Source organism: Bradyrhizobium sp. 604_D8_N2_3 (genome assembly GCF_051810765.1).
Taxonomy (GTDB): domain Bacteria; phylum Pseudomonadota; class Alphaproteobacteria; order Rhizobiales; family Xanthobacteraceae; genus Bradyrhizobium; species Bradyrhizobium barranii.
This window is the reverse complement of record NZ_JBPWPM010000001.1, coordinates 3,557,394-3,615,064: the sequence shown is the minus strand read 5'-3', so window position 1 is coordinate 3,615,064 and position 57,671 is coordinate 3,557,394. Positions and strand designations below refer to the sequence as shown.

The 57,671-nt window shown below is 62.3% G+C and carries 48 protein-coding genes (2 of these 48 cut by a window edge); 21 read left to right on the top strand and 27 right to left on the bottom strand.

Annotated features, from left to right (window positions below):
* Nucleotides 1-333 carry the 3' portion of an oxalate decarboxylase family bicupin gene (locus AB7245_RS17010; protein WP_085401753.1) on the top strand. The gene continues 915 nt to the left of window position 1, outside the view, so only the last 333 of its 1,248 coding nucleotides appear in the window; its start codon lies beyond the left edge, outside the window; the stop codon is at nt 331-333.
* Between the two features lie 94 nt (nt 334-427).
* Here AB7245_RS17010 and cydB read toward each other — a convergent pair whose 3' ends face one another.
* The 13 genes from cydB to AB7245_RS16945 all read right to left on the bottom strand — a co-directional run bounded on the left by cydB (nt 428) and on the right by AB7245_RS16945 (nt 12,028).
* Nucleotides 428-1,414 carry a cytochrome d ubiquinol oxidase subunit II gene (gene cydB / locus AB7245_RS17005; protein WP_085401754.1) on the bottom strand — a complete coding sequence of 329 codons (987 nt, stop codon included), beginning with the start codon at nt 1,412-1,414 and terminating at the stop codon, nt 428-430.
* A gap of 2 nt (nt 1,415-1,416) precedes the next feature.
* Complete coding sequence (locus AB7245_RS17000) at nt 1,417-2,826, bottom strand: cytochrome ubiquinol oxidase subunit I (RefSeq protein ID WP_085401755.1); 1,410 nt, start codon at nt 2,824-2,826, stop codon at nt 1,417-1,419.
* Nucleotides 2,827-2,844: 18 nt separating this feature from the next.
* A complete protein-coding gene (gene mqo / locus AB7245_RS16995) occupies nt 2,845-4,383 on the bottom strand; it encodes a malate dehydrogenase (quinone) (RefSeq protein WP_085401756.1) in 1,539 nt (512 codons plus the stop codon).
* Nucleotides 4,384-4,425: 42 nt separating this feature from the next.
* Complete coding sequence (locus AB7245_RS16990; protein ID WP_085401757.1) at nt 4,426-4,830, bottom strand: hypothetical protein; 405 nt, start codon at nt 4,828-4,830, stop codon at nt 4,426-4,428.
* Nucleotides 4,827-5,252 carry a hypothetical protein gene (locus AB7245_RS16985; protein ID WP_085401758.1) on the bottom strand — a complete coding sequence of 142 codons (426 nt, stop codon included), beginning with the start codon at nt 5,250-5,252 and terminating at the stop codon, nt 4,827-4,829. The genes AB7245_RS16990 and AB7245_RS16985 overlap by 4 nt, the downstream gene beginning before the upstream one ends.
* A 13-nt stretch (nt 5,253-5,265) precedes the next feature.
* The gene (gene fumC, locus AB7245_RS16980; RefSeq protein ID WP_085401759.1) at nt 5,266-6,702 is read right to left on the bottom strand and encodes a class II fumarate hydratase; all 1,437 of its coding nucleotides are present in this window, start codon (nt 6,700-6,702) and stop codon (nt 5,266-5,268) included.
* Between the two features lie 164 nt (nt 6,703-6,866).
* Entirely contained in the window at nt 6,867-7,532 is a 666-nt protein-coding gene (locus tag AB7245_RS16975; protein ID WP_085401760.1) for a YoaK family protein, read from the bottom strand.
* Between the two features lie 18 nt (nt 7,533-7,550).
* Nucleotides 7,551-8,387, bottom strand: a complete 837-nt coding sequence (gene fdhD, locus AB7245_RS16970; RefSeq protein WP_085401761.1) for a formate dehydrogenase accessory sulfurtransferase FdhD — start codon at nt 8,385-8,387, stop codon at nt 7,551-7,553.
* Between the two features lie 3 nt (nt 8,388-8,390).
* Complete coding sequence (locus AB7245_RS16965; RefSeq protein WP_085401762.1) at nt 8,391-8,990, bottom strand: HdeD family acid-resistance protein; 600 nt, start codon at nt 8,988-8,990, stop codon at nt 8,391-8,393.
* 137 nt (nt 8,991-9,127) lie between these two features.
* Complete coding sequence (locus tag AB7245_RS16960; RefSeq protein WP_085401763.1) at nt 9,128-9,751, bottom strand: histidine kinase dimerization/phosphoacceptor domain -containing protein; 624 nt, start codon at nt 9,749-9,751, stop codon at nt 9,128-9,130.
* A 38-nt stretch (nt 9,752-9,789) separates the two neighbouring features.
* Nucleotides 9,790-10,290, bottom strand: a complete 501-nt coding sequence (locus AB7245_RS16955; RefSeq protein ID WP_063986515.1) for a Dps family protein — start codon at nt 10,288-10,290, stop codon at nt 9,790-9,792.
* A 125-nt stretch (nt 10,291-10,415) separates the two neighbouring features.
* On the bottom strand, nt 10,416-10,979 hold the full coding sequence (locus AB7245_RS16950) for a cytochrome b (protein WP_085401764.1): 564 nt from the start codon (nt 10,977-10,979) through the stop codon (nt 10,416-10,418).
* Nucleotides 10,976-12,028 carry a catalase family peroxidase gene (locus AB7245_RS16945; protein WP_085401765.1) on the bottom strand — a complete coding sequence of 351 codons (1,053 nt, stop codon included), beginning with the start codon at nt 12,026-12,028 and terminating at the stop codon, nt 10,976-10,978. The genes AB7245_RS16950 and AB7245_RS16945 overlap by 4 nt, the downstream gene beginning before the upstream one ends.
* A 357-nt stretch (nt 12,029-12,385) precedes the next feature.
* Between AB7245_RS16945 and AB7245_RS16940 the strand changes: the two genes are divergently transcribed.
* Together AB7245_RS16940 and AB7245_RS16935 are read left to right on the top strand one after the other, a co-directional pair.
* Nucleotides 12,386-13,279: an SDR family NAD(P)-dependent oxidoreductase gene (locus AB7245_RS16940; RefSeq protein ID WP_085401048.1), complete on the top strand. Its 894-nt coding sequence runs from the start codon at nt 12,386-12,388 to the stop codon at nt 13,277-13,279.
* A gap of 229 nt (nt 13,280-13,508) precedes the next feature.
* Nucleotides 13,509-16,412, top strand: coding sequence for an ATP-binding protein (locus tag AB7245_RS16935; protein WP_085401047.1), 2,904 nt, complete (start codon nt 13,509-13,511; stop codon nt 16,410-16,412).
* Between the two features lie 259 nt (nt 16,413-16,671).
* Here the strand turns inward: AB7245_RS16935 and AB7245_RS16930 are convergent, their stop codons facing one another.
* A complete protein-coding gene (locus tag AB7245_RS16930; protein WP_354115604.1) occupies nt 16,672-19,524 on the bottom strand; it encodes an ATP-binding protein in 2,853 nt (950 codons plus the stop codon).
* A 124-nt stretch (nt 19,525-19,648) separates the two neighbouring features.
* Nucleotides 19,649-19,930 (bottom strand): hypothetical protein, encoded by a 282-nt coding sequence (locus tag AB7245_RS16925; protein WP_028153535.1) that lies wholly within the window; start codon nt 19,928-19,930, stop codon nt 19,649-19,651.
* An 84-nt stretch (nt 19,931-20,014) separates the two neighbouring features.
* On the opposite strand from AB7245_RS16925, the gene AB7245_RS16920 reads away from it, so the two are divergent.
* The 3 genes from AB7245_RS16920 (at nt 20,015) to AB7245_RS16910 (ending at nt 22,488) form a co-directional block, all read left to right on the top strand.
* Nucleotides 20,015-20,473, top strand: coding sequence for a hypothetical protein (locus AB7245_RS16920; protein ID WP_439034445.1), 459 nt, complete (start codon nt 20,015-20,017; stop codon nt 20,471-20,473).
* Nucleotides 20,474-20,877: 404 nt separating this feature from the next.
* The gene (locus AB7245_RS16915) at nt 20,878-22,101 is read left to right on the top strand and encodes an ABC transporter substrate-binding protein (RefSeq protein ID WP_439034444.1); all 1,224 of its coding nucleotides are present in this window, start codon (nt 20,878-20,880) and stop codon (nt 22,099-22,101) included.
* Nucleotides 22,102-22,254: 153 nt separating this feature from the next.
* On the top strand, nt 22,255-22,488 hold the full coding sequence (locus tag AB7245_RS16910) for a hypothetical protein (protein ID WP_063984302.1): 234 nt from the start codon (nt 22,255-22,257) through the stop codon (nt 22,486-22,488).
* Between the two features lie 303 nt (nt 22,489-22,791).
* Here AB7245_RS16910 and AB7245_RS16905 read toward each other — a convergent pair whose 3' ends face one another.
* The gene (locus tag AB7245_RS16905; RefSeq protein WP_085401041.1) at nt 22,792-23,685 is read right to left on the bottom strand and encodes a helix-turn-helix transcriptional regulator; all 894 of its coding nucleotides are present in this window, start codon (nt 23,683-23,685) and stop codon (nt 22,792-22,794) included.
* A 596-nt stretch (nt 23,686-24,281) separates the two neighbouring features.
* Here AB7245_RS16905 and AB7245_RS16900 point away from each other — a divergent pair.
* Both AB7245_RS16900 and AB7245_RS16895 read left to right on the top strand, forming a co-directional pair.
* The gene (locus tag AB7245_RS16900; protein ID WP_085401039.1) at nt 24,282-27,182 is read left to right on the top strand and encodes an ATP-binding protein; all 2,901 of its coding nucleotides are present in this window, start codon (nt 24,282-24,284) and stop codon (nt 27,180-27,182) included.
* Nucleotides 27,183-27,262: 80 nt separating this feature from the next.
* Nucleotides 27,263-28,471: an ABC transporter substrate-binding protein gene (locus AB7245_RS16895; protein ID WP_085401037.1), complete on the top strand. Its 1,209-nt coding sequence runs from the start codon at nt 27,263-27,265 to the stop codon at nt 28,469-28,471.
* An 87-nt stretch (nt 28,472-28,558) separates the two neighbouring features.
* Here the strand turns inward: AB7245_RS16895 and AB7245_RS16890 are convergent, their stop codons facing one another.
* The 6 genes from AB7245_RS16890 to AB7245_RS16865 all read right to left on the bottom strand — a co-directional run bounded on the left by AB7245_RS16890 (nt 28,559) and on the right by AB7245_RS16865 (nt 37,137).
* A complete protein-coding gene (locus tag AB7245_RS16890; protein WP_161495808.1) occupies nt 28,559-29,260 on the bottom strand; it encodes a hypothetical protein in 702 nt (233 codons plus the stop codon).
* Between the two features lie 10 nt (nt 29,261-29,270).
* Nucleotides 29,271-30,542, bottom strand: a complete 1,272-nt coding sequence (locus AB7245_RS16885) for an efflux RND transporter periplasmic adaptor subunit (protein WP_063984307.1) — start codon at nt 30,540-30,542, stop codon at nt 29,271-29,273.
* Nucleotides 30,539-33,721 (bottom strand): efflux RND transporter permease subunit, encoded by a 3,183-nt coding sequence (locus AB7245_RS16880; protein ID WP_085401034.1) that lies wholly within the window; start codon nt 33,719-33,721, stop codon nt 30,539-30,541. The genes AB7245_RS16885 and AB7245_RS16880 overlap by 4 nt, the downstream gene beginning before the upstream one ends.
* Before the next feature lie 139 nt (nt 33,722-33,860).
* On the bottom strand, nt 33,861-34,781 hold the full coding sequence (rpoH, locus tag AB7245_RS16875) for an RNA polymerase sigma factor RpoH (protein ID WP_085401051.1): 921 nt from the start codon (nt 34,779-34,781) through the stop codon (nt 33,861-33,863).
* Nucleotides 34,782-34,975: 194 nt separating this feature from the next.
* Nucleotides 34,976-36,397, bottom strand: a complete 1,422-nt coding sequence (locus AB7245_RS16870; protein WP_085401032.1) for a sensor histidine kinase — start codon at nt 36,395-36,397, stop codon at nt 34,976-34,978.
* Nucleotides 36,398-36,456: 59 nt separating this feature from the next.
* Nucleotides 36,457-37,137 (bottom strand): response regulator transcription factor, encoded by a 681-nt coding sequence (locus AB7245_RS16865; protein WP_085401050.1) that lies wholly within the window; start codon nt 37,135-37,137, stop codon nt 36,457-36,459.
* A 489-nt stretch (nt 37,138-37,626) separates the two neighbouring features.
* Between AB7245_RS16865 and AB7245_RS16860 the strand changes: the two genes are divergently transcribed.
* Both AB7245_RS16860 and AB7245_RS16855 read left to right on the top strand, forming a co-directional pair.
* Nucleotides 37,627-37,875 (top strand): hypothetical protein, encoded by a 249-nt coding sequence (locus AB7245_RS16860; RefSeq protein WP_071915339.1) that lies wholly within the window; start codon nt 37,627-37,629, stop codon nt 37,873-37,875.
* A gap of 289 nt (nt 37,876-38,164) precedes the next feature.
* A complete protein-coding gene (locus AB7245_RS16855) occupies nt 38,165-38,563 on the top strand; it encodes a hypothetical protein (RefSeq protein ID WP_135215372.1) in 399 nt (132 codons plus the stop codon).
* 120 nt (nt 38,564-38,683) lie between these two features.
* On the opposite strand, the gene AB7245_RS16850 is transcribed toward AB7245_RS16855, so the two are convergent.
* The 3 genes from AB7245_RS16850 to AB7245_RS16840 all read right to left on the bottom strand — a co-directional run bounded on the left by AB7245_RS16850 (nt 38,684) and on the right by AB7245_RS16840 (nt 42,508).
* A complete protein-coding gene (locus AB7245_RS16850; RefSeq protein ID WP_063984312.1) occupies nt 38,684-38,884 on the bottom strand; it encodes a hypothetical protein in 201 nt (66 codons plus the stop codon).
* Nucleotides 38,885-39,397: 513 nt separating this feature from the next.
* Entirely contained in the window at nt 39,398-41,221 is a 1,824-nt protein-coding gene (gene glmS / locus AB7245_RS16845) for a glutamine--fructose-6-phosphate transaminase (isomerizing) (protein ID WP_439034443.1), read from the bottom strand.
* Between the two features lie 300 nt (nt 41,222-41,521).
* Complete coding sequence (locus AB7245_RS16840; RefSeq protein WP_244623237.1) at nt 41,522-42,508, bottom strand: aldo/keto reductase; 987 nt, start codon at nt 42,506-42,508, stop codon at nt 41,522-41,524.
* A 376-nt stretch (nt 42,509-42,884) separates the two neighbouring features.
* Between AB7245_RS16840 and AB7245_RS16835 the strand changes: the two genes are divergently transcribed.
* Both AB7245_RS16835 and AB7245_RS16830 read left to right on the top strand, forming a co-directional pair.
* A complete protein-coding gene (locus AB7245_RS16835) occupies nt 42,885-43,892 on the top strand; it encodes an NAD-dependent epimerase (RefSeq protein WP_085401022.1) in 1,008 nt (335 codons plus the stop codon).
* Nucleotides 43,893-44,281: 389 nt separating this feature from the next.
* The gene (locus AB7245_RS16830; protein ID WP_028147263.1) at nt 44,282-44,518 is read left to right on the top strand and encodes a DUF6894 family protein; all 237 of its coding nucleotides are present in this window, start codon (nt 44,282-44,284) and stop codon (nt 44,516-44,518) included.
* A 115-nt stretch (nt 44,519-44,633) separates the two neighbouring features.
* Here the strand turns inward: AB7245_RS16830 and AB7245_RS16825 are convergent, their stop codons facing one another.
* The gene (locus AB7245_RS16825) at nt 44,634-45,326 is read right to left on the bottom strand and encodes a LuxR C-terminal-related transcriptional regulator (protein WP_075019340.1); all 693 of its coding nucleotides are present in this window, start codon (nt 45,324-45,326) and stop codon (nt 44,634-44,636) included.
* Between the two features lie 582 nt (nt 45,327-45,908).
* Between AB7245_RS16825 and AB7245_RS16820 the strand changes: the two genes are divergently transcribed.
* Together AB7245_RS16820 and AB7245_RS16815 are read left to right on the top strand one after the other, a co-directional pair.
* On the top strand, nt 45,909-46,715 hold the full coding sequence (locus AB7245_RS16820; protein ID WP_085401020.1) for a LuxR C-terminal-related transcriptional regulator: 807 nt from the start codon (nt 45,909-45,911) through the stop codon (nt 46,713-46,715).
* A 314-nt stretch (nt 46,716-47,029) separates the two neighbouring features.
* Nucleotides 47,030-48,277: a hypothetical protein gene (locus AB7245_RS16815; protein WP_085401018.1), complete on the top strand. Its 1,248-nt coding sequence runs from the start codon at nt 47,030-47,032 to the stop codon at nt 48,275-48,277.
* Between the two features lie 18 nt (nt 48,278-48,295).
* On the opposite strand, the gene AB7245_RS16810 is transcribed toward AB7245_RS16815, so the two are convergent.
* The gene (locus AB7245_RS16810) at nt 48,296-49,294 is read right to left on the bottom strand and encodes a glycosyltransferase family 2 protein (RefSeq protein ID WP_085401016.1); all 999 of its coding nucleotides are present in this window, start codon (nt 49,292-49,294) and stop codon (nt 48,296-48,298) included.
* Nucleotides 49,295-49,664: 370 nt separating this feature from the next.
* On the opposite strand from AB7245_RS16810, the gene AB7245_RS16805 reads away from it, so the two are divergent.
* From AB7245_RS16805 to AB7245_RS16775, 7 genes are all read left to right on the top strand, one after another.
* Nucleotides 49,665-50,570 (top strand): FkbM family methyltransferase, encoded by a 906-nt coding sequence (locus tag AB7245_RS16805; RefSeq protein WP_231144508.1) that lies wholly within the window; start codon nt 49,665-49,667, stop codon nt 50,568-50,570.
* 259 nt (nt 50,571-50,829) lie between these two features.
* Entirely contained in the window at nt 50,830-52,134 is a 1,305-nt protein-coding gene (locus AB7245_RS16800; RefSeq protein WP_063986520.1) for a lipopolysaccharide biosynthesis protein, read from the top strand.
* Between the two features lie 56 nt (nt 52,135-52,190).
* Nucleotides 52,191-52,349: a hypothetical protein gene (locus AB7245_RS16795; RefSeq protein ID WP_223153622.1), complete on the top strand. Its 159-nt coding sequence runs from the start codon at nt 52,191-52,193 to the stop codon at nt 52,347-52,349.
* Nucleotides 52,342-53,244 carry a thioesterase domain-containing protein gene (locus AB7245_RS16790; protein WP_223153623.1) on the top strand — a complete coding sequence of 301 codons (903 nt, stop codon included), beginning with the start codon at nt 52,342-52,344 and terminating at the stop codon, nt 53,242-53,244. The genes AB7245_RS16795 and AB7245_RS16790 overlap by 8 nt, the downstream gene beginning before the upstream one ends.
* Complete coding sequence (gene nadE, locus AB7245_RS16785) at nt 53,198-54,208, top strand: NAD(+) synthase (RefSeq protein WP_071915348.1); 1,011 nt, start codon at nt 53,198-53,200, stop codon at nt 54,206-54,208. Before AB7245_RS16790 ends, nadE begins: the two co-directional genes overlap by 47 nt.
* Before the next feature lie 5 nt (nt 54,209-54,213).
* Nucleotides 54,214-56,241: an asparagine synthase (glutamine-hydrolyzing) gene (asnB, locus tag AB7245_RS16780; RefSeq protein WP_085401015.1), complete on the top strand. Its 2,028-nt coding sequence runs from the start codon at nt 54,214-54,216 to the stop codon at nt 56,239-56,241.
* Nucleotides 56,238-57,671: the 5' portion of a class I adenylate-forming enzyme family protein gene (locus AB7245_RS16775; RefSeq protein WP_439034442.1), read on the top strand. The gene runs 129 nt beyond the window's last position; only the first 1,434 of its 1,563 coding nucleotides appear in the window; the start codon lies at nt 56,238-56,240; its stop codon lies off the right edge, out of view. The genes asnB and AB7245_RS16775 overlap by 4 nt, the downstream gene beginning before the upstream one ends.

Below are 57,671 nucleotides of genomic sequence, written 5' to 3'. Positions count from 1 at the left end.
CACTGGCATCCGAATGCCGACGAGTGGCAGTACTACATCAAGGGCAAGGCGCGAATGACGGTGTTCGACACCGGCCCCAATGCGTTCACGACGGACTTCGCGGCCGGCGACATCGGCTATGTCCGGCGCAATCTCGGCCACTATGTCGAGAACGTCGGCGACACCGAGCTGCAGTTCGTCGGCGTGTTTCGAGCCCCTCGCTACGAGGAGGTGTCGCTCTCCTACTGGCTGACGCACACGCCACCCAAGCTGGTCGCCCAGCACTTCAACATCGACGAGAAGCTGATCGCCCAATGGCCGGACAACAGCCCCGGCGTCATGCCCAAATCCTGAACCAGCCTCGCAAGAGTTCTGAACGAGAAAGGCGCCGAAACCGGCGCCTTTCTTTTATCCGTGGCAGCTCACGGCAACTTCGAGCGTGCAGCCGTCAGTAGTGATCGGCAGCAGGGGCCGACTTGCCGCGGAAGACGCGATAGCCGATCGCCACATAGAGCAGCATCAGCGGGAATACGAACAGGCCGGCGCCCCAGAACATGAATGCGAGACTTGCATGAGGCGCCGCGGCCTCGTCGATCGTGACGACGAACGGGATCATGTAGGGCCAGAACGACAGGGCGAGCGTGGCGAAAGCCGCGACGAAGATCAGGGCGACCATATGGAACGGCCAATAGTCGTCATGGCGCAGGATGCTCTTGGCCAGCACAGCGGCCGCACCGGCGCCGATCACGGGAAACACGAACAGATAGGGCCGGTCGGTCCAGCGCTGCAGAATCGGAAGATGTTCGACAAGTGCATACGCAAAGACGATGACCAGGAAGACCAGGACGCCGATCGCCAGCGGCGGGATCTGGCGCCGTGCGACATCCCGAACGGGACCGTCGCACTTCCTCACCAGCCAGCAGGCGCCGAGCAGCGAATAGCCGAAGCAGAGCCCGATCCCGCACAGCGCGGAAAAGGCGGTCAGCCAGCCGAGCGTTCCGCCGGTATAATCGCCGTTGGAGAACTGGAGCCCTTCGACGAGAGCGCCGACCATCGCGCCCTGCATGAAGCTGGCGGCAAACGAGCCCACGACGAAGCTGACGTCCCAGACCCAGCGCGAACTGAGCGCCTTGCCGCGAAACTCGAACGCCACGCCGCGCAGGATCAATCCGAGCAGCATTACGAGAACGGGGATATAGAAGGCCGACATCACCATGGCGTAGACCACCGGGAACGAGCCCCACATGATCACGCCCGTGACGATCAGCCAAGTTTCATTGCCGTCCCAGACCGGAGCGACCGTGCTCAGCATGGCATCCCGCTGCGACTCGCCGCCGGCCACGCTGAACAGCATGCCGACGCCAAGATCGAACCCGTCGAGGAGGAGATAGATCAGGATGCTGATGGCAAGAAGGGCAACCCAGTACATCACCATGGCTATTCTCCCGCCCCGAGATAGCTGCGTGCGGAGGGCACCTGATCGGCGAGCGACATCGGCCGATTGGGCACGGGAACGTGGAGCGGCCTGCCGCCGAGTCCCGCCGGGCCGGCACGCAGCAGCTTATAGATGTAATACGTCCCGAATGAGAAGATGAAGGCGTAGACCGCGACGAACAGGATCAAGGAAGTCATCGCAGCCGACGCGGTCAGGAACGGCGTCACGGCGTCTGCAGTCCGCAACACGCCATAGACCGTCCATGGCTGGCGCCCCACTTCCGCGGTGTACCAGCCGGTGAGAATCGCGACCCACGGCAGCGGGAAGCTGAGGAAGATGCCCCACAGCAAGAGGCGGTTCCGATCGAGCCGATGCTTGAGGCCGAGCCAGGTCCCGAGCCAGGCCAATCCCAGCATCACGAAGCCGCAGCCGACCATGATGCGGAAGGCAAAGAACGGGATCAACACCGGCGGCCGGTCCTGCGGCGCGAAGCTGGTGAGGCCGACCTCTTTCGACGTCAGGCTCATGCTGCCGATGATGCTCCCGAGCACCGGAATCGATATCGCATATTTGTTCGATTCGGTGCTCGAATCCGGGATCGCGATCAGCACCTCGGAGGCCGGCTGCTCGTCATGCCAGCGCGCCTCGATCGCGGCGAACTTGGCCGGCTGGTAATCGTGGACATAGTCGCCGACGAGATGCCCGATGAAGAGCTGGACTGGCAGCAGCACCGCCGCAAGCGCAAGGCCCATCCGCAGCATGACATGGGCCTCGGGGCGATAGGTCCGCCGCAGCAGATACCACGCGCCGGTTGCCGCCACGCAGAACGCGCCGGTCAGGTAGGACGCGAGCAGCATATGCGGAAACCGGACCCAGACCACGCGATTGAAGATGATCTGCGTCCAGTCATCAGGCACGAACTGGTCGTTCTGCAGGACGTAGCCGGTCGGCACCTGCATCCAGCTGTTGTTGACCATGATCCAGAACGCCGAAAGCGTCGTCCCGAGCGCGACCATCGCCGTCGAGAACAGGTAGAACCAGGGCGGCACCCGGGGGCGACCGAAGATGAGGATGCCGAAAAAGGCCGCTTCCAGCATGAAGGCGGTGAAGGTCTCGTAGGAGAGCAGCGGGCCCTGGATCGGGCCCGACATCTTCGAGAGCACGCTCCAGTTCGTTCCAAACTGAAACGCCATCACCACGCCCGATACGACGCCCATGCCGAACGCCACGCCGAAGATCTTCAGCCAGAACGCGAACAGGGTCCGGTAGACGGGCTTGCCACTGTACTGGTGCATCGCTTCGAGCACGGTGAGCCAGGCGGCAAGCCCGATCGTGAACGCCGGGAAGATGATGTGGAACGAGATGGTGAAGGCGAATTGCAGCCGCGACAGAAGGAGCGCCGTCGGGTCCATCGAACATTCTCCGTTGGTTCACGCCCGCTTCGCGGCCGCCGGCGCGCGTGCGGCCGGCTGCGGAATGTTGTCGACCTTGAGGACCGCAGCGGTCGCTGCACGAATCTGGCGGCAGAAATCCGCATCGTCGATCAGCGACACGCCATAGGACGGGATGATCTGCTTCAGCTTGGGCAGCCAGGCGCTTGCCGTCAGCTCGCCGGCGAAGCACTTCTCGAGCACGCTGATGGCGATGAACGCGGCGGTGGACGCCCCCGGTGAAGCACCGAGCAGGGCCACCAGCGAATGATCGTCCGCGCCGACGAGCTCGGTCCCGAACTCGAGCAACCCACCACGCTTGACATTGGGCTTGATGATCTGGACCCGCTGGCCCGCGACCTGCAATCTCCAGTCCTTCGGGTCGGCCTTCGGGAAATATTCGTCGAGCGCCGCGAGCCGGTGGCCCTCGGATTGCAGCACCTGCCCGACCAGGTATTCGGTGAGATCGAAATTGTCGCGCGCCACCGAAAGCAGCGGCTTGACGTTGGCGGGACGAATGGACTCGAAGAGATCCAGCAGCGAGCCGTGCTTGAGGAATTTGCTCGAGAAGCCGGCATAGGGACCGAACAACAACGAGTGCTGGCCGCCGATCACCCGTGTATCGAGATGCGGCACCGACATCGGCGGGGAGCCGACCGCGGCCTTGCCGTAGACCTTGGCATGGTGACGCTTGTTGATCTCGGGATCATCGCAGCGCAGCCAGATCCCGCTGACCGGGAAACCACCATAGCCGCGCCCCTCCGGGATACCGGATTTCTCCAGCAATGGCAGCGCACCGCCGCCGGCACCGATGAAGACGAATTTTGCGCGCACCGATCGCGTCTCGCCGCTCGCGGTGTCCCGCACTTCGACGCGCCACCGGCCGCCCTGCTCCCGGTCAAGACCGGTGACGCAGCTGTTGTAGTGGACCGCACAGCCCGGCTGGCTGACCAGATGCTTGACCAGCAGATGCGTCAACGAGCCGTAATCGACGTCGGTGCCGGTGATGATCCGTGTTGCGGCAACCGGCTCGTCGCCACTCCGTCCGTCCATCACCAGCGGCGCCCATTCGGCAATCTTCTTGGAATCCTCGGTATGCTCCATCCCCTCATAGCAATGATGGGCCGACATCGCCTTGAACCGTTTCCGGAGAAATTCGACGTTCTCCGCGCCGTGCACGAAGCTCATATGCGGCACCGGATGGATGAACGCTTGCGGATCCGCGATCGCTCCGCGACCGATCAGGTAGGACCAGAACTGCCGGGACAGATCGAACTCGACATTGACCTGGAGCGCCTTGGAGATGTCGATGCTGCCGTCGGGCCGCTGCGGCGTATAGTTCATCTCGCAGTTCGCCGCGTGGCCGGTACCGGCATTGTTCCAGGAGTCGGAGCTTTCCTGCGCGCAATCCCCGAGAATCTCGCACATCTGGATCGACAGAGAGGGCTCGAGCTCCTTGAGAAAGACGCCGAGGGTCGCGCTCATGATGCCGGCGCCAATGAGGACGACATCAGTTTCGCGGTCGGAAGCTGCTGACATGGCTATTTCCTTCGTCGGGTGTTGCTGCTTTGGATGGCTCGATCAGGCCCGCACCGATTGCCGCACCTTGGCGCGGAACGGCACGTCCGCTCCCGGGCGCAGGATCACGTAGGCACGGCGCCAGGATGAATCGTCGGTCAATCTCCAGCTATGCCCCGAGCCGGCGGTGTCCTCCGCCAGCAGGATGTTGCCGGGGTGGAGCAGGAAGTGGTGGCCGTCACGCGTCAGGAAATCGAGCGTTCCGCTGAGCGTGATCACCAGCTGCCGGATCGGCGCGGTGTGCCAGGCGAAAGCTCCGCCCGATTCCGTTTCCTGAAAGGAGACGCTGGCGGCATCGATCTTTCCGGTCAGGAAGTCGCCGCGCTGTCCCGGCTCCATTTCGAGGAAGCCTTCCTCGAAATGCGAGTTGTTGTCCTCTCCGGTCCATAGGCGCACACAGCGGATCATCGTGTCTCTCCTTGCATTGTGGTTGCGCCGCCTGCGCGGCGTCGTTCGGACCGGAACGGCACCTCGGCGTCCGGCTCGAGAACCGTGTAGAGGCGCCGCCACGGCGCCTCGTCCGTCATGGTCCAATTGTGGCCCGTCCCACCGGTATCTTCCGTGAACAGGACATCGCCCGGGCGCAGCGTGAAGCTTCCATCCGCCGTTTCGAACCGTAGCGTCCCGCTCAGGGACATGACGAGTTGGCGCGCCGCGTCGGGATGCCAGCCGAGTTTCGGATCTGCATCCGTTTCGTGGAACGAAGCGGCATCGATCCGAAGCTTTGCGCTGAGCGCATTGCCCCTCGCCCCGCGCGCGAGCTCGACGACGCCATCCTCGAAGTGCGACTTGCCATCCGCACCCGTCCAGAGTCTGACGCACCGGATCATTGCCGCCGTCCCTTCAGCCGGCCTTCGCGCCGATTGCGAGCGGCACCTTGATCTCCGCCACATAGGGCTTGACCATCTTGGCGGGATCCACGATGCGGTCGAACTCCGGCTCGGTCACGAAACCGAGCTTGAGCGCCGCCGACTTCAGCGTGAGATCGTTGTCCATCGCATAGTGCGCGATGTGCGACGCCTTGTCGTAGCCGATCACGGGCGCCAGCGCAGTCACGAGCATCAGCGATCTCTCGACATACTCCTTGATCTTCCTGTGGTTCGGCTCGGTGCCCTCGACGAGGAAGGTGCGGAAATTGGTGCAACCATCGGTCAGGATGGTAACGGACTGCGCGATGTTGTGGATGATCAGCGGCTTGTAGACGTTCATTTCCAGATAGCCGCCGGCTCCGCCGAACCCGACGGCGACGTCGTTCGCCATCACCTGCACGGCGATCATCGTCAGTGCTTCGGCCTGCGTCGGGTTGACCTTGCCCGGCATGATCGACGAACCCGGCTCGTTCTCGGGGATCAGCAATTCGGCGAAGCCCGCGCGCGGGCCGCAGGACATCAGACGGATGTCGTTCGCGATCTTGTAGAGCGACCCCGCGAGCGTGCGGAGCGTGCCGGATAGCTGCACCAGCGCGTCATGCGCACCTTGGACGGCAAACTTGTTCGGTGCGCTGACGAAGGGCAGCCCCGTCAGCCGCGCGATTTCCGCGGCGACGGCCTCGGCGAAGCCCGGCGCGGCATTGATGCCGGTGCCGACGGCCGTGCCGCCCAGGGCGAGCCGGAAGACGCCCTTGAGCGCGTCGTCGATGCGGGCCAGATCGTCGGCGAGCATGCCGGCGTAGCCGGACCATTCCTGCCCGAGCGTCAGGGGGGTCGCGTCCTGCATGTGGGTCCGGCCGATCTTCACGACGTCGTCCCACTGGCTCGATTTTGCCGCGATTGCGTCGTGCAACGCCTCGACCGCCGGAACGAGCCGCCCGGTCACGTTCATCGCGGCTGCGATGTACATGGCCGAGGGAAAGCTGTCGTTTGACGATTGCGACATATTGACGTGATCGTTCGGATGAACCGGGTGCTTGCTCCCGAGCGGCGTGCCCGCAAGCTGGCAGGATCGGTTCGAAATCACCTCGTTCACGTTCATGTTGAACTGCGTTCCGCTGCCCGTCATCCAGACGTGAAGCGGAAACATGTCCTGATGCTGGCCGGAGAGGATCTCGTCGCAGACATGCGCGATCAGCTTGTGGACCTTGCCGTCGAGACGGCCGCCGGCGCAATTGGCGTCCGCGGCCGCCTTCTTCAGGATCGCGTAGGACTGGATCATTTCGCGCGGCATCAGGTCCTTGCCGATGCTGAAATGCTCGAGCGAACGCTGCGTCTGCGCCCCCCAGAGCTTATCCGCGGCAACGTCCACTTCACCCAGGCTGTCCGTCTCTTTGCGAAGGTTGTTCATCCGTGCCTCTTGGCAGTTGACGTCGAAAGGCCATCTCGGCGCTGCTAGAAAGTGTATGCACCGCATGACGCGCATGCTTCCGTGAATGAACGTCCTTTTGCCGAATGGCATGGTGCGCGCTCCGCACCGTCAACGAGCAAAATCATGGGACGTAGATCGACGGTTCAGCTTCGCAGCTGTGGCCGGCAGAGCCAAAGAACGCTCACCGACGATGCGATCGGCAGGACAAGGCTCCAGGCGTGCAGCCATTTCGTCACGCAGGCCCCGATGGCGGCCCCCGACAGGAACATCAGGCAGACCAGAAGCATGACTGCGGTGCCGCGCGCCGCATCGCGATCGGACGCAACTGATTGATCGAGGGCACGGAGCATGTTGCCGGTGACGGTGACGGTGAGATATTTCCAGCGCTCGACCTGCCTGAAGCTGGCCGACTGCAGCGCGGCGCCGAAGGAGATTCCGAGGATCGTGATCATGTCCGGAATCCGATGAAACAACAGCATCACTGCGACCAGGCAGACGATCTCTCCGGCGAGGCAGAGCAGCGGTGCCTTGAGGCGGATTGCCAGCGATGCGCCGAGCAGAAAGGCGGCAAGGGGAAGAAGATGATGGGTTGCCTGCCGCCATTGCCCGGACATGGCGTCGATGCCGAGGAAGATGACATTGCCGGTTTGCGAGCTTGCAAACACGCCGCCGAGTGAGAGCCATGTAAAGGCGTCGAGAAAGCCGCCCGTCATGCTCAGAAGAGACGCCACGAGAACCGATCGCTCCGCAGCATGGACGACGCTTCCGGTCTCGGCGACCGGTTCCGGAGATACGGCTTGCATCGCCATGTGCGCCGCCCCGCGAGGTCAGCAGCCGGCGTGCGTTGCGGCCTGATCCGGCAGCAGAACGCGACGCGGGTGCGTGAATACGCCGTATCCGTCATCGCGCGCGATCGCGAGCAGCGTGATCCCCGCTTCATCCGCGGTCTTGATCGCGAGTGCGGTGGGTGCGGATACGGCCACGATGACCGGTGCGCCGAGCATCGCCGCTTTCTGCACCATCTCGACCGAAACCCGGCTGGTCAGCAGCACGGCGCCATCGCACGCCGATCTCCCCTCGCGTACGATCGCACCGGCGAGCTTGTCGAGCGCATTGTGCCGGCCGACGTCCTCTCTGACCAGGCCGACGCCGGCCCGCGGATGCCAGAAGGCCGCCGCGTGGACGGCCCGCGTTTGCTGATTCAGGATTTGGTGCGGAGAAAGGGCCTGCATGGCGCCCAGCAAGTCGCGCGCGTGGAAAACGATGCCCCGGCCCTTCACCCGCGCCGGCGCGCGGCGAGCCTGTTCGAGGCTCTCGATGCCGCATAGCCCGCAGCCAACGGGGCCGCTGATGGTTCGGCGCCGTGCAGCCAGGGATGCCGCGCGGTCACCATCGAGCCACATCCGAACCTCGACGCCGAGATCGTTCGGGATCAGCTCGATGCTGCTGATCTCGCTCGCACGTTCGACGATGGCCTCGGTGAGGCTGAAGCCGATACCGAAATCCTCCAGATCTCCCGGCGTGCCCATCATCACCGCCTGGGTCGAACCGTTATAGGTGAGCGCGATCGCGGTCTCCTCGGCAACCAGCCGCGAGGTCGACTTCGTCTGACCGCCGCGCCAGGCAATCTCCCAATGCCGCGTGAATGTCGAGCCTTTCGCCATGACTCATACCGTCGCCGGCTGGGGCGAATGGCGCGACGCGCGGCTCTTGAGCGCGATCCCGAATGCGATGAATCCCCATCCCTGGAAGATCAGGTCGACGACCAGCATCACACCAAGCAGCCACAAACCGATGGCGGGCCAAGCCGCAACCAGCATGACACCGACGCAGAAGGTCAGGACGCCCGCAGCCACGATCCAACGCCAGCCCGCGGCCGGCCGGATATGGAAACCGGCCCAGATCCTTATCACCCCGGCTACGACCAGGAAGGCGCACACTGCGAGAGACAGCGTGAACGAAGCCAGGATCGGATCGTAGAGTATGATGGCCCCGGCGGCCGCATAGACGATCCCGGCCAGTAGCCAAAGCAGGAATCCTCGCAAGCCGCGCACTGAAAACGCTTGCACGATCTGGAAAATGCCAGCGACCGCCATGGTGGCGCCGATGACCAGTACGGACGCGAGGTTCGCCGCCATCAGATTGGCAGATGCAACACCGCCGAGGATCAGTTCGCCGACACCCAGCGCAACGAACCAGCCCCATTTTCCGGTGATGGCGTGGATGGCCCATCCGAGCGAGGCCTTCGAGTTCGACATGTCCGTCATGGCTTGACCCTTGTTCGCACGACGATCCGCAGATCATGAATAGGGCAAGCGTATCGAGATCTGTCCCAACTCATCTTTCGAGGACGCAGCGATATTATTTGATCCGCACGATACGGACCGTTGCGCGAGGATCGCGACTAGCGCGGGATGGTCACGACGGTCCTGAACCCGTCGGAGCCGCCGCGGACGTCGATGGTCCCGTGCAGACGCGCCGCAAGCGTCTCGACGATGGAGCGGTCCTCTTCCCGGTACCGACTTTCGTCGGACGAGCCGTTGTCCATGATGCTGCACGCAACCGACGTCGCCGTGAGCCATACTTCGAGACGAATGGCGCCTGCTCCGCAGTGGGACACGTGGCGCACCGCACCGGTGATCAGTTCGAAGACGATCATCCCCAGCAGCCAGCAGCGCTCGGAACTCATCTGCAGCGGATGCAGCAGCAGCGAGAGCGCAATACCCTTGTCTTCGAGGCTCGAGCGGCTGATCGACCGGCACAATTGCTGAAGATAGGCCGCCAGATCGACGGTGGTGGTGAACTGCGGCATTTGCAGCGCGTGGTGAAGTTGTGCATGACCTTCCAGCCGGTCCTGCACGGAAGCGAGGGTCGCCCTCGCTTCGATGCCGTCGCAACGATCGGCCGCCTGCGCCACCAGATCAATCGCCGAGGCGAGCTCGTCGTCGATCCGGTGCGCGAGCTCACGCAGCAGCAGGCGCTCCGCCTTGACGCCGCCATCCGGCAGGAGTTCCGAGAGGCTGCTCATCCTTTACCCGCCTCCCGGCCCAACGGCGTGCTTTGCACTTACGGGTTCTGGCCGCTTCGGCCGGTCTCGTAGAGGAACCAGATGCGCCGTTCCGTTTCGTCGATCCAGTTTTCCAGGACGCTCGCGGTGGCGACATCGCCGTACTCGTCGCAGAGCTCGTGGACCCGGCGCATTTCCCGCGTTAGCTGCTGGTTGTCGCTGCGCAGCTCGGCGAGCATGTCCTGCGGATCGACATAGTCGGCATCGTTGTCGAGAATGCGCTGCTCGCGCGCGATGTGGCCGATCGAGCGTAGCGTCGTGCCGCCGATCTTGCGTGCGCGTTCGGCGATGTCGTCAGTCATGGCGAAGATTTGGTCGGCCTGCTCGTCGAGCATAAGGTGGTAGTCGCGAAAGTGGCTGCCCGACACGTGCCAGTGGAAGTTCTTGGTCTTCAGGTAGAGAGCGAAAACGTCGGCGAGCAGCGCTCTCAGCGCGGCTGGAACGTCCCGGTTCGCATTCGCTCCGAGATCCGTCGGGCTTTGGAGGTCTGCTTTGGTCATGGTCGGCATCCTTGTGTTGGAGGTTGGAAACATCTAACCGCGCGGTGCGCGAGGAATCTTTCCAGCGCGAAAGATCCTTTTGGGATCGCACGCCTGCGAGGGGCGCCCGCTGGCGCGCCGCGGGTTCATTTCACTTGTGTCACCCTGTCCCGCAGCGGCAGAAGCGACATCGATGCGAATACGCCATCGCGACGGATCAATGCGTGGAACAGCCCCGCCGCCAGATGCAGCAGCACAAGGGCAAAAAAAGCGAAACCCAGATAGACGTGGGCATTCCAGAGCAGCGTGTGCATCAGGTCGCTCTGCGGCAGCAGCGCGGGAATTCGGATCCCGCCATACAGGACGACCGGATAGGCCGCGGCCCAGAGCATGCCGAGACCGAGCAACGGCATGACGATCATGAGGCCATACAGGAGCTGATGCGACAATTTTGCTCCAAACTTCATAGGTCTCGAAAGATCGGCCGGCAATGGCGGCGCACCGTAATGCAGCCGCAACGCCAGCCTGATCAGCACGAGGACCAGCAGGATGACGCCGATCGTCTTGTGGACCAGGATGAGCGGCAGATATTTCGGCGCGACCGTGGAGACCATGCCGACGCCAATGAACAGCATGGCGAGGATGCAGACCGCCATCAGCCAGTGCAGAACCCGCTGGATCAGGGCAAAACGATGAGGAGCGCTGGTCATGGCTTGGCGGTCCCGGTTCGCGGATAGTCCCTGGCTTCGGCCGCGCGCAGATCGTAGGATTTGCGGTAGACCGATGAGCGTGCAGCCGGGAACGGATCGTCCGACACCCGGATTCCCTGTGGCAGGACCGCCGGATCGAAATTGATGTCGCGGCACGGTCCATCGCGCTCCGGCTCGATCCGCTGCACGATCAGCGTTCCGACCTCCACTTTGCGACGGTTCTCCGGCCAGGCCTTGCTCGGATCCGCGGTCGGGTCGCCCGGATCGGCGACGGTCGTGACCATGGTCCATCGCAGTGGACCGGCGGTCCGGACCCGTTCGGTGATCTCCTGCTCGAGATAATCCGGCCCGCGCTTTTCGAGGTCGGCCTGCGAGATCGGAATGGGTTGCGCCGAGGGCAACAGCGACCATCGCACGGTGTGGTCGCCGCCTCCGGCGTCCGTGAAGACGAAGCTGTTGAGACCGTTATAGGGCTCCTCCGCATAACTGCCGGTCCAGGGCGCCGTCTTGGCCCAGGCCGCGAAGGGGCCGAATTCCGGGTTGGCCTGAATGAATGCCTTCATCGCCTCCGGATCCTTCTTTCCGGATGCGATCAGCAGGTCGTGAAATGCTTGCGGCGTGGAAACCGCAAAGACCGGCGGGTTGATCATCGCCATGCGCCACTCTTCGCCGTCTGCCGTCGTGATCTGCAATCCCAGGCCGCGGACGCGCACGGTCGCATCAACCGCGTTCGGATCGGCCGTGCCGAGATTGAAACGGCCCAAGGCCGGATAGTGCCCCTGCGCGAAGACCTTGGCCCGGGAGAGCTCCGCACCGTTTCCATTCGCCTCGAATGTCCCAGTGAAGCAGATTCCCTTGGCATGATTTCGCCGGTGCCCGAGCGGCGGGCCGCTCGGAGGCGTCAGCGCAGCGATCATCCGTTCCGGCGTCAGGCGCCCCGGCGAGAGCCATCCCGCAGTGTATGCGAAGGCAGCCGCGCCGCCGCCGACCACGGCCGCAATCAGGACGAGGGACCCAAGCCCCGAACGTGGTAGCTTGCCTTGATTCATCCGGTCTCCTTTGCGATGCGCAGACCGCCTGGCAATCGGGTGCGCGCGGCGCTCTTTCGAGCGACGCAGCCTCCTTGTAGCCGGCGGCCAAGGCCCGATCTTTTCGAACCCACCGCCAATTTCGCGAAGGCACGCCTGAACTGTCTTCGGCGTTCGCCGGACCGGATCCGGCTTCGGGCATTCTCGAAATTTTTCGTGCAATTTGACAATCGATCGTGATGCCCGAAAAGACCCACCCTGCGCCCCGCCCTATTCCAGATGCGCTTCGCACGATGGCGGCGGTCGACTCCCGAACGATGGACCGTGTCGCGACGGGGCCGCCAGCGCCGCAGAGGCTGGAATGCGATTGGGAATCGAATGAGCAAAGTGATCATCGTCACGGGTGCTGCAAACAGCATCGGACGAACCACCTGCCGGCAACTGATGCAGGCAGGCCACACGGTCTACGTTTCAAGCCGGGAAATGAGTGGCCCTATTGCGCAAGGGATCGAGGAGGCTGGATCAAATCCCGGCCAGCCCGGCCCCGATCTCCGCACGATCGAGTTTGACGTCTCTTCGGAATCCTCAGTGACCTCGGCCGTTGAGACCATCATCGCCGAAAACGGCCGCCTCGACGTGGTCGTGCACAATGCCCGGCAAGTCGTTTACGGACCCGCAGAAGCCTTCACGCCGGAGCAGCTTGCCGAGCTCTACGATACCAACGTCCTGATCGCACAGCGCCTCAATCGCGCGGCGTTGCCACAATTGCGCAAGCAGGGTCAGGGCTTGCTGATATGGATCACGTCAAGCAGCGCGCGGGGCAGCTCGGTTCCGTTCCTCGGCGCCTGTGCTTCAACGGAAGCCGCCCTGGATTCGCTGGCACTCAGTTACGCCGGCGAGCTCGCACGTTGGGGCGTCGAGACGACCATCATCGTTCCCAGTGCTCTCGGACCCGGCCACTATGTCCGATCCGGCCGGCCGCAGGATACTGTTCGGGCGGAAGAATACGCGGATGGTCCAACCGCCGACGTGAGTGAAATCGCGCTTGCGGGACTCGCGCAGCTTTCGCCGAAGGATACGGCCCCACAAGATGTCGCAAGCACAGTTGCGAATGTCGTGAACATGCCGTTCGGACAACGTCCGCTGAAAGTTCATTTCGGCCCGGATGACGATGGGGCGGCAGCTGTCGACGCCGTCGCCGACCGCGCTCGCACGGAACTGTTCCGCCGGATCGGCCTGGAGGATCTTCTCAAGCCCGTGTTGATCCGATGAGATCACCCATTGGCGGAGATTTCCCCAATCGACGGTCGTTCCCAAAAAATCGGGACTCTCCCCGGAGTTCCCTGCCCTCCGGACGAAAGTGATCAGCGACATTCATCGGTGATCCTTTACCGCGATACTGCTGGATGTTACGTTTGGAGCTGCCACCGCGGTCACACGTTTCGGCCCGAGTTCAAGTCATAGAGTACGACGAGTCGGTCGTCGGATTTAATATTTTCAAATGGTCCACCGCTGGCAGAGCAACGCCACAACAGCCACGACCGGACCCTCTCTCCAGGAGAGCTCCGCTCAAGAGATTTTCGTCTTTGGGCCGTTTCGTCTGGACGCCTCGCAGAGACGGATCGAGAAAGATGGCAATCCGGTTCAACTGTCGGCTCGCGCATTTGACCTTCTGCTGACACTGATCCGGCATGCGGGCGACGTCGTCAGCAAGAGCGATTTGATCGCCAGGACATGGCCAGGCTCCAGCGTCGATGACAACAGCTTGCGCGTCCATATCGCAGCACTCCGCAAGGCGCTCGGGGACGGCAATGCCGGCGCCAAATATCTGAGCACGGTCTCGGGACAGGGTTATTGTTTCGTCGGTTCGGCCGCGAGCCCGGAGCAGAATCAACCTGCACCGACCAAGCCTGTTCGCGCGCACAACCTGCCGGCACATCCCTGGCAGATGGTGGGCCGCGAGCAAACCATCCAGGATATATCGGAAAGGCTCAAAGCCCAGCGTTTCATCACGGTCGTCGGCCCGGGCGGCATCGGCAAGACGACGGTCGCTGTTTCCGCGGGCCACGCCCTTCTCGCGGAATTCGCCGGCCAGGTTCACTTCGTCAGTCTCGGTGAGACCCGCGATGCCGCTCTGGTACCGGCCATTGCAGCATCTTCGCTCGGGCTGCGGGCGCGATCGGACGATCCCTCAAACAGTCTTGTTGCAGTCCTGCGCGACCGGCGGATGCTGCTCATTCTGGATTGCTGCGAGCATGTCGTCGACGCCGCAGCCGCGCTGGCCGAACGGCTCTACCAGGAGGCACCGCAGTTGCACATCATGGCCACGAGCCGGGAGCTGCTGCGGGTCGAAGGCGAGCACACATATCGGCTCTCGCCTCTGACAAGCCCGCCGGAAAATGCCGTTCTGACGGCCGAGAGCGCGATTGCCTACCCCTCCGTAAAGCTCTTCGTGGAGCGCGCGGCCGCAGCTGGAGGTGAGTTCGGATTGACGGATGCGAACGCGTCGGACGTCGGCAACCTCTGCTGTCGGCTCAATGGCATCCCGCTCGCGATCGAGCTCACCGCCGGCCATGTGACCGCATACGGAGTCAAGGCCATGGTCCAACTCCTCGACAAGCACTTCAATCTGCTGTGGGAAGGACGACGCACGGCGCTGCCCCGGCACCGGACGCTTCGCGCAACCATCGAGTGGAGCTACGATCTTCTATCCGAGCCCGAACGGGTGGTTCTCAGCCAGCTATCCGTGTTCGTCGGCAGCTTCACCGCCGAAGCCGCCCGAGCGATCGCCGGCAGCGATCCCACTAGCGACGACACGACCATGGCTGCGCTCGACAACCTCGTGGCCAAGTCGATGCTTGCCCTGAACCAGGGCTCGCAATCGATGCGCTACAGGCTCGCGGACGCGACGCGGGCCTACGCGCAGGAGAAGCTCGCCGCCAGCCCCGACGCCGAGATCGTGCCGCTACGCCACGCCTCCTACTTTCGGGATTTGCTTGAAAAGACGGCCGACGAGCCGAATGAAGGCCTGTCGTCGATGGCCGATCAATTCGGCGACATACGCAGCGCGCTGGCGTGGTGCTTCTCGGATCGAGGCGACCGCAGAACCGGCGTCCGCCTCGCTGCGGCAGCGATCCCCCTGTTCTTCAAGCTGTCGCTCTTCACCGAATGCCAGTTCTGGGTCACGCGCGCAATCGAAGCGCTTCATGAGACGGGCGGAAGTGTCAGGCACGACCTCGCACTTCATGCCGCGTTGGCGTCGGCCCGGATGCTGACGGGACAAATCGACGAATTGGGCGTCGGCTATCTCGACAGAGCGGTCAGGTTGGCCGAGACAATTGGCGATGTCGCCGGCCAAATCCGCCTGATTGGCCGACTGCATCTGCTCCAATTGCTGGTCGGCAATTTTGACGATGCGCTGGCCACCGCTAAGCGCGGCGAAGCGATTGCCCTCGCCAGCAACGATTCCGTCGGAGTGGCGCGCATGCGCATGTTGCTCGGAACGTCGTGCCACTATCTGGGCGAGGTTGCCGCGTCTCGCTCGTACGTCGAAGCGGCGCTGTCCCATCCGGGACTGGAAGGCGACTCCCGTGGCGGCCTGACGTCCGATTACCCGAAGCGTCCTCAAATCACCCTCGCCCGCATCTTGTGGCTCGAGGGACATCCCGATCAGGCCACGGCGACGGCGCGCCAAGCCATCTCCGATGTGATCGCCATCAACCATCCGACCATACTGTGCATAGCGCTGCCCTGGGCATTCGGTGTTTTCCTCTGGAACGGAGATGTGGGGGTGTGCGAGGAGCACATTGACAGGCTCCTCGTGGAGACCCGCAAGCATAATCTCGCCACCCTCCAGACGGTCGGCGACGCCATGAAAGGGATTGCGCTACTGGCCCGCGGCGAGAGTGATATCGGGCTGGCCATGCTGAACGCCTCCGTCAAGAAGCTGCAGAGCCAGCGCTACGGCGCGGCGGCCGGACTTTGCGTGCCGCTCGCGGAAGCTCTGGCGGCGACAGGTCGTGGAGATGAAGCACTCGACATCCTCGATCAGGCGATTGCCCGGGGTCGGCGTCGCAACTTCATGGTGGAGATGCCGGACATGTTGCGGGCAAGGGCAGAAGTGCTGATCCGCAAGGACAATCCCGACTTCCTGGAGGCGGAGCGGAGCCTGGCGCAATCACTTGACCTTGCCCGACATCAGGGGGCGCTCGGTTTTGAGTTGCGCACGGCAATCGGTCTTGCAGGGCTATTGCAGCGGCGGGGCCGCCGCAGTGAAGCGCAAGACGTGCTTGCGCCCATCTATGGACGATTCACCGAGGGGTTCAATACGCCCGTCCTGAAAGCGGCCAGCGAATTGCTTGCCGAATTGGCGTCTCCGCCTTCGGGCTCGCTCGCCGCGAGTTAATCTCTCTGACAAACTCGCGTGGGGTGCGCGAACCTGCAGTGGCCAGGTCGCGCGGCTGGCGGCGATGCCGTGCAATCCGGATAGAAGCGCGCGGCATGGAAAGACCGCGTCGAGGGGCCGGCATTCTTGGTCCGGCAATAGGACTTCGAAGCCAACGTTCTGGAGCACGGGGGATGCGGCGCTCGCCGAGGCCGCACCTGCGTCCGATGACATGTATCGGACGCCGCCCCCGGGGCATCCTGGAGCACCGACCGTACTATTATGTCGAAAACTCCGTCATCATCGCTCTCGCGAGCCTGAGATCCGTGGTCTCGAAACCCTCAGTGAATTTGCCGTACACAAGAGCCAGGATTTGGTGCGCATCGGCGGGACGGCCCTGACTCGTCCTCAACCGTGCCAGGCTGATGGCCGCTCTCAGCTCCCAGAACAGCGCACCTTGGCCGCGCGCGACTTCGAAAGCCTTGTCGAAGCACTGCTCGGCGGCGATAGCCGAGCGACGCTCGCCGGGATGCCGGAGCAACTCGCCCTTGATGCGCCAGAGCTCAGCCGCGTACCACCGCTCATCCCTCGCCTCGCAGCGCGCAAGCGCCTCGTCCGCGGTCGCAAGCCCCAGCGATACTTCGCCGACCTCTCCGAGACATGCTGCCAGTTCGCCGAGAGGAAGCAGGAAGCGCGGCAGGAAACGCGCCTCGCCCGCCAGCTCGAGCGCCTTGCGCAGCAACGTCAATCCGGCGGCGACATCGCCACGCCGCGCCATCACCATGCCCCTGAAGGCGCGCGCCCATACGTTCCATAGACGGATCGGATGACGTTCGGTGTGCTCGAGCAGCATGGTGCAATAGCCTTCCGCAGCATCGAGGTCGCCGGCCAGGAAAGCAATCGGACAGGCACCCTGGCCGAGTACGCTGCAGAAGGTCAGGGCATGACCACTCGCACGGCCCTCCTCGACATTGCGCTCGACGACGCTCAGTGCCTGATCCGCCAACCCGAGAAGCCACAGGATGCGCGCCTGGAAATAGCGTGCCGAGGCTCGCAGGTCGAACCTGAAACGGATCACCTGCGGCTTCGCCGCCAGATCGGAAAGGCGAGACAAGGTCCGCCCAATGTGATGATGCGCCAACCGCTGGTCACCGAGGTAGTGCAGCGTCGTGGCAAGCAGCCGATCGCCCATCATCCGGTCGACCGAATTTTGGGAATCGGCCACGATATCCGCGAAGCGGTGCGCGAATTCCAACGCCTTGCGGAACTCGCCGTTGTTGAATTGATCGATGCAGAGCCCCCAAAGCGCACGCAACAGATAGTCGCTGTCGCCGAGCTGCTCGGCCAGCTGCAGGGTCGCCGCCCAGGCCGGACCGGCCTCTCGAGCCCTGCCAACGCCGTACATCAGTGACCAGCCAAGCGCGGCCGATAATTGCATGCGGAGCCGCAAAGCGCCCGCGGCGCTGCCGTCGAGGCTGGCCAACGCCAGTTCGGTCCGCTCGCGGCACTCGGCGAGGAGCGACAATTGTACCCATAACGGGACGGCCCCTGCGGTCAGCGCCACTCCGATCTGCGCATCTCCGTCGGGCGAGAAAGCCCAATCGAGGCTGGATCGTACGTTGTCGATGTGCTGGCCATAAAAGCCGAGCCACTCCGCCTGCGGTTTCACTTCGCTGTCAGCTTCCGCATTCGCAAAGAACCCGCCATAGTATCCGGCCTGGCGGCGCGCGACGCCGGGAAATTCGCCGCTGGCGTGAAGCTTTTCCAGCGCATAGGCGCGCGTGGTGTCCAGCAGGCGATAGTACGGGCGCTCGCCGCGAATATCCGCAAGGACGAGCGACTTTGCCACCAGGTTGGCAAGCTCCGCGGTGACATCGCCCATCCCTTCGCCGGCGACCGCGATCACGGCATCGAGTAGAAACTCTCCGGCAAACACGCCGAGCCGCCGCAGAACCCGCGCCTCGGCGTCCGGCAGTAGATCGTAGCTCCAGTCGAGCGTCGCACGAAGCGTTTGCTGCCTGGGCAACGCAGTACGCCGGCCGGTCGTCAGAAATTTGAACCTGTCGTCGAGAAGTGCCGCGATCTTCGGCGGACTGAGCATCACGGCGCGCGCCGCCGCGAACTCGATCGCGAGCGGAATGCCATCCAGCCGGCGGCAGATGGCTGCGACGGCATCAAGGTTCTCTTCGTCGAGCGCGAAGCTGGAGCCCAGCGCTTTCGCTCTGGTCGTGAACAATTCTACCGCCGTGTAGGCCGATGCGGCGTCAGACCCGAGCCGGACTTCGGGCGGCACACCCAGGGGCGGAACGCGATAGACATGTTCGCCGTCAATGCGCAGCGCTTCGCGACTTGTCGCCAGGACGATCGTTCCGGAACACTGGCTGACGATCGTCTCGGCCAGTTGGGCCACGGTATCAACGACGTGCTCGCAATTGTCGAGAATGAGCAACAACTGCCTGGCTCCAATCGCGCGCGCTATGGAGCCCGGGGTGATCTCCTCCCCTTCGAGCTTGATACGGAGCGTGCTGGCGACGGCCGAGCACACGAGCTTGGGATCGGGCAGCGAGGCCAATTCGACCAGCAACCGGTCGGCCGCAAAACCGGCTGGCGGCGTCCTGGCAGCTTGTAGTGCAAGGGCCGTCTTGCCGATCCCGCCAGGCCCGACGAGGCTCACGACGCGATAAGCCGATAGAAGCTCCCACAAACGCGCGACCGCGGTGGTGCGGCCGATGAGAACGAATGATGCATTGGGAATGTTGGTCGACGGCAGTGGCTGGGGTGCGGCAGATTGTAGCGGGGCAGCCATCTGCCGGGTCCGCCATGAACCCAGCAGGCGATAGCCCCGGCCGACCGTTGTCGCCAGCATGTCACGATCCGAACCAAAGGCCTTCCGGATCGCCGCGATATGGACCCGAAGTGCACTCTCCTCGACGAAGACGCCGCGCCAGACACGCTCCGTCAGGTCATTCTTGGTGACCAGCCCGCCTTCGGCCTGAGCCAATTCCGCAAGAATCTCGAAGGCACGACCGCCCAGAGGAACGGACTCTCCCATCGAGCGCAGTTCGCGTCTGGCAAGATCGATCTCCCATTCAGCGCAAGCGTAGACGGGGCGCTGGTTTGGCTCGGCCATCATCGGCATAGCCCCAGGCGGTTGCTTGATCTTGCGCCCAGCGTATCACCAACGCATTCAAAATACACAATCTGTCCGGCGACCAAGGCCGCCAGACACTCGCCGCAAATATCGCAATGCTCGCACGTCAGCAGCCGCGACAGATGGATCCTTCCAGCATCTTCTCGACCCGTGCGTCCTCCTTGTCGATGGTCGCATCCGAGCCGAGCAGCGGTCCCTTCGTCGGATGACCAACCCCCTCCGATGACGGGAGCGCGGTGCCGAGCGAGTTCGTTCCCGGCGCAGCAGCGCTGGTACCGAGCGCGCCACCGCTCTCCATCGACATGTGGGATCCCATGCCGCCGCGGGCCGATGCGACACCCGAGAGCGCAAGACTGGCGACGACGCAGAGAAACCAGAGCAGTCTCATGGCTCACACTCCTCATGTTGTATGACCTGCACCTAGAACTGGGCGTCGCACACGATTCGACCACGCACGATCGCGCGAGCAACTATGACAATTGTGACAGAGTTCGGCTTCGAAGACGCATCAGACCTTGGTAACCGCGCGCACTGCCTGATATTCCCGTCATCTTCTCGCAAGAGTGATGCTCAACAAGCGGGGTTTTCCGGCCGGCCCGGTATAGAAAGCAATTCCGGAAACGCCATCAGCCGAGCAGCGATCATCGCCAAGCGACTCTCCGCACATCACAAGCAATGGAGAATCGCTATGAGTGCATTCAAAACCCTGATCGCCGCAGTGCTGCTTTCAACGGCAACGATATCATCCGCCTCCGCGGCCTGGTCCTATGCCGATCAGGAGCCCGCCGCATTTGCATCAATGTATCCCAATCGCGACGTGCTGAATGGCGGCGCATTGACGCCGGCAGGGCGAATGGGTCTCGAGCGGTCCGGTGGCGCGGCTCCGGTGTTCGGAGCGGGCCACATCTACAACCGCCACGGGCATCGGTGAGCGGCGGCAACACGCAAAGGCAAATTGCCGCGTCACCATGCCTGTCTGTGACCTCGCTCGGAGTGCGACCGCGCCATGCGGCGCACCCCGCGGGTCCGGAGCCTCGATCGATATCATCGGCTCCGAACGTTTGTTCGCGACGACGGCGTAGAACGCTCCCCCAGATCGGGCGCCGGTGACGGGTCAATTCTACGCACACCATTGTAAAACTTCACAGTTCTTCAGCTTCTGTAATCCGGCTCGCGTCGGGTCCCGCGCTACACTCCGGCTATCGACTGTTGGACGAGCAGGCCCTCCATTGGCGCCATACCGCCGCCCGGCAGGCACGAAGACCAGCAGCGCTATGGAGGCATCGCTTGATCACCGGTGGAAGTGGCCATTTGAGTCCGGACATTGCGAGGCGCTTGCGAAAACTAGCGATCGTCGCCGTCATATTTGCGGCCGGCGCAGCCAGCGCCTCTGCGCAACAGCGATACGATCCCGGTGCGAGCGACACCGAGATCAGGATCGGCAACATCATGCCCTATAGCGGCCCGGCATCGGCTTACGGCATCATCGGCAGGACGATGAGTGCGTATTTTCGCATGGTCAACGACAATGGCGGCATCAACGGCCGGACAGTCGCGTTCATCTCCTACGACGATGGCTACAATCCGTCCCGAGCGGTCGAGCAGGCACGGCGGCTCGTCGAGGACGACGAAGTGCTCGCGATCTTCGCCCCCTTCGGTACCGCGAGCAACGCCGCCATTCAAAGGTACATGAACCATCGCCACGTGCCGCAATTGTTCGCCATATCGGGGGCATCTCGCTGGGCTGATCCCGTCCACTTTCCGTGGACGATCGGCTGGCTACCGAGCTACCGAACCGAGGCACGCATCTACGCGGACTATATCCTGACGCATCACCCTGGCGCCAGGATCGGCATCCTCTACCAGAACGACGACTTCGGACGCGACTATCTGGCTGGCCTGAAGGAGGTGCTACAAGACGTGTACGCGCAAATGGTGGTTGCGAGCCTGCCATATGAAATCAGCGAGCCGACAATCGACTCGCAGATCGTGGCGATCAAGGCGGCCGCCCCCGACATTTTCATCAATGTCGCCACGCCAAAATTCGCGGCTCAGGCGATCAGGAAGCTCGCCGAGCTGGACTGGCATCCCGTCCACATCATGACGAACGTCTCGGTTTCGGTCGGCTCTGTGTTGAAGCTCGCAGGACTGGACAACGCGAAGGGAGTCCTGAGTGCCGGGTACCAGATGGACGTGACCGACCCGCAGTGGGACTCATACCCGGGCATGCAGCATTTTCGCGCGTTCATGGCGAAATACTATCCGGACGCAGATCGATCCGAAAGCGGCCCGCTGGTGGCATTCAATATGTCGAGCGCGCTCGTTGAGGTGCTTAGGCGCTGTGGCGACGATCTCACACGCGAGAGGATCATGCAGGTGGCGACGAATCTCGACATCGAGGGGGCGGCCTATATTCCCGGCGTCCGGGTCAAGACATCGCCGACGGACTTTCGCCCGATTGAGCATCTCCAAATGATGCGCTTCACCGGCGAGAAGTGGGAATGGTTCGGTCCGCTCATGAATGGCCATTCGGACCAGATAACGCTTTCGCCCGACTAGCGAGCAATCGCTTTCGAGATGAAGCGCGGGCGCCGACTTCGTGCAAAGGCGAAAATGATCGTTCAATTGATACTGCTCATCCGACACACGCGTACACATGTCTGGCAGGCGAGCCGAGGCGTTCCCGGCGTCGCTTTGTCAAGGAGACGTGCAATGACTACACTGAAGCTCTTGTCGGCGGGACTGATGGTTTCGGCCATGATCGCCTCCCCCGCGATGGCTCGCGAAGGCAACAACCAGGCGCGCCGGACCAATGACGACGCCTATGCGTCGGTTCAGCGCGTTCCGGTGACGTCCAAGCGCAACTGTGTTCGCGCTCCCGACGTCGGCGCGTATGCGAGCGACCCCTGGCGTCGGCCTCCGTGCGAGCCCAAGTCGGGCTATTGAGCACGCCAGCCGGAGCGAGCCCCCTTGCCGCAAGGCAATCGTCAGCGCGGACTTGAAGAGATTCATCTCGGCGCTTCGGGGGCTTCCATCTCACAGACGTGACTGGAGGAAGAATGGCGGCCCTATGAAGCCCCGTTCTTCCGACCGGCCCTGTCTGAGACGCATTGATCCGTACCAACGCCGCGGCCCGGCATCTGCAGCGGATCCGAGAGCGATGCCAGCTCCATCGCGGAATTCACCAACCTCGCCACTGCAGTCTCAGGCCCCGCGAGGGCAGAGGCCTATTCGGTCGAGGCAGGGGCATCAAAGATCGAATCCAGCCGCAGCGGCATCTCGCCATCGACTCGGCGTGTCACCCGTGAAGCGCCTGAACGTCGTCGTGAAGTGGGCCTGGCTCTGAAAACCCACTGTGAGCGCGACCTCAACAATCGGCATCTCGCAGTCCCGCAGCAGATCCTTGGAGCGCTGTATCCGGTGCCGCAAGATATATTCGTGAGGCCTGCAACCCGTCGCGGCGCGGAACTGGGCGGCGAAATGCATCCGGCTCAGGCCCGCGGCCGCGGCAAGATCCGCCAGCACGATTTTCTTGCGGAAGTGAGTCTCGATATAGTCGAGCACCCGCTTGAGCCGCCACTTCTGCAATCCGTGGACCGGCCTTTCAGAAGTGCATTGGCCGACGCGGGCTCGCTCGTCGAACCTCGGCTCCGCCTCGGACCGCAAGGCAAGGAGCCGGGCAATGACGGCAAATCGCAGGGCGTCGACGCAAAGGGCGCTATCGGTGGCCTTCAATCGCTCCATCGCGACGAGAGCTTCGGACAGGCGCTGAACAACCGGATCGTCGTCACAAATGGGCGCCGTTGTCAGAGAGCTAGGTGCAGTCATGGCCGCGCGTTGCCACGGGATTTCGACGCGAAGCCAGCCGGTGTCGCGCGCCGGATTACACGGGGATATGCTGGAGCTGCGCCGTGGCCGCCCTTCGATCGCAATGACCAGACCGAGCCGCTCGAAGGCAATCGTCGTTGCATCAAGGGGGGACAGATCGTCCCTGCGCGAAACGGTGGTAGGCGCGATGACCTTCGGAAGCGGCGCGATCGAGGCCATTGCGATGGCCGAGCGGAAATCTGTTTCGTCCGCGGTGACGGTCGCCTGGGTGTCGCCATGCTTCGGTTGTGGCGACAGTAATAATGGCTGAGACATGATCTTACTCTGGCAAGGACAATCCAAACGATGATGCCCCATTCCGGCGAAGCGCATCGATCGCAGAGTAAGGTAGCAAGCTATGGCCCGATCGCGAGTGAAGAGGCGCAAAATCAGGAAACTTCAGGCTCTCCTTCGCCGACTTGCCGACACAGTCGAAGCGATGCGTCGTGCCATCCTTTCAATCGAGATGCCGCGCGATATCCTGCAGCTCGCGATGTGAACAGGTGTCGCTTCGACCGCTCGATAACGAAGAGACCAAGCAGGCTGCCGAGCTTCTGAACCGTTGCGACGCGAAGTCCCCTGCCCCGTGTTGCTGTCGGGATGTGCTGCACGCTCCTTCCGGCCCGCTCTCCCATTTTGGCACTCCCATTCGTCCTCACGAATTCGTGTGCAAGCAACGAGCGTTTCGGACGCCTGCATCGAGCCATGGCGAACAGCCGGCTACTGAGAAGGTCGTCTTGACACCCCAACGGCCTCCCCTGTACGACACCTGGGCATACTGACGCTTTCAGAATCTTGCCAGGGGCGGTGATCTTTGGGGGTCACGTCACTCTCCTAGATTGCGGCAGTGAAGCTGATCCACGGACCCCCTTATGTCGCCTTCGCCCGCTGTACGAACCTACTCTTTCGGTAACTGGCTCATCGATTGCCAGCGGAGAGAGCTGAAGTGCGACAACATCACGGTCCCGATCGGAAGCCGCGCATTCGAGATTCTCGAGAAACTGGCGGGTTGCGCCGGTCACCTGGTGACCAAGGATGATTTGATCGGAAGTGTCTGGTCAGGCCTGGCCGTCGAGGACAACACGCTACAGGTCCATATCTCCGCCGTCCGCAAGGCGCTGGGCAAAGATCGCGATCTCCTCAAGACGATCTCGGGCCGTGGATATACCCTCGCCGGGACCTGGCGAAGCGGGCATTTGGATCAGCCCGCAGCGACATCGGTATCCGTCCCGGCCATCGAATCCTTTTCGAACAACCTGCCGAACACGCGCGCTCCTCTTATCGGGCGCGAGGATTGCCTGAGCGAAATTGCCGAACTTATGTTCGCATATCGGGCCGTGACTTTGGTCGGCCCGGGAGGCATCGGGAAAACAAAGCTGGCCATCGAACTTGCGCGCCTGGTCGCATCCTCATTCGATGGTGCGGTGGCGCTGGTCGAGCTCGCGACCTTGCATGATCCGGCACTTGCGACATCGACCACCGCCCGTGCGCTCAAGCTGGCCTTGAGTGACAAGGAGGTTTCGGCCGCCTGCATCGCGCAGGCTATCGGGTCACGGCGTCTGCTTCTCATCTTGGACAATTGCGAGCATGTCATCGACATCGCTGCACAGATCGCGAGTGCCGCACTTCGCTATTGTCCCAATGTCACTATTCTTTCGACCAGTCGGGAAGGCCTCCGCATCGATGGCGAATACGTTGCGACCATCCCGCCGCTGTCGGTTCCGGACTCTGGTTTGCGTGATCCCGGTGTGCTGTTGCAGGCAAGCGCCGTGCAGCTCTTCGTCGCTCGCACACAGTCGCTACGCGCGAACTTCTCTCCAGGCGCGGACGATCTGCTGAAAGTGGCTGCCATCTGTCGCCGGCTCGACGGAATTCCGCTCGCGCTGGAATTCGCCGCGGCTCAGACCGCGAATCTTGGGGTCGACACGGTCTTGCTTCGCCTGGACAGGCGAATGGAGTTGCTGAGCGGCGGCCGCAGGGACCAACTGCCACGGCACCAGACCCTGCGAGCGACGCTGGACTGGAGCTACGATCTGTTATCGCCCGACGAGCAAAGGCTGTTGTGCTGGCTCGCGGTGTTTCCGGCAGGTTTCACACTCGATGCGGCCATTGCAATGATGGACGACGCGTTGTCCCGGTCGGACGTCATCGAAACACTGTTCAATCTGGTCGGAAAATCGCTGGTCTCGCTCGATCCCTCCTTCGAAGGGCGGTGGCGTCTGCTGGAGACCACCCGCGCCTATGCTCTGGAGAAGCTGGCAGAAGCAGGGCTCTGCGAGCAGGCCAGCAGACGGCATGCGGGCTTTCTCAGGCAGCTCATCATGCCACCTGGCGATGCCTCCCCCGCCTCCGACGATCTCACTCGCCTTGCCCAGGAAATTGGAAACGTGCATGCAGCGCTCGACTGGGCCTTCGCACCCGGCGGCGATGCCGCGCTCGGCGTAGAGCTGACGGCCGGCTTTGTGCCGGTGTGGATGCAACTGCTGTCCTTCATGGAATGCTCGACCCGGGTCGAGCACGCTCTCGCCCATCTTGACGGAGAGCTCACCTGCAATCCAAGGCTCAAGGCGCAGCTCTACGTCGCGCTGGGGTTCGCGCTTCTCAATACGACTGGCTCGGCGGATCGCATGAAGGCGGCCCTGAACATCGGGCTTGCACTCGGCGAAGAGCTGTCCGATCTCGAGCTTCAGCTCAAGGCTGTTTGGACGCTGTGGAGCTATAATCTCAACTCGGGCCAATATGACGCGGCCAAGAGCGTCGGAGAGCGATATCTGGCGATCGCCCTTCGCACGGGAAACCCCGCCAACGAGACGGTCGGCCGCCGCCTGATCGGCGCCGCCACCCATTTTTACGGCGCGCAGGAGGAAGCTCGACGCGAACTGACCCTGTCCCTGGACCACTCGGCTCACGGATTGAAGGACGGCACGAACCAGATGTGGTTCCTGCTCAACCAGACCGTCCTGGCAAAGGCCATGTTAGCCCGCGTGCTGCTGCTCCAGGGAAAGATCGCCCAGAGCAGATCCCTGGCCGCGGAATGCCTCGAGGAGGCGCAGCGTGAGAAGGACAAGCTCGCGATCGCTTACGCGCTGCGGAACGCCGTGTGCCCCATTGCGCTGATGACGCATGATGTCGCCACTGCCGATCAGGCGATAGCGTCTCTCCTCGAGCTCGTCACGCGCGAGGGAATAGCTTTCTGGACGAGCTGGACGTCCTGCCTGAAGGGGCAGTTGCTCGTCCTGCAAGGCAGACATCACGATGGAATAGATCTGCTGCGCAGCGGACTGAAAGCGCGGGCCGAGAACGGCTGGCTGATGCGCAATCCCGAATTTCTCGGATCGCTCGCCGAAGGACTGTTCGCGGTCGGCGAGACTGCGCAGGCCCTGGCCGCCGTGGAAGATGCCCTGGCCATCTCCCGGCAAGGCCAGCAATTGTGGTGCCTTGCTGATCTGCTGCGGATCAAGGGCGAGATCCTGCTTGCCGATGGCTCGTCAGATCGGTCCCGCTCGGAAGTCCTGTTCTCCGAGGGCCTGTCCGTTGCCAGAGAGCAGCAATGCCGCTTCTATGAGCTGAAGGTCGCGGCAGCCTGGGCAAGGATCATGGCGGCGTCGGACCGCCAGCAGACCGCTCTCGATCTCGTCGGTCCGGTCAGCGCTCTGTTCGATCGGGAGGTCGATCTTCCCGCGCTCGCCTTTGCGCGCGGTCTCGCTGCAAGTCCCGGCATCTCGATTTCGACAGGCGGCGACGACCGGCCCCCGTCCTGCACCTGCCACTAGGTTGCTGATCTTTTCGACCGGCACGACATGTCCTGCAGCGCTGGACCAGCCCTCACACTCAATCCTCCGGATCGCACCAGATGAGCATCTCTCGACGACAGGTCTTAGGCAGTGTTGGCGCGTCGGTGTTTTCGCCCGGCATCATCCGCGCCCAGGGCACGAGACCGATCAGGATCGGCGAGATCAACTCCTATAGCAGCGCGCCCGCGTTTACCCTGCCCTATCGCCGCGGCTGGCAGTTGGCGGTCGAACAGCTGAATGCGAGTGGAGGTCTCCTCGGGCGAGAGCTGCAGGTCATCAGCCGGGACGATGAAGGCAAGCCGAGCGTCGCGCTGCGTGCCGCCGAAGAACTGGTGCGGCGGAATGACGTCGATCTTCTGGCAGGCGCATATCTGTCGAATGTCGGACTGGCAATCAGCGACTTCGCCCGGCAAAACCGGATCCTCTTCGTGGCGAGCGAACCGCTCACCGACGCCCTCGTTTGGGAGCAAGGGCATCGATATTGTTACCGGCTCCGCCCCTCGACATACATGCTGGCAGCCATGCTGGTGGAGGAGGCAGCTCAATTGAAGGCGACGCGGTGGGCGACGATCGCCCCGAACTACGAATACGGGCAGTCGGCCGTAAGATGGTTCACGCAGCTTCTGAGCCGCCGTCGTCCCGACGTCGAGTTCATCAACAGTCAGTGGCCGCCGCTGGGCGCCATTGATGCCGGCGTGGTCGTTAACGCTCTCGCGCAGCAGAAACCCGAAGCGATCCTCAACGTCACCTTCGGACCCGATCTCGCCAGATTTGTCCGGCAAGGCAATGATCGCGGCCTGTTCGAAGGGCGACACGTCGTGTCGTTCACGACCGGCGAACCCGAATACCTTCTTCCGCTCGGGCAGGACGCCCCGGAAGGATGGATCGTGACCGGCTATCCGGTGACCGAGGTCTTGGATCACGCCAACAACGCCTTCGTCTCGGCCTATTCCGCACGATATGGCGAGGCTCCCACGATGGGATCCGTGGTCGGTCACGCCTTGATCAGCTCCATCGTGGCACCGATCGCAAAGCTCGGGAAATTCGATACCGAGGCGATGGCCGACGGCTTTGGCAACGTCGGCTTCGAAACGCCGTTCGGCCCGGCGATTTGGCGTTCGATCGACCATCAGAGCACCATGGGGACCTTCGTCGGCCGCACCACTGTACGGGGCAACAAGGGCGTGATGGTGGACTGGAAATACCGGGACGGTGGAACGATGCTGCCGCCCGACGCCGAAGTTTTGAAGCTACGCCCGGCAACGTGAAGCGCTGGTACGGCCAAGGCTACGCCAGCCGACGTGTCATCCCCCGATCCGCACGCGGTGCGACGAGAGTCCTGTAGCGGCGTCGCCTCAGCATCCCGGCGGCAAGATCGGCGACACTCCCGGCGTTGGCGCCGCGCCTGAGGCGTTGGCCGGCAACACGGTCGCAGGCGCTGCGAGATTCATCGAGACGCCTTCCGCGCAGGCCGTGCTGTTCGGGCTCGGCATGACGGCGGCATTTGGATCGATGCCGGTACCGCCGGCAGCGCTGGTGTCCGCCAGGATCGTGCCGGGCGCGAGACTGGACGGCACTTGCGGGATCGAGAGCGGCAGGGACGCAGCGCTTGTCGCGAGCCCTCCCGGCGTCGAGCTGCATGCGACCGTCGTCCCCGTTCCCGCCGGTGCCGCTGCGGGAATCGTTCCGATGGAGCTGCCGGTTTGCCCTGTGACCGGCAATAGCGGAGCGCCGATGCCTGACGCTGACGAGCCGATGCTCGATACGATCGGGGTCGCCGGCACCGGCATCGGGGACGTCGATGGCGTGGCGCAGACGACGACCGTACCCGGCGTCGTCGGATCCGAGGCGAGCGGAACAGGCGCCAGCGTCGTGTCGGGAACGCCAGGCTCGGTTGTTGCGGAAAAGGGCCCCGGACTATTGAGCGGCGAGGTCACGATCGCGCCCGGTACGGTTGGAAGGCCCATCGCCGTGGTGCCCATCGTTGAGACCTGCGCCTCACTCGAAGAACAGCCCAACAGCAGGGCGATCGTTGTTGCGAGCACGACCCGGATCATCTCTATGCTCCTAACTGACCTCGACCTTGCGAATGGTGACCTTGCTGCCCTCCGCCAGGTTCACCGCCGGATTGAGCACGACCTGGTCGCCGGGCTGTAGGCCCTCGCGCACTTCAATTGTGGTGCCCAAGTCCCGCGCGATCGAGACGTGCTGCAGATGAACGGTGCCATTCCGCACGACCGCGACATGAAGACCGTTCTGATCGAAGACGAGCGCATCGGACGAGACGGTCATCGACGGCGTCTTGCGTGGGATCGACAGCTCGACCGTGCAGTAGATACCGGGACTTAAGGCACCGTCCGGATTGGGCACGTCGATCTCGGTCAGCAGAGTTCGGCTTCCCGGCTGCAATGCGCTTGCGATGCGCGTGACTTTCCCCGGAAACGTCCGCCCCGGAATCTCGGGGACGCGAATATCCGCGTCGACGCCCGGTCCAACTCCGAAGGCCTCGTCCTGCGGCACGAAAACCTGGGTTCGGATCACATTGGAATGCATCAGCGTGAACATGAAGGTCGACCCGGCCTGCACCAGGCTGCCATTGTCCACGTTGCGCTGTGTGATCACGCCGTCGAACGGCGCCACCACGCGCTGGTAGGCTTTCTCCTGCTGAAGGACTCGAATCTGGGCCTCCTGCGCCGTGATGTTCGACTGGGCGACACCCACGGCCGCCTGCTGTGCACGCAGGGTGAGACGATCGTTGTCCCCCTGCTGTGCCGTCAGCCAGCCTTGCTTGACCAGATTGCTGTCGCGCGCATTGGTGACGTCGGCAAGCTCCCGGCTCGCTTGCGCCTGCTGCAAGGCGGCCTGGTTTTGCGCCAGCGTCGCCTGGGCCTGGGCGATCTGCTGGTCGAGCTCCGGAGCGGTGATTGCCGCGAGAAGATCGCCTTTCTTGACCCGATCGCCGATATCCACATAGCGCTTTTCGATATAGCCACTGGTCCGCGCGAAGATATTGGCTGCCTCGAACGCGGTCGTCGTCGCCGGCAAGGTAACCTTCATCAGGTCGCCGCTGGGCCGGACCACCGCCACCCGCACTTCCGGAATGGCGGTTCTCACCTGCTCCGCCACTGCAGCGACCTCACGCGCCGCCTGATAGTGCCGCCAGCCGCCAATGCCGAGACCGCCCGCGAGCAGCAGAAGCATACCTCCTCCGAGCAGCGCGCCGCCGTAACGGCGTCCGGATGGCGCGGCCTTGCCGGGGAGCTCGACGATGCGGCGGCTCTCCGCATCGGGCGGGTCCCTCGCCTCGTCGTCATTGGTCCGCACACGAACGTCGCTCATTCCGGTTGCTCCTCGAATACGCCGTGGTGAGGCTTGCCATCGTTACCTTTGCGCAGCATGGCAAAGAGGTACGGCACGATCAGCAAAGTCGTCGGGGTCGCGAACAGAAGTCCGCCGATCACAGCGCGCGCGAGCGCGGCGTTCTGCTCCTCGCCCGGACCTCCGAGCGCCATCGGGATCATGCCCACGATCATCGCGGCAGCAGTCATCAGGACCGGCCGGATCCTGGTGCGGCCCGCGCTCAGCGCCGCCTGGAACGCGGAATGTCCCTTCAATTGCTCATCACGCGCGAACGTCACGAGCAGGATCGAATTCGCGGAGGCAACGCCGACCGCCATGATCGCCCCCATCAGCGAAGGCACGTTCAGTGTCGTTCCGGTGATGAACAGCATCGTCAAGATGCCGCACAAGGTCGCCGGCAGCGCCATGATGACGACGAAGGGATCGCCGAAGTTCTGGTAGTTCACGACCATCAGCAGGTAGACCAGGATCGCGGCAAACAGCAGGCCGATTCCGAGATTGCGGAACGACTGATTCATGCTCTGGATCTGTCCCAGGACCTGGATCGAATTACCCGGCTGGAGCTGCTTCTGGAGTGTGGACGTGACCTTGTTGATATCGGCCGCGACGCCGCCGAGATCGCGACCCTGGACGCTCGCATAGACGTCAAACACCGGCTGGACGTTGGCCTGGTTCGAATTGGTGGGGACACTCCCCCGCTTGAACGTCGCGACATTGCTGAGGAGACCGGGCACCGTCTGCCCGCTCGCGGCAAGTGAGGCCGACACCGGCGTGTTTCCCAGTGCGTTCAGCGAATTGGCCCTGTATTCGGGCGTCTGCACGGCCAGATAATACGGGATGCCCGACGTCGGATCGGTCCAGAAGTTCGGCGAGACCTGAGCCGACGAGCTGAGGCTGACATTGATATTGGTCGCCACCGTGCTGGCGTTGAGCCCGAGCTGGGCGGCCCGCGTGCGGTCGATGTCGGCATAGAACGCCGGAGCATCGACTTCCTGCTGCAGATGCGCATCGACGACACCGGGGATCGCCGCGAGGCTCTTCTGCAGCTCCTTGGCCACGGCCAGATTGTTGTCGCCATAGCCAACCGTGCGGACATCGATCTGCGCCGGAAGACCGAAGTTCAGGATCTGCGTCACGATGTCGGCCGCCTGGAAATAGAACGTGTCCTCCGGGAACGCCGCCGGCAGCACCTGGCGCAGTTTCCTGACGTAGTCCGCGGTCGGCTTGTGCCCATCCTTGAGCGACACCAGAATGGTGCCGTCGTTCACACCGATCGTCGAGCCGTCCGTGAATGCGAGATTGTAGGGACGCGCCGGAAGCCCGATATTGTCGACGATCAGCGCCCGGTCCCGCTCCGGAATCACTTGGCGGATCTTGTCTTCGACCGCCTGGAAGATTGCTTCCGTCTTCTCGATGCGAGTGCCCGCAGGCGCGCGAACGTGGAGCTGGATCTGGCCGCCGTCGATCAGGGGATAGAAGTCCCTGCCGACATAGACGAACATGATGGCGCCGAGGGCCAGCACCAGCACCGCGACGATCGGCACGACGACGCGACGCCGAAGCAACGTCAACAGCAAATCGGAATAGCCGTTGCGCAGGCGTTCGAATCCGCGCTCGAACATCGCAGAGGCGCGGCCGAAGATGCCCGACGGGCTTCCGCCCTCGCCATGGCGCCGCTCGCCCTTCAGCAACAGGCCGATGGTGATCGGCGTCAGCGTTCGCGACAACGCATATGACGCCAGCATCGCGAACACCACCGCCAGACCCAGCGGGGTGAAGAGGTATTTGGCCGGCCCTTCCAGAAATACGACCGAGGTGAACACACAACTGATTGCGAGCGTGGAGACGAGCGTCGGCACCGCGATTTCAGCCGCCCCGTGCAGCGTCGCATCGGGCAACGGCATGCCTTCCTCGGTCCAGAGTCGGTGCGTGTTCTCGATCGTCACCGTGGAATCGTCGACCAGGATGCCGACCGCGAGTGCAAGCCCACCGAGCGTCATCGTGTTCAAGGTCTCGCCGAGACAATACAGCACGACCAGCGAAGACAGCATCGCCAGCGGGATCGAGATCAAGACGACCAGCGTCGATCGCCACGATCCCAGAAACAGCAGGATCATCAGCGCCGTGAGGCCCGCCGCGATCGCGCCCTCGCGCAGCACGCCATCCACCGAATGGGTGACGAAGACCGACTGGTCGAACAGCTCGTTGATCTTCAGCCCTGCAGGAGCCGACGCGCGAATCGAACTCAAGGCCTTCTTCACCCCGTTGACGACGGCGAGCGTCGAGGCATTTCCGTTCTTGATCACGCTGAGCAGGACGGCGCGATGACCGTCCTCGCGCACGATGTTCTGCTGGACCTGGGAGCCGTCCCGGACCTGGGCCACGTCCTTCAGGAAGATCGTGGCCCCGTTCACGAACTTGACCGGGATCATGTTGAGATCCTTGATCGAGGCCGGCGTGGCATTGGTTCGAACGGTGTACTGGGTGTCGCCGATTTTCGTCGTCCCGGTGGGCAGCGTCAGATTTTGGGTGTTCACCGCATTGACGATGTCGAGCGGCGTCAATCCGCGCGACAGGAGCTTGTTCGGATCGATGTCGACCATGATCTGGCGGTACTTGCCGCCGGCAGGCGTGGGCAGCGTCACGCCCGGAACAGGCGCCAATTGCTGCCGGATACGGTAGATGCCGAAGTCGTATAGTTGCTGCTCGTTCAGACTATTGGACTCGAGGCTGAGCTGCAGCACCGGCACGCTCGATGCATTGAACTGTACGATGATCGGCGGCTGAATGCCCGGCGGCATCAGGGCGCGGATGGCGTTGGTTGCCGAGACGATCTGCGAGATTGCGAGGTCGAGATTCACGTCCGGCTGGAAGTAGATCTTCTGAACCGACAGACCGTTGAGAGTTTGCGCCTCGATGTTCTTGATGCCGCTGACATTGGCGCTGATCGAATACTGGCTGTAGGTGCTGACGCGCTGCTCCATCTCGGGCGTCGACAGGCCGGTGTAGCTCCACACCACCGTGACGACGGGAATGCGGATCTCCGGAAAAATGTCCGTCGGCATCGACCAGATCGCGATGCCGCCGAGAAACAGGATCAGCGCCGCAAGCACATAGAACGTGTGCGGAAACCGTAGCGCGAAGCGAACAATTCCCATGGTGGTTCTGCCTGAAGCAAGTTGCGCGGGATCATTGAATAGATGAGGACGGGAGAGCATCCGTTCAAATGAAAACGAATTCAGATGCTCCGCGGCAGGACAGACATCATTCGTACCGGCATCACCGCTTCTCGATCGCTCATGGAGCGGTGAGCTCCCGCGACCGTGAGCCCGAGGCGCCGTCGGCGCGCTTGCGTGCCGCATCCTGCGCGGCAAGAATTGCGGCTCGCCTGACCTTGGCAAAGGCGCGGATCTCGATCTGCCGAACCCGCTCGCTGGAGATCGAAAGCTCGAAGCCGAGTTGGTCCAGCGTAACCGGGCATTCCGCCAGCCGCCTTGCCTCCAGAATATGACGCTCGCGTGCCGTGAGCATGCCCAGCGCAACGCGCAAGGCGTTGGTACGGCGCTCCGTCTGCTCATGATCGGCGAGTACCGTCTCCGCGTCGATCGCCTGATCGACCAGCAACGCTTCCCATTCGGTTCCCTGCTCGTCGTCGCCAACGCGCGCATTCAGCGACATGTCACCGTTCAGGCGGGAATCCATCTCGATCACCTCACGCGCCGTGACGTCGAGCCTTTCCGCGATCGTCTCGGCGACATCGGGCGTGAGCGCCGCCATCGCGCCGCCCGCGGCTTTCCTCATCTCGCTACGGAGCTTGAAGAACAGCTTCTTCTGCGCTGCCGTCGTGCCGATCCTGACCAGAGACCAGGAGCGCAGGATGTATTCGTGAACCGAGGCCTTGATCCACCAAACCGCATAGGTGGAGAACCGCGCACCGCGGCCGGGTTCGAAGCGTGACGCCGCGATGACGAGGCCGAGATTTGCCTCCGCAATCACATCGGCCAAGGGCAGACCGTACCCCTTGTAGCCGCGCGCCACCTTGGCTGCGAGCCGGAGATGACTCGTGACGAGCGCGTTCACGGCACCACGGTCCCGCGTCTCGCGCCAGCGGCGTGCAAGCTGCTGCTCGTGACCGGGCTCAAGCAGTTCATAGCGCTTGATGGCCGCGGAATAGGCGCTGAGGAAGGAGGGCGATGGGGCTCCGGCCGCGACAGCCATGGCACCATTCCTCACGCCTTCGGGGCGGATCTGCATCTGTCACTCCCACATACGAAACCGGCGAGCGGACTCTAGGAAGCCTCCGGAGGCAGAGGCGACTGAATTGAGCGTAACAAACCTGAATTCGCCTTCAGACATTCGGCATGTCACTCGGCATGTCATGGCATCGAGAACATCACGCATCATGAGGGGCATCACATCTGATTAACGGTTGCGAGAGTTGGGGTCCGGGACCGGCATGCGGCGGCTTTGCTCGCCCTCCCGGTCCAGGCAAGGATCTCGATCCGCCCGCCGGGAGCCGGACCGATGATCAATCGAAAGCCATGCAGCTTGACGATGGCGGCCACCAGGCTCAGTCCAAGCCCAACCCCCGGCGTATTGCGCATCTTGTCGGAACGATAGAATCGCCGCAGCACCGCTTCGCGCTCCTGCGTGCTGATGCCGGGTCCGGTGTCACTTACGCGCACGAGCGCCGTGTCGTCTTCCGACACCAGTTCGAGCCTCACCTGGCCGCCGGGCGGCGTGAACTTGACGGCATTGTCCACGAGATTGGCCATCGCTTCGAACAACAGGTCCCGATCGCCCCACACCTGCACATTGCGATCGATGACGACGCCAAGCCCGATGCCCTTGTCTTCGGCGATGGGCTCATAGACGTCGCACACCTCGCGCAGGATCTCGTCGAGCGCAACGTTGCCGAAACCGGCGGTGCGGCGACTGTTCTCGATCTCGGTGAGGCGCAGCAAGGCGGTGACGATCGCGAGCGACTGATCGATTCCGGCCATTGCCTTGTCCGTGACCTCCTGGAGCTGCTCCAGGGTGGTCGCATGCGTTCGGCCGCGCTCCAGCGCCAGGCGAGCGCGCGTGAGCGGCGTCCTGAGATCATGGGCGATATCGTTGCCGACACCGGCAAGCGCGTTGATCATGGTCTCCATCTCGGCGAGCATGCCGTTGACGATCCTGGCCAGTCGCCCGAACGGATCGTCGGAATTGTCCTCCGGAAGCCGCTCGCGCAACTCCCCGGCCACGATCCGCTGCACCCGCTGGTTCACCTCCTCCACGCGTCTCTGGGCGCGAACGCTCAGCCACGCTCCGGCCAGCAGACAGAGGCAGAACGCCGGCAGCAGGCCGAGCGCGAGTGCCTGCCCCACGACACTCGAGATCTCGTGCGTCTCATCGACATTCCGTCCCATCACCAGGACATCGCCGTTCTCAAGACGCCTGCCCACGACCCTGATGACCGGTCCGTGGACCGCCGATTTCTCGATGAGGTCGAGCCGCACACCCTGCGCCGCTCCGCCGAGATCGAGTGCGCGCGGCAAGCTGTCGATGTTGCCGGCCAGCCGGGTGCCGGCACCATTGAAAAGTCCCGCGTACTGCACGCCCCTGGAATCCTGCTCGAGATGATCGGAGATCGCTCCGATGCGGCGCCCCGGCGGCAAATCGGCGATGAAGTTGATCCGGGTCGCGATCATGCGGTCGGATCGCGCGATCAGATAGTCGTCGAGCTTCCAATAGGTGAACGCGAACAGCCCGACCACGAACAGCGCAAATGCGGCCGCCACCGCCAGGGCCCAGAGGAACGTGTTCGAACGGATGAACTGAATCTGGCGCATCGAACCGGCACTCTGTATTCGTCCGAGATTTGCTCCGCGAGCCCCTGGGTTTCGCGTCTCTATGCGCGCGAACGCAGAATGAAGCCGGAGCCGCGAACATTGTGGATGAGCTGCGCATCGCCGGGACCATCGACCTTGTGGCGCAGCCGGCCCATATGCACGTCGATCAGATTCGTCGTTGCCGGAACGAACTTGTAGTTCCAGACCTCTTCGAGCAGCATCGCGCGCGTGAGCAACTGATCGCTCCGGCGCATCATGTATTCGAGCAGGCGAAACTCACGCGGCAACAGATCGATCTCGCGCTCGTCCCGTCGCGCGGTCCGCTCGATCAGGTCGAGCTCCAGCGGCCCGACATGCAACGTGGTCTCGCGGCTGTCCATCGGACGGCGCAACAACGCCTCTATGCGTGCGACGAGCTCGATGATCGCGAACGGCTTGGTGAGATAGTCGTCTCCCCCCATACGCAATCCGCGCACCCGATCGTCCACGGCGCCGAGCGCACTCAGAACCAGCACCGGCGTCCCGACCCGATCCTTGCGCAAGGCCTCGATCACGGTCAGCCCGTCCATTCCGGGCAGCATGCGATCGACGATCATGGCATCCGGACACGCCGCGCGCGCCCGATCGAGACCGTCGACGCCGTCAGGGGCCCATTGGACCTCAAAACCGCGATCGGCGAGTTCGGCGACGATCACCTCGGCGGTTTCGGCATCATCTTCGATCAGAAGAATCCGCGTCATGATCCTGCTCCCACGTTCTGCGAGGCGTTTCGGCCTGCGGCGGAGGAGCACGGGCTCGGCGGTCCGGAGCGTCATGTTCAACGCCCGCCCGCTCTGAACGCGCGGCGCCGCGCCAGCCTGCCATAGGCCACTCGTTGTCTGACGAGATAGTCCTGCGGAGAATGGGGCACCACTAAATAGCGATTCAGGAAGCGTGCCGTCTCCGTCGCCAACAGGGCTAGCGCGATGGCCATACGTCTCGCTGTCGTCGTGATCATCTTCCGCCTCCATTCTGAACTGCGCTTTCATGAACATATGCCCGCGATGCGCTTCCCGTTACTCTCAAGGCAACGGATGTTGCGCATTCGCACGATCGTGCTTGCAACGCCGCGTCGGCTCACAGGCCGTTGAAATCCGGTGAGCAATTCGTGCATTTGGACAATGCCCGGCCGTCCATACGTTGATGGGGAGCCGCTTGGTCGGCCTGATGTCATCAAAGGAGAAGCCGAAATGACCACTCTCAAACTCTTGTCGACGGGATTGATTGCAGCCGCCGTGCTCGGGGGACCCGTCATGGCGCGCGAGCACCATTCCGTCATGCGACAGCCCGCGATGACAACCGATACGGCCGCACCGGATGCGCCCTTCTATCAGCAGGGAGGCCGCGTCTGCGTTCCTGCGCCGCGCGTCGGCGCTTTCGCGACGGCGCCGTGGACCGGCAACAACGTGCCTTGCGAGCCCGGCACGGGCAGCTTCTGATCACGGCATTTCCCTGGCCGGCCGGGCGCCTCGGTCGGCCGCTCCTCATCGAACGACGGGGGCGGGCCGGAACGTTCAGCCCGCCCCTTTGTGGGCCGCGGCCCCCGCGGCAGGGTCAACTTCCCTACCGGTGCGCCTCGTTCCTGAAGTCGAATTTAGTGGGATTGCCGCGCATCGCTCCTACCTCTCCTTTCATCACGAGCCTTGTCATCAGGAGCTTTTGGCGACGGCACGACGCGGAAGCGGACTGCATGGATGACCAGGCAGATCGACACTAAAGGAGTGTCCCATGAAACGAGCAATCATGATTTTGGCAACGGCGGCGCTTGCCTCGACCCTGGCCATCGGAGCGGCCGAGGCGCACGGCGGTGGCGGCGGCGGCGGCCACGGTGGTGGCTTTGGCGGCGGCGGCCACGCCAGTTTTGGCGGTGGTGGCTTTGGCGGCGGACATATGGGCTTCGGCGGCGGCGGCGCGCATTTCGGCGGCATGGCGCGTGATGGAGGCTTTGGCGGCGAACATCTCGGATTCGGCGGTCATGCCGGCAACGGCGGCATCGGCCTGCGCCAACATGCGTTCCACCGCTTTGGTCGCGATCGACCCGGATACGGATTCTACGGCGCCTATCCAGATTGCTACGATTGGTACGAGCTGCACCCCGACCAGCCGTTGCCGCTGAGCTGCAGCTAGTCTGCACACACGGCGCTCCGCCGTCGGTCCAGACCTACCGCGGAGGTTGCGGTCCCGGCCCGCTCACGACTTGGCCGAGCCTGGCTCGGCCATTTTGCGATGCTGGTTTGCCAGCAAGCTCTAGGAGGGGCGGAAGCCCGGAGGCATCGTTCGCCAGACTTTGTCTTTGAGGCAATAGGCACGGGCGCCCTCGGGAATATCTTCGGCGGCGCCGCCCTCATGTTGCTCGTAAAGGAGCGCCGGGAACAGCCTCCCTTTGATCACCTTAATCATATCACCACGTCGAATGTCCGCGCCGGCCGTTCCCGTCAAAACCGACATGATCCCTCGCGAAGCGCACGTAGCATGCCAAACGAGCTCGTCGACCGGACGGGCTTGCCTGAAGCTATCTCGAAGCGGAACGGTCTTCCAATAACCCGAAAGGACTACTCCCTGAACGGGCTGCCCTTGCCGCCTGATGCCGAAGAGTCTGCGAGGATCCGGCTGCGGAGCGCGCGCAAGGCGGCTGGTTCTGAGGAGTTGTGTATCTCAAGTCCGAGCCGCATCGCCCCCGAGACGACCCACTCGCTTCGTCGGATGGAAGCAGCCTCCAGGACCTAGCTCGTTTCTTGGCAGCAGCGGCCCCGCCAACGCGGTTACAATATAGCGGGGCCGCCTGCCCTGCGGACGTCGGTGCTTAACCTGGGCCCGAAGGCCACCAGATTTTACCCCGAGCCGCTGAGAACGCGGATTGGTCGAAAGAGGCACCCATTTCGGAGCGTCCCGGTCTGTCAGACCAGCATCCTGCTTTCGACAGCACCTCTTTCTGAAGCGGAAGTGGCGCGACCGGACCGGCTATTCGACGGTCACGGACTTCGCGAGATTCCGCGGCTGGTCCACGTCGGTCCCCATAATCGCGGCACTGTGATAGGCAAGGAGCTGTAGCGGCACCGCGAGAGCCAGCGGCGCCACGATCGGGGGCATATCCGGTAAGGCCAGGACCGAGCAACCACTGGACGCGGCGAGTGAAGCACCTCTCTCGTCGGTCAAGAGGATGATGCGGCCCCCACGGGCGATCACCTCCTGCATGTTCGACATGGTCTTTTCGAACGTCGCGTCGTACGGCGCAATGACGATGACCGGCAGGCCCTTGTCGATCAGCGCGATTGGTCCATGTTTGAGCTCACCGGCCGCATAGCCCTCTGCGTGAATGTAAGTGACCTCCTTGAGCTTGAGGGCACCCTCCAATGCCAGCGGATAATTGGTGCCCCGGCCTATGAACAGAGCGTCTCTGGCCCTGGCGATCTCACGCGCGAGCTCATGGACTTTCGGCTCCAGTTCGAGCGCGCGCGCCATATAGCCTGGAATCTCGGCAAGGGCCCGGACGAGTGATCGCTCGTCTTCGGCCGAGAGCACACCGCGACTACGACCGGCAGCGATTGCAATGCAGAGCAAGATTGCCACCTGACAGGTGAACGCCTTTGTCGATGCGACCCCTATTTCCGGACCGGCCAATGTGGGCATTACGATGTGGCTCGAACGAGCCATCGTCGAGGTTTGCACGTTGACGACAGAGAGAATACGCTGGCCGTGGGTCTTGGCGAACTCCAACGAAGCGAGCGTGTCGGCCGTTTCGCCGGATTGCGACACGAAAATCGCCAGATTGCCCGCGCCAAACGGAACATCGCGATAGCGGAACTCCGAAGCAATATCGATCTCGACCGGGAGCTTGGCGTAGCGCTCGAACCAGTACTTCGCAATCAGACCGGCGTAGAAGGAGGTCCCGCAAGCTACAATCGACACGCGATCGACTGTCCCGAAGTCCACATCCACGCCTGCCGGCAACCTGATCCTCCCGTCGGGCGCGATATATTGCGCAAGCGTCTGCCCAACCACCTTCGGCTGTTCGTGAATCTCCTTCGCCATGAAGTGGCGATGCTCGCCCTTGTGAACAATCACGGCGGCACCAGCGATTTTGGCCGACGTACGGCGCAGGCGCGCGCCGTTCACGTCGATAAACTCGATCTGCTCTCGGGTCACAACGGCGAGATCGCCGTCCTCAAGGTAGGCGACAATATCCGTCAGAGGCGCGAGCGCCATCGCATCCGACCCCAGGAACATTTCGCCGCAACCGTAGCCGACAGCAAGCGGCGAGCCCTTTCGGGCACCGATCAGGAGATTGTCGTGCCCCTCGAACAGGAAGGCGAGCGCGAACGTTCCGCTCAAGCGCGGGAGCACCTTACGCACCGCTGCGACCGGCTCGTATCCGTTCTTCCGCTCGCGGCTAACGAGATGCGCAACCACTTCGGAGTCGGTTTCGGTCGCAAAATGTGCACCGGCCGCTTTGAGATCATTGCGCAACTCTCGATGGTTTTCGATGATCCCATTGTGCACGATCGCCACACCATCAACCATGTGAGGATGCGCATTCGTCTCATCGGGACGGCCGTGCGTTGCCCAGCGGGTGTGACCAATTCCGATCCGCCCGGCAAGCGGCTCCAAGTCGAGCCGACTCTTGAGGTTCACGAGCTTTCCGACCGCACGACGTCGCGTCAGCAAACCGTCCTCGAGAGTGGCAATACCGGCTGAGTCATATCCGCGATATTCAAGCCGCTTCAGCGCATCCAAAAGAAGAGCAGAGGCTGGGCCCCGCCCGACGACACCAACAATTCCGCACATGGCCTCTCTCCGAGCAACTACCAACGGCCCCGCGAAGCGCGCCGCCAGGCGCAACCGCGATCGCGGGCAATCTCCTAACGCGACGGCATCGGCCTGGCCCCCTCACCTTTGGCCTGCCCTGCTGCGCATGCTTCGGCGAGACGCTCAAGCTAGCCGCCTCCCGGCCGCCCGCGCGCCTGTCGAATATCGTCGACAACATTGGCGAGTAGTATCGTGGGACGCGAATTCTAGCACGCGCAGCCGCCGATTGTATGATGATGACGGAGTAGACCTCATACCCATAAGCTCCGCACTTGATCGCTACACCGACGCACGCATGACCAATCGTTCGGTTTGCCGCGGCCCGTTCGAGAGCTCGGCGACGATGCGATTGAGCTGATGAAGCGCCGGGATTTGCGCTGACCGGCGCAGATTGAACGCGAGATGCTCTTTCCGAAACATCGAAAACAGTGAGACTCCTGTAGAGTTCGTTGCCAGCGCGTAATCCACGACGAAGGCAGCAGCGATCTCGGTGAGGTCGCCCCGGTATCCCATCTCGTAAAGGCCGTTCAGTATTTCCTTCTCCGATCCCAGCCTCGCGACAAGCGGATCGACGCTCGAGAATGATCCATACGTGACAAACGTCCTGCGCCGCGCAATCTCCGTCGATCTCTGAAGATTCGGCTCGAGCGGATTATTCGCGATCTGTATCAGCCGATATGGTAGAGATTCATGGAGGTCGTCAATTCCGCCCTCGTTATTGCCCGCAATCGAAATTGCGCGGGCTTTCCCGTCCTGAACGATGCGCTCGACCGCTCGAATGATGTCTTCGCGAACGACCTCTTCGCGGGTGGGACGGTGGAGAGCAAGCACATCTACATAATCCGTGCGAAGTCGCCTCAGGCTATCCTCGATGCTCGTCCTGATCAGCTCGGCCGATAGCGGCACTTTGAAGGGCTTCGACTTCATTGCGGAGAGGCGCGGTTGGATCCCGGGAAACACCGCAAGAGCGGCGCGCGCTATCGGCTTCAGGATCCGCTTAACGGCGGAGGTATCACGCGGGCGCATCCCGACCTTTGTGCAGATATAGACGCTGCCGCGCTTCCCTGATGCGAATTTGCCCCAGATCGACTCGGCCATCCCATCGCCATACGAAGGCGCCACGTCGTACCAGGTTATTCCGGCGTCGTATGCGCGCTCGAGCCCCTCGGTCCCCCTGCGAGCCCCAACGCGCCCTCCGAGCGACGCGCAGCCGAAACCGATGCTCGATACATTCGCGCCGAGAGCATCAACACGGACCATCTTCATCGCAAACACCCCTGACCACGCCGTTTGCGCTCAAGTCACCGACGTCGATCGTTCGACAGCGCGTACTCCAAGCCGACGGCCACGTCGGGCAAGCCCGCCGCTGAAACAACTCTGCAGGTTTGCCTGGCTTCATCTTCATGCAAATGGATGATGACGCGGTTCGCTCGGACATTAAATACGCTACGCCCCTGGAATTTGAGGACAGCGGCGAGGATGCACGGAGTAACCCGTTCGAGCGGCTGCTGGCAGCTCGGCTCCGCCGCCATCGTCAGGTGCGCTCATTTGCGCAATCGAGATGCGGCGCGATTGAGAGCTAACTTTCTGCGATCGATGGCGCCTTTTTCGCCGTTCGAACTCCATCTAACTTGGACAGCGAATGTCATCTCGCTCAGAGCAAGTTGCCGACGACGTCCTGGTGACCGGAGCTGCTGGCTTCATCGGTTTTCATGTTGCACGTCGACTGCTCGATGAAGGGCGTCGTGTCGTCGGATTGGACAACATCAACAGCTACTACGATCCCGCCTTGAAGCGCGCGCGTCTCGACATTCTGCGCCGCGATCCGCGTTTTTCCTTCGTGCAGATCGATCTTGGACATCGGTCGACGATGGCCGAGTTGTTCGCAAAACATCGTTTTGCGAGAGTGGTCCATTTGGCCGCTCAGGCCGGCGTCCGGCATTCGATCGATCAGCCGCACGCTTATGTCGACGCCAATCTTGAGGGGTTCCTCAACGTCCTCGAAGGCTGCAGGCATAACGCCTGTGGTCATTTGATCTACGCATCATCATCGTCCGTGTACGGCGCCAATGCCGAGTTACCATTTTCGACCCGGCATAGGGCCGACCACCCCGTCAGCCTCTATGCCGCGACGAAGAAAGCCAACGAGCTGATGGCCCATTCTTACAGCCACCTGTACCGGCTCCCGGTCACCGGCTTACGGTTCTTTACGATCTACGGCCCGTGGGGCCGGCCCGACATGGCGATATTCCTGTTCGCCGACGCGATCGTCAAAGGCAAGCCGATCAAGCTCTTCAACCATGGCCGGATGCGGCGCGACTTCACCTATGTCGACGACGTCACTCGCGTCATCTCGCGGCTGATCGAGCGCGCTCCGGAGGACAACGCCGATGCGGCGGGCGCACCGGCCAAGCTCTACAATGTAGGCAATAACCGCCCGGAAGCGCTGATGCACGTCCTCGAATTGATCGAGAAAGAGCTGGGACGAACCACGGCGAAGGAAATGCTGCCAATGCAGCCTGGGGATGTTCCGGAAACGTTTGCCGACGTTGGCGATCTCATGCGCGATACCGGGTTTTCGCCCTCCACCCCTATCGAAACCGGCATATCCAATTTCGTCCGCTGGTATCGCGACTACTACCGGATATGATTTTTCGAGATCATCTCCCCAAGGGTCAAACCGTCCGCTCCCGAGCGATCGGCGTATCGGTTGCAATTTCTGCGCGGCGGTGATGGACGACCAGGCGGGACTTGCGAAAAGAGCGCGGCCCCGGCGGGGGCATTGGGGATTCGCAGGGCCGGGGCCGCAACGCTGCGCCGAAGTGGGCTCCGTCGACGCAACATCATCGTAGTCCTCGAGAAGCAATTGTTCATTCTGAATTCGTGATCATAGAGATCAACGTCGGGGTACCCATCAATGATGATTGAGCCCTCCTAGAATAGCCGCTTGCTATGCGCGCCCCTGCGATGCGAAATCTCGACCGTGATGCGGGGGGCTCGCTGCAGTCATCGGAATGTTCGCGTTGTCCGGAGACATCCATGCCGCGGTATTTCTTTCATATCCACGACGGTCATTCAGTGCTCGACGATGTCGGACTTGATCTCCCCGACATTTCCGCGGCACGGACTACTGCGATCGAACTGAGCGGCGAGATCCTCAAGCACGACGTGATGGACCCACTCCTGCATTACATTTCCTGGCAGGTGGAAGTCAGCGACAGCCCCGAGCTTGGCGGCCGGTCGCTGTTCGTTCTTCAGTTCTCCATCGAGGGATAAGAGACCGAAAACGCAGCTCTGCCGGCGCTTGCGCAATCTGAAGGTGCAATAGTCGCTCGGCTGGGCTTCGGCGAAATGCCCGCATATCGCACTGCAAACAGTGCGATATGATGTCTTAGCGCTCCCCGGGCACCGGATCCGATCCAGCATGCGCCGGTTTGTCCTGCGCCGAATTGGCGCGGTCATCCTGCGAGATGGCGAGGGCAGCAAGCGCAGTGCGATTGCCGATTTCAAGCTTCTGGAAAATGTTGTGGAGGTGAACCTTGATGGTGCCATCCGCAATGTTGAGCCGGCGGCCGATTTCCTTGTTGGACAGGCCACGAGAGACCAGGCGCATGATCTGCCGCTCGCGCTCGGTGAGCACCGCGAGCGCACTTTCCGGATTCGGACTCTGCTCGCGAGGCGCGGCCTGATCGGTGGGTGATAACGGAACAACGGTCTGGCCGTTGGCAATGTCTCGCAAGCCTTGCACCACGGCTTGGCCTGTCATCTCCTTGAGAAGGACACTGTACCCGGCGGGGGCGCCCGCCAACACAAGATCATAGTCCTCGCTGGGCGCGAAGAACACAAACCGCGTTGGTCGGCTGTCCGAATGGCTGAGCGAATTGTTCATCAGCGCGGTCAGCTCCGGCATTGCCGCATCCATGATCGCTATGTCGGGCGCAAGCGTCAAAATTGCCTGGATGCAACTCGCAGCATCGCCGCAGGATGCAACGACCTCAAAATCGGATTCTGAACCGAGAACACTTGCGAGACCCTGCAAAACCATTGGGTGTCGGTCTGCAATCACTACAGTCGCACGACGCATCGGGCGCTCCCTAACCTGCCGCCCCCAAAATTCCCGCGATTGAAGCTACAGGCCCCCGCCCTTGCCGCTCCAACATCAATTGATCACCAACAAATAAACTTCGAGCAATTCCCTAAAGTATCATTTGGCGTAGCGGACCCATGAGGCAAATAACCGCACGAGTCTGTGATCGCAATATACATCAAGTTCGCCGGATCAAAGGGCCGTATGAACCCGGTGGTCTCGGCTCACAACCGCTGGAGAGCGGTCTTGCCACTTGGCAAGTTCGAAAGCATCGCGATGGAGCAAGGCTTTCGCGAACGGATTCACCCGCTCAGGGCGAACATTCAAAGGTTGAATCAGTATTCTCTTTCGCCCCCAAGTCAATCTCCGACGACCATTCACCAACAGCTTGGGGACCCATCGGCCTATAACGAAAGGTATATAGGCAAAATCGAAAGATCGAATCTAACCTTCAGCAATTATTAACTAAACGGCGCCCGACTTCTGTAAATCAGAAAAAACGGGCTATGCAATGCTTTGTTCCTTTTCCTGCGTGTTTTTCATTCAAGTTGTGTCATTGCGTTGGTTGCGGAGGGTAAGATGAGGAGGCGGCAATCCTGCAAAGTTGTTTTGATCGGACGAAACATTTTGCTGCGAGAGGGAATTTCTCAAATACTGCATGCGGCAGATTTTCAAATTGCGGTGTCGGCCTCGAGCACCGATGAAATTACAAGCACACTCCAGGCACATCAGCAGCTCCTGTTTGTGATTATCCACAGCACCGGCGAATTCGATGCAGCCATGAAGCACATCGGATTTGTAAGAGAGAACTATCCGGATGCGCGCGTAGCGATCGTTTCGGACCACTACCGGCCGGATGAGTTGATCGCGGCCTACAAGGCCGGCGCCAGCGGCTATTTCGTCGACGTCAATTCATGCGACGCTTTCATCAAGTCCATCGAACTCGTGACGATGGGCGAGACGGTGTTTCCACCGGCTTTCCTGTCATTCGTGCTCGATAGCGGTTTCGATCGCGAGCCTCAGCTTCAGCCAGTGATCGAAGAGCGATCAAATCTCCTCGTTGCGGCCGAAGAACGGATAGCACCTCATCTGTCACCGCGAGAGCGGGCGATTCTCTCCTATCTGATCGAGGGCAATTCCAACAAGTGCATTGCGCGAAAGATCGATATTGCCGAGGCGACCGTGAAGGTTCACGTCAAGGCGATCCTGCGCAAGATACGGGTCCAGAACAGGACGCAGGCCGCAATTTGGGGAATGAACAACGGGTCACTGGTGCGGGTCTCGAATGGTCACGCGCTGCCGTTGTCAATCGATCGGGAACCTACGCTCAGCCTCGTGTCAAGCGACCGCGGACGTCACGAAATCGGCGCCGCAGAGCCGGACTAGCCTGGCGGATCGGCCTGACGCCCATCAAGCCCTCAACAAATGCCGGGCGGCGCCTATACGCGCCGCCCAGCTAACCGCGCCGGACTGATCTATCGATCGAGAGGATCAGAACCTGCCCGTGGAGCGGCAACATTTCGTGGGGCGTCTCCTGCATTCAAATGATGCGCGCTGGGACCGAGCGGCTAGAACGCATCGTCGAACCAATAGTCCTGGTCCCCGCAGGAGCCTGGTGACCGGCAAGCATCGAACCTTGTATCGATCGCTTGCCCACCCGGATGATCCGAGCCCCCTGCTTGCCATGGAGCAAGATACGGATGTCTCCGCCCCTCTACACGCGAATTGGCCTGGCCGGCGCCGTGGCCGTCGTGCTTGCATTGGCGGGCATCGCCGCCGCACAGACGCTTGCAAAGACCAAGCTGACTACTGCCAGCAGCATGAACTTGCCCGATTATCTCGTTCCGGTCACCGATCCCGACACCGGCGCCACGATCGTCCGGATAACAACCCCGGGGCCCTTGGGCGCTGGCCTGGCCTGCCAACGAGCCTATTGCACCCACCGATATTCGAGCGCGCAGGCCTGGAACGCAGACCAGACTCTGCTTCTGATCGCCAACGGTTGTAACGGGCTCTGCTTTCTGGACGGACGGACATACGTTCCGCTGTTCCGCCGGCAGCGTGAAGACGAGTGCGAATGGCACCCGCGCGATCCCGAGCGCATGATATGCGTGATCGGGCGCAAGATCTCGCTCTGGACGCCGCGAACCAATGCCGAAGAGATCATGCTGATGGCCGAGGGCTATCGCGGCCTTCAGTTCGGACCGGGCAAGGGCAATCCCTCTCAGGATGGCCGGCGCATCGCCGTGCGGGGCACGCGCGCCGACGGCGTCGTCGTCGCATTCGCGTTTGACCTCGTGAGCCGACAGAAGTTTCCGGATATCGAGGTGGGGAAACTGCCCGGGCGAGACGGCGTTTGCGAGATATCTGCCCTGGGCAGCTACATCAGATGCAGCCGCTGGGTCGACGGAAAGGATGAGGCATTCATCTATACCGTCGCAGGCGATCTGGTGCAGAGCTGGACCGAACATCATCGTCCGAGTCATGGCGACATGGCCGTGGACACAGACGGACGCGAGATATACGTCGGAATCAGCAAAGCTGATCCCGACATATACCAGGTGATCAAGCGCCGGCTGGATGACGGCGTGGTTACCGCCCTTGCTCCGCGTGGAGAGGCCTCGCATGCGTCCACGCGCGCGATCCACTGGCCCGGCTGGGTAATTCTAAGCTATGGCGGCGATCCAGCCGAGATCGCCCAGCTACCAAAGTTTGCGCCCTTCGCTCGGGAAGTCATTGCTCTGCGAATTGACGGCAGTGGCGAATTCCGACGCATTGCGTACACACGCAACGTCCCGCATGACTACTGGAGCGAGACTCACGGCTCGCCGTCGCCTGACGGTTCCCAGGTGATCTGGTCGAGCAATTGGGGGGTAGCGGGCGGCCCCGTGTTCGACTTCGTAACACGTCTCGATGCCCCCGATCGGACCAGCGCCTTGTCCCGATAATGATCGGCGGCGGCTCCGTCAGGCGTGACCCACACGAGCTAATGAGCCCGCTGCCGATGTGCGCGCTCGCGCCCGGATCGCCTTGTTGGCTGCCTTGATAACCGAGGGACGCAGGATCTGGAGCGCATCCCGGATCGTCGCCCCCCAGGACTGGTGGCGAAATCTTCCGCGCAATCTTGCAACCCGCAATGCACGCACGACCGTCTCAGGATCCGGAAGCCCTCGCTTGTCCTCGACCAGGCTCCAGGTCAGATTCTTGAGATCAAGGGTCTCCTCATCGATCTGAGAGAACGATTTGGAAGCGGTAATGTTCGCGTGGTCCGTCATATCGTAGAAGATCAGGCCGTCGTCGATCGCCACCATGTCGCCATGACAGGCGAGGTCGACGAAGAACAGCTGGTCCACTCCCCACCGGATCGACTTGTAGTTTCGCATCAGACAACCCGCCTGGATGACCTCGCTGTTGATCAGCAGGGTCGACGGAACAATTCCCAGCACCCGGGTCTTGCCGACCAAATAGAGATCCGTCAGGCACTGCTGGCTCGAATACAGCGTGACCTGCCCTCCCCGACGGTATTTTATGCCTTCATCCTGAACGAGATGAGATGTGGAGGTCATGAACGCAGCGGCGGGATACGTCCTCGCCAATTCCGCAAAGGTCTCGAGCGATCCCGGCACCAGCCAGTCGTCGTCATGCAACACTTTGATCCAATGACCGCGGCATGCGAGCATTGCGCTGTTCGTATTCTCAACCTGGCCCCGTCCCCGGTGGTTCTGGACAATTCGAATACGGGAATCGCTCCGAGCGTATTCAGACAGAATGCTCCAACTGACGCCTTTGGGACCTTCGTCGTCGCTGATCACCATTTCCCAGTCGGCGTAGTTCTGCTGCAGCACGCTTTCAATCGTACGGCGTATCATATCCGGTCGACGGAAGGTTGGTATGGCCACCGAAATCATGGGGCGGGCGTCCGGATCTCGAATGCCCTCCGACCCGTCGTGCTGCAACAGGTTCATCGCTTTTCCCTCAAGCTCAGTTCATGTCATTCAAGCAGTCGACCCTGACGAACCCGCGATCCGCTCCGCAGAAAACCGACCTCATCGCGTTGCACCGTGTCCTTCTTGACAAGCAGTGAACGTCAAGACCGACCGAATTACACACGACGAACGCTAGGTAGCGGCATGGGACTGGTCATCCTTCATTCGCATGACGATGATCATCCCCAGACGCGAGGTCTCGAAGCGGTCAGCTAGGTCGGCAAGATCACGGCGGGACCGGGAGATCCAGAATCGAACGATCGATACCATCATGCAAATGAAGGATGGCCGGGCGCTCCGGTCAGCCTAGGCTCTGCCGAGCAGCTAACCGCTAGAGATGGGTGGCCCCTTGCACAAATTGCATCAACTGCTCGCTCGAATTCAAGAGGAGCCCGACAAGGCTCGATTCCTGCTATCGCGCGGACTGTGGGTGAGCGGACTGTGCCGCTTTATCACCTTCGGCTTTCCTGCCGGATACAGAATGCGTTTCTATCCCAGCTCCATGTCCGCAGGACTCTGGCGCAACCGGAACCTTCGCGCCGAAGACGCCGACTTCGTCGGATCTTACCTGCAGCCCGGAGAAACCTTCGTCGATGTCGGCGCAAATGTCGGACAGTTGAGCCTCGCGGCCGCTATGCGCGTTGCCCGGTCCGGACGAGTCATCGCTATCGAAGCACATCCGCGCATCTGCAAATACCTGCTGGGCAACATTCGCCTGAACGGATTGACCGTCGAGGTCCACAACACGGCGATCGGCAGCACGGAAGGCGAGCTCGTCTTCACGGACTTTCGGAGTGACGACATGAACTTCGCATGCGCTACTCCTCCGGCCGGCATCGCGGCGCTCCGAGTTCCAGTACGAACGCTCGATTCGATCGTCGGAAATCGGGCGATCGATCTCCTGAAGGTCGATGTCGAAGGGTTCGAAGTCGATCTTCTCAAGGGCGCCGCCCAGACCATTTCCAATTGCCGATGTCTGTACATAGAGGATTCTGAGCTCAACCTTCGGCGGGCCGGCACCTCGCGTGCGGAGCTGTATGACCGACTGACCGATCACGGGTTTGAGCTCTTCCATCTCAGGGCGGGACGACTGGAGCCGGCGTCTCCTGACGTACCCGGACCGGACGACGATAACCTTATCGCCGTCAGACCATCCGCCTTGTCGGATTTGCTCGCGCGGACCGGCCTTCGGCTTGCACAGCTCACGTCCCCATCGCCTGTAGATCGGCGTCTCCCGTCGGCGCGGCTTGCGTGAGCATCCATCATCCGCCCACAAGCCACGCGCATCACAGCTGGGTTCCGGCCCCACGATCGGGCTCCATGCGTCGTCTATTCCGCAAGCACGAGCTGTTCATGCAAACTCTCCTTCGATTCCGCGACACTTCAGTCAGCGTCATGCGAACGAATGATGGCGCGCACCCCTCTCCATCCTACGATCGAATCGAAATAGATCGCACCGTCGTCGCGACGATCTTGCCGTTTTTGAAATGAATTCTGGACCGAGGAAGTTCTTCATGGCCGCGAAACCGGCGACCGGTCCGACGCGGACAAGGGCTCTTGTTCGTGCAGCGGCGGGCGTCTCCGCCCTCGCACTCACCGGACAGCTCATGCTCGTAGCGGCCATTCCCATCCTTACCCGGCTCTATTCGCCGGAGGATTTTGGAATATTCACGATCTATCTCTCAATCGTAAACATCGTCGGCGCGATAGCCGGACTTCGCTTCAGCACGTCTCTGTATGTGGTTGAGGACAGAGCTCACGCGCTGGTCGCGCTCAAGCTCACGCTCGTGGCGGTCTGCTTTACGACCTCTGTTGTGCTAACCGCGGGATACCTGCTGTCGGACGTGGTGCCAGCACGACTGCAACATCTTACCTACCTCGTACCCATCGGGATGGCTGCGGTCGGCGTTGCCGACGCAATGAACTGCTGGTGCTTGCGCTTCAATCATATGCGTGACTTCGGCATGGGCCGCCTGATCCTGCCGGCGTCGATGGCAGTGCTCCAGGTGAGCTTCGGCCTCGCGCACCTCGGGGACGGCGCAATGATCCAAGCCCACATCCTGAGCCAGGCTGTGTTGATCGCATTTCTCTGCGTCCGGCTCCTGAAATGGGAGGACATCCGCCGCATCGCGCAAGCCCCGTGGGGTTCGGTCGCGGCGACGGCGCGGCGAGAGTACAAATTTCCCCTGTTCGAGCTGCCCTCGGCCCTTGCGGGATTCGCGATCATCAATCTCCCCGCAATCTTCATAGGCTCGCTATTCGGTACCGCATTCGCGGGGCATTTTGGCGTCGCCGCCCGTCTCGTGACCGGTCCGGTCACCCTGATCGCCTTGCCGCTCAGCAATGTCTTCGTCGCCGAGGCCAGCAAAGACTTCGACCGTCATCATCTGCTCGGCACCGCATGCGGACTGTTGGTCGTTGCGGCCGGCCTGATCGTTCTGCCGGTGCTCGGCCTTGGATTTATCTCCCCCTACGTCGTCGTTCCGCTGCTCGGAGAATCCTGGATACCTACGGGTCAGATCATGGGCGCCCTGGCGCTCATGTGCGCCGCACAAGCCTTGTCGACGCCCATTCAGGAAGTTCCGACTCTTTTTCGTCGTCAGGAACTGCGTCTGCTGGTTGATCTGGTGCGGGCCGTGTTTGTATTTGGCCCACTTCTCATCGGTGCTCACCTCGGCCTCGACCCGTTGCAGGTGATCTACATGATGGCCGCCGGAGGAGCTACCGGCTACGCCCTGGGAATTATCGTGGCGCTGTTTCTCTTGAATGGGCCTGGCGGCGCGCGGACGTCGGGCGCACCGATCAATGGGCCTGTGTGACCCAGAGGGTCGAAAGAGCATGCCCCGAACTTCGCGTCCGCTCGAGGAGGCGGCACATGGACGACAGACGCGCTGGAGCAAAAATAACCAATTTCCTGGGCGCGACCATGTGCTTCATGCAAATGAATGATGAGAGGATTTTCAACGTCTTCATACTCCAATTTTGGAGCTCGGTCAGTCGGTTGCATGCCAATGAAGCTACGGCCATTGATTGATACAGGCGAGGATTTGGCTTCTCCGCCCTCGTGCATTGTGGCGGCGGCGCCGCCCGTGCTTTTCCTACTGCCCGGCTCTCTTGGTTATGGAGCCAGCCTCGCCGCCCTGACAGCCTCAATCCGCGAAATTGCACATGTCGTTCCGATCCGCTACCCGGATCTCGGCAAGATATTGCAGGGTCAGGACAGCGTTTGCGATATGGCTGCTGCTGCCGTGGAGCAGATCAATCGCATCCAGCCGCGCGGCCACATCAGACTTCTCGGTCATTCCCTCGGTGGGGCGGTCGCCTTCGAGGTCGCGACGCGAATGTTTGCCGCCGGCCGCTCGGTGAAGTTCTTCGGAATTCTCGACACCAGCCTCATGGGCGAGCGCAGTTCTGCATGGGAGACGTTGACCCGCACGATCCGTCGAATCCGCAACAACCGGGTCACCGCGCCCCGGATGGTCTGCCGGGCCCTCGCCAAGGCAACCGTTGCGATCGGCCATGAAGCTAACCTGGCCCGGATGCTCGATCGCCGCGCGAAGGGGCAGTTCGATCTCACGTCGTTCAGGCTCAAGCAGGAATTGCAGGAAGTCTTGCGCGCGAAGGCCTACTTCCGCTGGTTGGCGGAGCCGAAATCGATGCTGCCGTTCTCCGCCGTTCTGTTCCGATGCCAGCGAAAGAAGATGCCGCAAACTCTGGGATGGGATCGTGCGTTTGCCCAGATCGATGTCGTCCCAAGCGCAGGCACTCACACCGATCTGGTCATGCCGCCCTACCTCGCGATGAACTTGCACCTCGTCCAGAAGGCGCTGTCGCAAACCTACTCACCGGCCGAGTTTCCCCAGAGAGAGGCGGATTGTTCAAGTGACCTTGCAAGCAGCACACAGCCAAACCGAACCCGCGTTCAGTAAAGACGCCCTGGTCCTGGATGCGCCATCCGAGGTCGCGCGCATCGTCGCGTTCTTGCGCGACCGTGTCCTTGGCGTGCTTGGCCGACGCGGAGCCATCGTCGGGCTTTCCGGCGGCATCGACAGCTCGGTGGTCGCAGCGCTCTGTGCGCGCGCATTTGGAAATACGAAGGTCCTTGGTCTGCTGATGCCCGAGCGCGATTCGTCTTCCGATTCGCTGAGGCTCGGCCGGGCCGTCGCCACGCAACTGCGCCTCACGACGGTCGTCGAAGACATCGCACCGGCGCTCGAAGCATTGGGCGCGTACCGCCGGCAGCGAGAGGCAATCCAAGCCGTCGTACCCGAGTACGGAACCGACTGGAAATGTAAGCTGGTGCTCGGCTCGGGCTCGGAGAGCGCCGGTATCAACATCACTCGTCTGACCGTACAGGACCCGGACGGCGAAACCTCCACCGTGCGTCTTCCGCCCGAGGTCTACCTGCAGATCGTTGCCGCAACCAACTACAAGCAACGGGTCCGCAAGATGACCGAGTACTATCACGCGGACCGTCTGAAATATGCCGTGATAGGTACGCCAAACCGGCTCGAGCACGATCAAGGCTTCTTCGTGAAGCAGGGTGACGGGGATGCGGACGTCATGCCGATTGCGCATCTCTACAAGAGCCAGGTCTACCAACTGGCCGAATACCTTGGCATCGACGACGAGATCAGGCGACGGCCGCCGACGTCCGACACATTCTCGCTGCCGCAGAGCCAGGAGGAGTTCTATTTCGCTGCCCCGTATCGATTGACTGACGTTTGCATGTACGCGGTCAACCACGGCATTTCCGCCGACAACGTGGCCGAGGCCGTAGGTCTGGCCACAGCGCAGGTGCAGAAGGTCTTCAAGGACATCACTTCCAAGCGTCGGGCGACGCGCTACCTTCACAGCCCGCCTCTACTCGTTGATGCGGTAATCGAGGACTAGACGGCATGTGCGGCATCGCCGGCATCGTGGCGCTGAGTGCGAACGCTCCGAGTCCTTCGCGGAGAGCGCTGTTGCGGATGGCCGGGGCGCTTGCACATCGCGGGCCAGACGAGCGAGGCCTCTACCGGGACCAACGCGCGGGCCTGGCGCACGCCCGGCTCTCGATCATCGACATAGCGGGCGGACAACAGCCTCTCTCCGATCCCGGCGGGCCCGCCTGGATCGTGTTCAACGGCGAGATCTTCAACTATGTCGAGCTGCGCGAGCAGCTGATCTCGCTCGGCCATCGCTTCCGCACCCGCAGCGACACGGAGGTCGTGATTCAGGCCTATCGCGCCTGGGGCGAGGCAGCATTCGAACGGATGAACGGGCAATGGGCCCTTGCCATCTGGGACGCCTCCGCCGGCCGCCTCGTCTTGTCCCGTGACCGGACCGGAATCTGTCCGCTCCATATCTGCAACCATCAAGGCCAACTCTACTTCGCCAGTGAGATCAAGGCCATCTTCGCGGCAGATCCGGCAATCCCTCGGGCATTCGATCCAGCAGGCATCGACCAGACCTTTACCTTCTGGAGTAGCGTGCCGCCGCAAAGCGTGTTTCAGGGGATCACGGAAATTGAACCGGGACACGTCCGCAGTTACGTGCGCGGCGCGGTCCGGGACCGCGCATTCTGGACTCCGTGCTATGCGACCCGGTCCGACGAGCATCGCATTTCGTCCGCCGGCTGCAATGACGATGTGATCGATGCCGTGCGTGGCGCATTGGAGGCGGCTACGGCGCTCCGAATGGTGCGGTCCGACGTCCCCGTGGGGAGCTATCTCTCCGGTGGCCTCGACAGTTCGCTTGTTGCGGCATTGGGGAGCCGGTTTGCGGGCAGGCGCTTCCAGACGTTTTCCGTGCGCTTTTCCGACGCTGAGTATGACGAGACCTCCTATCAGCGCCTAATGGCACGCACGATTGCGAGCGAGCACCACGAGCTCATGGTCTCGCGGCAGGATATCGCCGAAGTATTTCCCAAGGTCATCTACCACACTGAGCGGCCAATCCTGCGGACCGCCCCTGCACCGCTGTTCCTGCTCTCGAAGCTCGTACGCGAGCGCGGCATCAAGGTCGTGCTGACCGGCGAAGGCGCAGATGAAATGTTCGCCGGCTACGATGTGTTTCGCGAAGGCAAGATCCGCCGCTTCTGGGGCCGCCAGCCGGCCTCAACCCGGCGCGCCGCCCTCCTGAGCCGGCTCTATCCTTACATCTCGCGATCGCCGGTCCACATGCAGGCCATCGCGCTAAAGTTCTTCGGACACGGCATTTCTGCCCCGGATGCGCCCGGCTTCGCTCATTCTCCGCGTTGGCGCAGCACGAGCGCGATCAAGCGCCTGTTCTCCGCAGACATGCGCGCTGCGACTTCGCAAGCCGACCCGGTGACCGAATTGCTCGATCGTCTGCCGCCGGATTTTTCCCGCTGGACGCCGCTCGCACAAGATCAGTACCTCGAGACCAAGACGCTCCTGGCTGGCTACCTGCTCTCCTCCCAGGGAGACCGGATGCTGATGGCGCACTCGGTCGAGGGACGCTTTCCATTCCTTGACGACGACGTCGTCGAGCTCGCGAACTCCCTTCCCGACGCCTGCAAACTTCGCATTCTCGACGAGAAACACGTCCTTAAGCGTGTCACGCAGTCGCAGGCTCCACCAGAGATCGTCGCACGCAAGAAGCAGCCCTACCGGACCCCCAATGCGCTCTGCTTCGTCGACAGGGATGCCCCCCCTTATGTCGACGAAGCGCTTTCAAGCGCAAGCGTCCGCGCCGCCAACATCTTCGACCCGGTGGCGGTCGAACGGTTGCGCACCAAGTGCCAAGCTCATGCGCACGCCGGCGGTGGCGACCTGTCCAATTTCGACAACATGGCGCTCGTCGGCATCTTGTCCACTCAGCTCCTGTTCCAGCAATTCGTCGCGGACCGGCCGGAAGCACCGCATCGCCTCGAGCTCAGTGTGGACGTCGACCGCCAGGACGTACCGGGAGTTTACGCATGATCAACAATCCCGTGCCGCTCCTGCACGATTACCTGATCAACTCGGCCCATCAAAACGGCGCGAAGGTCGCGCTCGTATGCGACGGTCATCGGGTCACGTACGACCAGCTCGAGGCGTGGTCAAATGCGGTCGCGCACCACCTGGTCGAGGCCGGCGTCGAGCACGGCGATCGTGTGATGATCTTTGCCGACAACACCGTCGAGGCAGCCGTCAGTTTCTGGGCCGTCCTCAAGGCCAACGCGATCGTATGCCTCATCAATCCTCTCACGAAACCCGACAAGCTCGGCTATCTCCTCAACGACTGCCAGCCGAGTGCGCTCATTACGCAAACGCGCCTCTATGCGACGTTCCGCGAACCTGCACGACATTGCCCGTCCTTGCGCCGCGTGATCGTGTCCGGCCCTATCGACGACGCCGATTTGAACGCACTGCCGCATGCCGTGCGATGGAACACTGTAACGGCCACCGAGCACGACGCCGCACCCGCGCGCCGCTGCATCGATATCGATCTCGCCGCCATTGTCTACACCTCGGGCTCGGCCGGCGAGCCCAAGGGGGTGATGCTGACGCACCGGAACATGATGACGGCGTGTACGTCGGTTTCGTCGTATCTGGACGTCCGTGACGATGAGGTGATCCTCAACGCTCTGCCACTCGCCTTCGACTACGGCCTGTATCAGATGATCATGGCCGTACGCGCCGGGGCGCGCCTTGTTCTCGAGCGCTCGTTTGCTTTCCCCGCCGAGACGCTCCGGCGTGTTGCGGAAGAGAGAGTGACGGGTTTTCCCGGCGTGCCGACGATGTTCTCGACTCTGCTGCAGCTTGAGTCGTTGAAGAGTTACGATCTATCCAGCATTCGCTACGTGACAAGCACCGGTGCCGCACTGCCGGTCCGGCACCTGGTGCAGCTGAGACACACGTTCCCCGGCGCCCGCATCTACTCCATGTACGGTCTTACCGAATGCAAACGCTGCACCTACCTCCCGCCGGAGGATCTCGATCGGAAGCCGTCGAGCGTAGGAATTGCCATCCCAAATACCGAAATGTGGATCGTCGACGAGCGTGATCAACGGGTCGGCGCCGGCGTCGCCGGCCAGCTGGTGATCCGCGGTGCGACCGTCATGAAGGGCTATTGGCGAAAGCCCGAAGCTACTGCGAAAAAACTCAAGCCCGGACCGCTTCCCGGCGAGCAGGTGCTTTACACCGGCGACTACTGTCAGATGGACGCCGACGGATATCTGTACTTCGTCAGCCGGAGCGACGAGGTCATCAAATCACGCGGCGAGAAGGTCGCGCCCAAGGAGGTGGAGAGCGCTTTGCTGGACATTCCCGGCATAAGGGAAGCGGCAGTCGTCGGCGTTCCCGACGATCTGCTCGGTCACGCGATCAAGGCATTCGTGGTCATCGACCAGGTGCGGCCGATCGACGCC

Excerpts from the sequence above, each read along its gene's own strand:
- cydB (WP_085401754.1), bottom strand. The coding sequence starts at position 1,414 with ATGGTGATGTACTGGGTTGCCCTTCTTGCCATCAGCATCCTGATCTAT.
- AB7245_RS17000 (WP_085401755.1), bottom strand. The coding sequence starts at position 2,826 with ATGGACCCGACGGCGCTCCTTCTGTCGCGGCTGCAATTCGCCTTCACC.
- mqo (WP_085401756.1), bottom strand. The coding sequence starts at position 4,383 with ATGTCAGCAGCTTCCGACCGCGAAACTGATGTCGTCCTCATTGGCGCC.
- AB7245_RS16990 (WP_085401757.1), bottom strand. The coding sequence starts at position 4,830 with ATGATCCGCTGTGTGCGCCTATGGACCGGAGAGGACAACAACTCGCAT.
- AB7245_RS16985 (WP_085401758.1), bottom strand. The coding sequence starts at position 5,252 with ATGATCCGGTGCGTCAGACTCTGGACGGGTGCGGATGGCAAGTCGCAC.
- fumC (WP_085401759.1), bottom strand. The coding sequence starts at position 6,702 with ATGAACAACCTTCGCAAAGAGACGGACAGCCTGGGTGAAGTGGACGTT.
- AB7245_RS16975 (WP_085401760.1), bottom strand. The coding sequence starts at position 7,532 with ATGGCGATGCAAGCCGTATCTCCGGAACCGGTCGCCGAGACCGGAAGC.
- fdhD (WP_085401761.1), bottom strand. The coding sequence starts at position 8,387 with ATGGCGAAAGGCTCGACATTCACGCGGCATTGGGAGATTGCCTGGCGC.
- AB7245_RS16965 (WP_085401762.1), bottom strand. The coding sequence starts at position 8,990 with ATGACGGACATGTCGAACTCGAAGGCCTCGCTCGGATGGGCCATCCAC.
- AB7245_RS16960 (WP_085401763.1), bottom strand. The coding sequence starts at position 9,751 with ATGAGCAGCCTCTCGGAACTCCTGCCGGATGGCGGCGTCAAGGCGGAG.
- AB7245_RS16955 (WP_063986515.1), bottom strand. The coding sequence starts at position 10,290 with ATGACCAAAGCAGACCTCCAAAGCCCGACGGATCTCGGAGCGAATGCG.
- AB7245_RS16950 (WP_085401764.1), bottom strand. The coding sequence starts at position 10,979 with ATGACCAGCGCTCCTCATCGTTTTGCCCTGATCCAGCGGGTTCTGCAC.
- AB7245_RS16945 (WP_085401765.1), bottom strand. The coding sequence starts at position 12,028 with ATGAATCAAGGCAAGCTACCACGTTCGGGGCTTGGGTCCCTCGTCCTG.
- AB7245_RS16940 (WP_085401048.1), top strand. The coding sequence starts at position 12,386 with ATGAGCAAAGTGATCATCGTCACGGGTGCTGCAAACAGCATCGGACGA.
- AB7245_RS16935 (WP_085401047.1), top strand. The coding sequence starts at position 13,509 with ATGGTCCACCGCTGGCAGAGCAACGCCACAACAGCCACGACCGGACCC.
- AB7245_RS16930 (WP_354115604.1), bottom strand. The coding sequence starts at position 19,524 with ATGATGGCCGAGCCAAACCAGCGCCCCGTCTACGCTTGCGCTGAATGG.
- AB7245_RS16925 (WP_028153535.1), bottom strand. The coding sequence starts at position 19,930 with ATGAGACTGCTCTGGTTTCTCTGCGTCGTCGCCAGTCTTGCGCTCTCG.
- AB7245_RS16920 (WP_439034445.1), top strand. The coding sequence starts at position 20,015 with ATGACAATTGTGACAGAGTTCGGCTTCGAAGACGCATCAGACCTTGGT.
- AB7245_RS16910 (WP_063984302.1), top strand. The coding sequence starts at position 22,255 with ATGACTACACTGAAGCTCTTGTCGGCGGGACTGATGGTTTCGGCCATG.
- AB7245_RS16905 (WP_085401041.1), bottom strand. The coding sequence starts at position 23,685 with ATGTCTCAGCCATTATTACTGTCGCCACAACCGAAGCATGGCGACACC.
- AB7245_RS16900 (WP_085401039.1), top strand. The coding sequence starts at position 24,282 with ATGTCGCCTTCGCCCGCTGTACGAACCTACTCTTTCGGTAACTGGCTC.
- AB7245_RS16895 (WP_085401037.1), top strand. The coding sequence starts at position 27,263 with ATGAGCATCTCTCGACGACAGGTCTTAGGCAGTGTTGGCGCGTCGGTG.
- AB7245_RS16890 (WP_161495808.1), bottom strand. The coding sequence starts at position 29,260 with ATGATCCGGGTCGTGCTCGCAACAACGATCGCCCTGCTGTTGGGCTGT.
- AB7245_RS16885 (WP_063984307.1), bottom strand. The coding sequence starts at position 30,542 with ATGAGCGACGTTCGTGTGCGGACCAATGACGACGAGGCGAGGGACCCG.
- AB7245_RS16880 (WP_085401034.1), bottom strand. The coding sequence starts at position 33,721 with ATGGGAATTGTTCGCTTCGCGCTACGGTTTCCGCACACGTTCTATGTG.
- rpoH (WP_085401051.1), bottom strand. The coding sequence starts at position 34,781 with ATGGCTGTCGCGGCCGGAGCCCCATCGCCCTCCTTCCTCAGCGCCTAT.
- AB7245_RS16870 (WP_085401032.1), bottom strand. The coding sequence starts at position 36,397 with ATGCGCCAGATTCAGTTCATCCGTTCGAACACGTTCCTCTGGGCCCTG.
- AB7245_RS16865 (WP_085401050.1), bottom strand. The coding sequence starts at position 37,137 with ATGACGCGGATTCTTCTGATCGAAGATGATGCCGAAACCGCCGAGGTG.
- AB7245_RS16860 (WP_071915339.1), top strand. The coding sequence starts at position 37,627 with ATGACCACTCTCAAACTCTTGTCGACGGGATTGATTGCAGCCGCCGTG.
- AB7245_RS16855 (WP_135215372.1), top strand. The coding sequence starts at position 38,165 with ATGAAACGAGCAATCATGATTTTGGCAACGGCGGCGCTTGCCTCGACC.
- AB7245_RS16850 (WP_063984312.1), bottom strand. The coding sequence starts at position 38,884 with ATGTCGGTTTTGACGGGAACGGCCGGCGCGGACATTCGACGTGGTGAT.
- glmS (WP_439034443.1), bottom strand. The coding sequence starts at position 41,221 with ATGTGCGGAATTGTTGGTGTCGTCGGGCGGGGCCCAGCCTCTGCTCTT.
- AB7245_RS16840 (WP_244623237.1), bottom strand. The coding sequence starts at position 42,508 with ATGAAGATGGTCCGTGTTGATGCTCTCGGCGCGAATGTATCGAGCATC.
- AB7245_RS16835 (WP_085401022.1), top strand. The coding sequence starts at position 42,885 with ATGTCATCTCGCTCAGAGCAAGTTGCCGACGACGTCCTGGTGACCGGA.
- AB7245_RS16830 (WP_028147263.1), top strand. The coding sequence starts at position 44,282 with ATGCCGCGGTATTTCTTTCATATCCACGACGGTCATTCAGTGCTCGAC.
- AB7245_RS16825 (WP_075019340.1), bottom strand. The coding sequence starts at position 45,326 with ATGCGTCGTGCGACTGTAGTGATTGCAGACCGACACCCAATGGTTTTG.
- AB7245_RS16820 (WP_085401020.1), top strand. The coding sequence starts at position 45,909 with ATGAGGAGGCGGCAATCCTGCAAAGTTGTTTTGATCGGACGAAACATT.
- AB7245_RS16815 (WP_085401018.1), top strand. The coding sequence starts at position 47,030 with ATGTCTCCGCCCCTCTACACGCGAATTGGCCTGGCCGGCGCCGTGGCC.
- AB7245_RS16810 (WP_085401016.1), bottom strand. The coding sequence starts at position 49,294 with ATGAACCTGTTGCAGCACGACGGGTCGGAGGGCATTCGAGATCCGGAC.
- AB7245_RS16800 (WP_063986520.1), top strand. The coding sequence starts at position 50,830 with ATGGCCGCGAAACCGGCGACCGGTCCGACGCGGACAAGGGCTCTTGTT.
- AB7245_RS16795 (WP_223153622.1), top strand. The coding sequence starts at position 52,191 with ATGGACGACAGACGCGCTGGAGCAAAAATAACCAATTTCCTGGGCGCG.
- asnB (WP_085401015.1), top strand. The coding sequence starts at position 54,214 with ATGTGCGGCATCGCCGGCATCGTGGCGCTGAGTGCGAACGCTCCGAGT.